The organism is Streptomyces sp. NPDC088197 (genome assembly GCF_044741185.1).
Classification (GTDB): domain Bacteria; phylum Actinomycetota; class Actinomycetes; order Streptomycetales; family Streptomycetaceae; genus Actinacidiphila.
In genome coordinates, this window is record NZ_JBIUSD010000002.1 from 401,029 (window position 1) to 458,699 (window position 57,671).

Annotated in this window: 35 protein-coding genes (2 of these 35 only partly in view); 5 read left to right on the forward strand and 30 right to left on the reverse strand. The window is 71.7% G+C overall.

All coding sequences use genetic code 11. The annotated features are described in order from the left end of the window. The 3 genes from ACIOC1_RS06560 to ACIOC1_RS06570 all read right to left on the reverse strand — a co-directional run. Positions 1–9,481, reverse strand: the 5' portion of a protein-coding gene (locus ACIOC1_RS06560) for a hypothetical protein (RefSeq protein ID WP_401852354.1). It extends 416 nt beyond the left edge of the window; the window shows 9,481 of its 9,897 coding nt (coding positions 1–9,481); the start codon lies at positions 9,479–9,481; its stop codon lies off the left edge, out of view. Next, positions 9,474–13,871 carry a type VII secretion protein EccCa gene (gene eccCa, locus ACIOC1_RS06565; RefSeq protein ID WP_401852357.1) on the reverse strand — a complete coding sequence of 1,466 codons (4,398 nt, stop codon included), beginning with the start codon at positions 13,869–13,871 and terminating at the stop codon, positions 9,474–9,476. Before eccCa ends, ACIOC1_RS06560 begins: the two co-directional genes overlap by 8 nt. 62 nt (positions 13,872–13,933) lie before the next feature. Further along, the gene (locus ACIOC1_RS06570) at positions 13,934–14,374 is read right to left on the reverse strand and encodes a hypothetical protein (protein WP_355344251.1); all 441 of its coding nucleotides are present in this window, start codon (positions 14,372–14,374) and stop codon (positions 13,934–13,936) included. Between the two features lie 147 nt (positions 14,375–14,521). Here ACIOC1_RS06570 and ACIOC1_RS06575 point away from each other — a divergent pair, with 147 nt between their 5' ends. Then, positions 14,522–15,145 carry a hypothetical protein gene (locus ACIOC1_RS06575; protein WP_355344254.1) on the forward strand — a complete coding sequence of 208 codons (624 nt, stop codon included), beginning with the start codon at positions 14,522–14,524 and terminating at the stop codon, positions 15,143–15,145. A gap of 43 nt (positions 15,146–15,188) precedes the next feature. On the opposite strand, the gene ACIOC1_RS06580 is transcribed toward ACIOC1_RS06575, so the two are convergent. From ACIOC1_RS06580 to ACIOC1_RS06620, 9 genes are all read right to left on the reverse strand, one after another. Continuing rightward, complete coding sequence (locus ACIOC1_RS06580; RefSeq protein WP_355344257.1) at positions 15,189–15,512, reverse strand: WXG100 family type VII secretion target; 324 nt, start codon at positions 15,510–15,512, stop codon at positions 15,189–15,191. A 137-nt stretch (positions 15,513–15,649) separates the two neighbouring features. After that, complete coding sequence (locus tag ACIOC1_RS06585; protein ID WP_401852360.1) at positions 15,650–18,439, reverse strand: right-handed parallel beta-helix repeat-containing protein; 2,790 nt, start codon at positions 18,437–18,439, stop codon at positions 15,650–15,652. Between the two features lie 268 nt (positions 18,440–18,707). Then, on the reverse strand, positions 18,708–20,054 hold the full coding sequence (locus ACIOC1_RS06590; protein WP_355344263.1) for an EsaB/YukD family protein: 1,347 nt from the start codon (positions 20,052–20,054) through the stop codon (positions 18,708–18,710). A gap of 162 nt (positions 20,055–20,216) precedes the next feature. Then, on the reverse strand, positions 20,217–20,531 hold the full coding sequence (locus ACIOC1_RS06595) for a WXG100 family type VII secretion target (RefSeq protein WP_188281815.1): 315 nt from the start codon (positions 20,529–20,531) through the stop codon (positions 20,217–20,219). Between the two features lie 27 nt (positions 20,532–20,558). Further along, positions 20,559–20,924, reverse strand: a complete 366-nt coding sequence (locus ACIOC1_RS06600) for a WXG100 family type VII secretion target (RefSeq protein WP_223186817.1) — start codon at positions 20,922–20,924, stop codon at positions 20,559–20,561. 132 nt (positions 20,925–21,056) lie between these two features. After that, complete coding sequence (locus ACIOC1_RS06605) at positions 21,057–21,584, reverse strand: hypothetical protein (protein WP_355344267.1); 528 nt, start codon at positions 21,582–21,584, stop codon at positions 21,057–21,059. Between the two features lie 130 nt (positions 21,585–21,714). Continuing rightward, on the reverse strand, positions 21,715–22,776 hold the full coding sequence (locus ACIOC1_RS06610) for a WxL protein peptidoglycan domain-containing protein (RefSeq protein WP_401852365.1): 1,062 nt from the start codon (positions 22,774–22,776) through the stop codon (positions 21,715–21,717). Between the two features lie 126 nt (positions 22,777–22,902). Further along, a complete protein-coding gene (locus ACIOC1_RS06615) occupies positions 22,903–24,879 on the reverse strand; it encodes a fibronectin type III domain-containing protein (protein WP_401723674.1) in 1,977 nt (658 codons plus the stop codon). 120 nt (positions 24,880–24,999) lie between these two features. Continuing rightward, complete coding sequence (locus ACIOC1_RS06620) at positions 25,000–26,262, reverse strand: HupE/UreJ family protein (RefSeq protein ID WP_401852369.1); 1,263 nt, start codon at positions 26,260–26,262, stop codon at positions 25,000–25,002. A gap of 330 nt (positions 26,263–26,592) precedes the next feature. Here ACIOC1_RS06620 and ACIOC1_RS06625 point away from each other — a divergent pair, with 330 nt between their 5' ends. Together ACIOC1_RS06625 and ACIOC1_RS06630 are read left to right on the forward strand one after the other, a co-directional pair. Beyond that, a complete protein-coding gene (locus ACIOC1_RS06625) occupies positions 26,593–27,273 on the forward strand; it encodes a hypothetical protein (protein WP_391161561.1) in 681 nt (226 codons plus the stop codon). A gap of 53 nt (positions 27,274–27,326) precedes the next feature. Then, on the forward strand, positions 27,327–27,866 hold the full coding sequence (locus ACIOC1_RS06630; protein ID WP_355344282.1) for a DinB family protein: 540 nt from the start codon (positions 27,327–27,329) through the stop codon (positions 27,864–27,866). 38 nt (positions 27,867–27,904) lie between these two features. Here ACIOC1_RS06630 and ACIOC1_RS06635 read toward each other — a convergent pair whose 3' ends face one another. The 15 genes from ACIOC1_RS06635 to ACIOC1_RS06705 form a co-directional block, all read right to left on the reverse strand. Beyond that, the gene (locus ACIOC1_RS06635) at positions 27,905–29,380 is read right to left on the reverse strand and encodes an adenylosuccinate lyase family protein (RefSeq protein WP_401852372.1); all 1,476 of its coding nucleotides are present in this window, start codon (positions 29,378–29,380) and stop codon (positions 27,905–27,907) included. Further along, positions 29,377–31,629, reverse strand: a complete 2,253-nt coding sequence (locus ACIOC1_RS06640; RefSeq protein WP_401852375.1) for an FAD/NAD(P)-binding protein — start codon at positions 31,627–31,629, stop codon at positions 29,377–29,379. Before ACIOC1_RS06640 ends, ACIOC1_RS06635 begins: the two co-directional genes overlap by 4 nt. A gap of 211 nt (positions 31,630–31,840) precedes the next feature. Next, positions 31,841–32,686: an alpha/beta fold hydrolase gene (locus ACIOC1_RS06645; RefSeq protein WP_401852379.1), complete on the reverse strand. Its 846-nt coding sequence runs from the start codon at positions 32,684–32,686 to the stop codon at positions 31,841–31,843. Positions 32,687–32,762: 76 nt separating this feature from the next. After that, positions 32,763–33,494, reverse strand: a complete 732-nt coding sequence (locus ACIOC1_RS06650) for a spheroidene monooxygenase (protein WP_355344294.1) — start codon at positions 33,492–33,494, stop codon at positions 32,763–32,765. A gap of 39 nt (positions 33,495–33,533) precedes the next feature. Then, positions 33,534–34,973 carry an FAD-dependent oxidoreductase gene (locus ACIOC1_RS06655; RefSeq protein ID WP_391044485.1) on the reverse strand — a complete coding sequence of 480 codons (1,440 nt, stop codon included), beginning with the start codon at positions 34,971–34,973 and terminating at the stop codon, positions 33,534–33,536. 72 nt (positions 34,974–35,045) lie between these two features. After that, complete coding sequence (locus tag ACIOC1_RS06660) at positions 35,046–36,755, reverse strand: class I adenylate-forming enzyme family protein (RefSeq protein WP_355344300.1); 1,710 nt, start codon at positions 36,753–36,755, stop codon at positions 35,046–35,048. A 5-nt stretch (positions 36,756–36,760) separates the two neighbouring features. Next, positions 36,761–38,137, reverse strand: coding sequence for an NAD(P)-binding domain-containing protein (locus ACIOC1_RS06665; RefSeq protein WP_391044484.1), 1,377 nt, complete (start codon positions 38,135–38,137; stop codon positions 36,761–36,763). Continuing rightward, complete coding sequence (locus ACIOC1_RS06670; RefSeq protein ID WP_355344310.1) at positions 38,137–38,511, reverse strand: hypothetical protein; 375 nt, start codon at positions 38,509–38,511, stop codon at positions 38,137–38,139. Before ACIOC1_RS06670 ends, ACIOC1_RS06665 begins: the two co-directional genes overlap by 1 nt. Positions 38,512–38,548: 37 nt before the next feature. After that, positions 38,549–39,673, reverse strand: a complete 1,125-nt coding sequence (locus ACIOC1_RS06675) for a hypothetical protein (protein WP_355344312.1) — start codon at positions 39,671–39,673, stop codon at positions 38,549–38,551. Further along, positions 39,663–41,102 (reverse strand): FAD-dependent oxidoreductase, encoded by a 1,440-nt coding sequence (locus tag ACIOC1_RS06680; RefSeq protein ID WP_391044483.1) that lies wholly within the window; start codon positions 41,100–41,102, stop codon positions 39,663–39,665. Before ACIOC1_RS06680 ends, ACIOC1_RS06675 begins: the two co-directional genes overlap by 11 nt. Positions 41,103–41,104: 2 nt before the next feature. Beyond that, positions 41,105–42,673, reverse strand: coding sequence for an NAD(P)/FAD-dependent oxidoreductase (locus tag ACIOC1_RS06685; RefSeq protein ID WP_401852383.1), 1,569 nt, complete (start codon positions 42,671–42,673; stop codon positions 41,105–41,107). A 4-nt stretch (positions 42,674–42,677) separates the two neighbouring features. Beyond that, entirely contained in the window at positions 42,678–44,282 is a 1,605-nt protein-coding gene (locus ACIOC1_RS06690) for an aldehyde dehydrogenase family protein (RefSeq protein WP_355344320.1), read from the reverse strand. Then, a complete protein-coding gene (locus ACIOC1_RS06695) occupies positions 44,279–45,637 on the reverse strand; it encodes a TrpB-like pyridoxal phosphate-dependent enzyme (protein ID WP_188281833.1) in 1,359 nt (452 codons plus the stop codon). The genes ACIOC1_RS06690 and ACIOC1_RS06695 overlap by 4 nt, the downstream gene beginning before the upstream one ends. 781 nt (positions 45,638–46,418) lie before the next feature. Beyond that, positions 46,419–47,951, reverse strand: coding sequence for a DHA2 family efflux MFS transporter permease subunit (locus ACIOC1_RS06700; protein WP_401852387.1), 1,533 nt, complete (start codon positions 47,949–47,951; stop codon positions 46,419–46,421). 368 nt (positions 47,952–48,319) lie between these two features. Then, positions 48,320–50,041, reverse strand: a complete 1,722-nt coding sequence (locus ACIOC1_RS06705) for a hypothetical protein (RefSeq protein ID WP_401852389.1) — start codon at positions 50,039–50,041, stop codon at positions 48,320–48,322. Between the two features lie 176 nt (positions 50,042–50,217). Between ACIOC1_RS06705 and ACIOC1_RS06710 the strand changes: the two genes are divergently transcribed. Next, positions 50,218–51,510, forward strand: a complete 1,293-nt coding sequence (locus tag ACIOC1_RS06710) for a DUF4032 domain-containing protein (RefSeq protein ID WP_355344332.1) — start codon at positions 50,218–50,220, stop codon at positions 51,508–51,510. Between the two features lie 3 nt (positions 51,511–51,513). Here ACIOC1_RS06710 and ACIOC1_RS06715 read toward each other — a convergent pair whose 3' ends face one another. The 3 genes from ACIOC1_RS06715 to ACIOC1_RS06725 form a co-directional block, all read right to left on the reverse strand. After that, positions 51,514–53,016 carry an IMP dehydrogenase gene (locus ACIOC1_RS06715; protein WP_355344335.1) on the reverse strand — a complete coding sequence of 501 codons (1,503 nt, stop codon included), beginning with the start codon at positions 53,014–53,016 and terminating at the stop codon, positions 51,514–51,516. Between the two features lie 86 nt (positions 53,017–53,102). Continuing rightward, positions 53,103–54,800 carry an aromatic amino acid ammonia-lyase gene (locus ACIOC1_RS06720; RefSeq protein ID WP_401852392.1) on the reverse strand — a complete coding sequence of 566 codons (1,698 nt, stop codon included), beginning with the start codon at positions 54,798–54,800 and terminating at the stop codon, positions 53,103–53,105. A 99-nt stretch (positions 54,801–54,899) separates the two neighbouring features. After that, positions 54,900–55,871 (reverse strand): glycine betaine ABC transporter substrate-binding protein, encoded by a 972-nt coding sequence (locus tag ACIOC1_RS06725; protein WP_391044472.1) that lies wholly within the window; start codon positions 55,869–55,871, stop codon positions 54,900–54,902. Between the two features lie 432 nt (positions 55,872–56,303). Here ACIOC1_RS06725 and ACIOC1_RS06730 point away from each other — a divergent pair, with 432 nt between their 5' ends. Then, positions 56,304–57,671, forward strand: partial view of an ATP-binding protein gene (locus ACIOC1_RS06730; protein ID WP_401852395.1) — the 5' portion only. Its footprint extends 1,305 nt past the window's final position; only the first 1,368 of its 2,673 coding nucleotides appear in the window; it begins with the start codon at positions 56,304–56,306; its stop codon lies beyond the right edge, outside the window.

Consider the following 57,671-nt stretch of genomic DNA (forward strand, 5'->3'; position numbering starts at 1 on the left):
GTGCGGCCACCGCGAGCACGAGCCAGTCCGCGTCATCGGAGCCGGTCCCCGTACGTACGGCTTCGACGGCCGCTTCCTCGGAGCCGACGAGCGGCGCCGTCCGTCCGGGGGCGGTCAGGCCCGTGAGCGGCGGCCACAACCGCCGCTCCCCCGGCGGCCGTTGCGCGTCGGTCACGAGCGCGTCGGCCAGGGTGTCCCGCAACTCCTGCGACCCGGCGGGCCGTCCGTGCCCCACGAGCCGTCCGCTCTCCGCTGGCGCGACGGCGGTCAACGCGTGTGTCACCGCGTCCCCTTGGTCGAGGATGTACAGCGGCGCCAGCCCGCGCTCGGCCAGCCGGTCCTCCTGCGAGCGTGCGGGGGCCGGGAGTTCGGGGGCGGCGTGCGACGGACGTACGGCCACGGGCATCGCCGGTGCCGCTGGTGCCACGGGCGTCGCCGGTGCCGCCGGTGCCACGGCTTCGACCGGTACCGGACGGGACACGGGCGCCTGCTCCGTGTCAGGAGCCTCGTACGTGACAGGGACCTCGTACGTGACATGGACCTCGCCCGCCGCCGGGGCCTGATCCGTAGCAGGCTCCTTGCCCTTCCCCGGCGGAACGTCCGCGCCCGCCCGCACGCGCGGCGCCGCGAAAGAGGTGCCGGTACGAGGCGTCACGGGAACGTGGACCGCCTCGTCCCCCGGCAGGGCAGGCACCATGTGCAGGCCGTCGCCGGAGAGCACCGGCACGTACGCGGTCGCGGACGGATCGAACTCGTCCCATACCTCGGCGACCTGCTCGATGTTCCCGACCTCGCCGATCCAGCCGCTGTCCCCGTACATGATCATGCCGGTCGGCGTGTGGATGAAGTCGTCACCGAAACTGACCCAGCCACCCGGAGACAGGACCGTGCCGTCCGGCAGCCTGATCCAGCCGCCCGGATCGACCTCGTACCCCAACGGCCGTGACGACGACGGCGTGTCGGCCGGAGGCAGCGGCAGGTCGAACACCGCGAACTCGCCGGGCCCGTCGGCCGTACGCGGACCCGCCGCAGGAGCGGGAACCCGCACCAGACCCGTGTCGGAGCGCGGCTCCATCAGCGTGACCACCCGCCCGATGCCCCACTGCTCCCGGATCGGATCGATCCCCACGTCCGGCGAACCGCCCCGCGCTCCCCACCGGTTGCCCGGCAGATCCCACGATCCGCTCGGCCGCCCCGCCGAACTTCCCGGCCGACCCGACGACCCGCTCGGTCGGCTCGACGACCCACTCGGTCGACCCGACGACCCGCCCGGACGGTCCCAAGACCCGCTGGGCCGGCTCGAAGACCCGCTGGGCTGGCCCGACATACCGCTCGGCTGCCGTGACAGTCCGCTCGGCCGCCCCGAGGACACGCTGGACCGCCGCGACAGCCCGCCCGGCTGACTCAAGGACACGCTCGGCCGCCGCGACGAACTCCCCGGGCGGCCCGACGACCCTCCCGGCCGACCTGACGAACCGCCAATCGGCCGGTTCGAGCCCGGAATTCGAGGGTGCCGGTGCGCGAAGTAGACGTCCCAAGCGTGCCCGGGCGGATACATGTTCCGGACGGGCGACGGCATCGCGAGGTCCTGGTACATGTTGTACAAGCCCTCGTACTGACTGGCCGCGACGGGCGTGCCCGTGAAGTCCATGATGTTGAGGATCGCGCCCGTGTCGATCTGGCTGAGACCGACGTTCAGGTAGTCCACCCCGTCGTGCGGGAGCGGAACGGCCCTCGGGGTGATCGACGGCGCGTTGCGCGGACCGACCAGGAACGGGAAGGGGAACGCGGGGTCTCCGGCGAAGATCGGAGTCGCGTTCACCTCCCACGGGTCGAGCAGGACGATGTTGCGAGGCCGCTCGGGATAGCCGACCGCGATGAACACGTGGTCGGTGTACGGCGCGATGGCGTGCAACGGGTGTTCGCCCGGGTGGAGGTTGAGCGGCACGTGCCAGATCCGCATCCCCGGGGGCAGCTGCCTCCGGTTCAGGAGGACGTAGGTCAGGGCCGCGTGCTCACCGCAGTTGCCGGTGTTGACCAGCGACGCCTGGGCCGCGCTCTGCCCCAACGACTCCTGGATAGTGCGGGGTTGAACGCGGGGCACCTGACGGGCCAGGTGGTTGCGCACCAGGAGCGCCCCGCCCGTCGCCGCGACCGAGGACGCCTGATTCGACTGGCCTCCGTGCAGGATCTCGCGTACCCCGGCGAAGATCTCATGGCCGAGGTCCATCAGCCACAGCTCGTTCTGCAAAGGCTCCGACGGGAGCATGTCGGGCGGAAGGGGATCGCCCATCCCCACCCGCCGCCCGCCGCGACTCGCCGCCTCGGCCGCGTCCCGTTGCGCGTAGTAGTTGGTGTGCCACTGCACGGACTGACGGTTGAGCCGCTCGATGGCGAACCACTGCTCGGGCGCCATGCCGGGCGGCGGAGCCGTCGCGGTCGGTACGTAGAAGGGGGCGGGCTGCCAGCTCGGCAGGCGGGGTGAGGGCGGCGCGTCCGCCATCTCCACGTCCTCCGGCTCGAAGGAGCGCGCAGGCGGCCGACTGGGCCCCGCGGTCGGCGGATACGGCTGCCTACTCGACCCTGCGGTCGGCGGGTACGGCTGCCGACTCGATCCGGCGGTGGGCGGGTACGGCTGTCGGCTCGATCCCGACGACGGCGGATACTGCTGCCTGCTCGATCCCGACGAGGGGTACTGCTGCCTGCTCGGCTCGGCGAAGGAGGACTCCCTGCTCGGCCGGCGGGTGAACCCGGAGGAGGGGTAGGACAAGACGCCCGTCCGCCGGACCGACCCGGAGGAGGGATAGGACCGGCGGCTCGACCGGCGACCGGAAGACGACACCGGCGGCCTGCTCTCCTCCCTCGGATCGGTGTAGACCGTAGTCCTGGAATACCCTCCCGAACCCGAGTACGACGATGACCCGCCCGGGAGCGACATCGGACGACCGGTCACGATCATCTGCGCGATGGCCTGGCCACGCGGCCGCAGCGGCATACGCTGCCGCCAGTCGGGCAACTGCGCGTGCAGCTCCGGCACATCGGCCACCGTCACCGGCGGATGCGTCGCGTCCAGCCGGTGCAGTTCCGTGTTGATGTCCTGGGCCAGGACCACCTGATCGAATTCACTCAGGCCGGAACCGTGGCCGGACGTCCCCTGCGCGGGAGGCGACGGCACGGCGGACGGCGTCGGCGCCATCGGCCGGGCGACGGGCACCCAGGCCGCCGCGGGCGTCTCGTCCCAGCCGGAAGTCCCCTCCGTCGCGGGCTCCTTGCCCTTGGCGGACGGACCCGGTGCACCGGATGTGCCCGATGTGCCCGCCGTGCCCGATGTGCCGGTCGGCACGGGGCCACGGGGCCGCGGCGTCTCGGAGCCGGGGTGCGCGATCGGGGCCGCCGCCTGCGTCTCCGAGTCGGTACGGGGCCGCAGCGGGATGTGCACGGCCTGGTCGCCGGGGTGTACCGGCACCATGTGCAGGCCGTCGCCGGAGGGCACCGGCAGGTGCGGGGCCGCCGACGGGTCGAAGTGGTGCCAGGTCTCGGCGATCTGCTCGATGTTGCCGACCTCGCCGATCCAGCCGCTGTCGCCGTGCATGATCGCGCCCGTGGGGGTGTGGATGAAGTCGTCCCCGAAGCTGACCCAGCCGCCGGGCGACAGCACGCTGCCGTCCGGCAGCCTGATCCAGCCGCCCGGATCGACCTCGTACCCCAACGGCCGTGACGACGACGGCGTGTCGGCCGGAGGCAGCGGCAGGTCGAACACCGCGAACTCACCAGGTCGACCGGTCGTACGCGGACCGGCCTCCGGGGCAGGACCGCGCACCAGACCCGTGCCGGAGCGCGGCTCCGCCAGCGTGACCACCCGCCCGATGCCCCACTGCTCCCGGATCGGATCGATCCCCGTGTCCGGCGAACCGCCCACCGTACGGGCCGGGCCGCCCGGCTGGTCCCACGGCATGCTCGGCCGACGCGACGAGCCGCTCGGCCGCCGTGAAGAACCGCTGGGCTGACCCGAAGAGCTGCCCGGCTGGCGCGATGAGCCGCTGGGCCGACGCGAAGAACCGCTGGGCTGACGCGACATGCCGCTCGGCTGCCTCGACGGCCCGGCCGGTCGACCCGAAGAGCTGCTCGGCCGGCTCGACGAACCGCTCGGCCGGATCAGGCCGGGCGGCTGACCCGACGGACCACCCGGCCGGATCAGACCCGACGGCTGACCCGACGAACCGCCCGGCCGGATCAAGCCGGGCTGCTGGGGGTGCCGGTGCGCGAAATAGGCGTCCCACGCGGGGCCGGCCGGATACATGTTCCGGACGGGCGCCGGCATGGCGAAGTCCTGATACATGTTGTACACCCCCTGGTACTGGCTGGCGGGGAGAGGCGTACCGGTGAAATCCATGATGTCGTGGACTTCGTGCCCGATATGACGATGGCCGATGGCCAGGTAGTCGATTCCGTCATTCGGCAGAAGAACGGCCCGCGGGTTGATCGACGGCGCATTGCGCGGACCGACCAGGAACGGGAAGCGGAAAGCGGGATCCCCGGCGAAGATCGGAGTCGCGTTCACCTCCCACGGGTCGAGCATGACGATGTTACGGGGCCGCTCGGGATAACCGACCGCGATGAACACATGGTCGGTGTACGGGGCGACGGGGTTGTCGCCGCGTTCACCCCGGTGCAGATTCAGAGGCACGTACCAGATCCGCATGCCGTCGGGCAGCCTGTGCCGGTTCACGAGCGTGTAGGTCAAGGCCGCGTGCTCACCGCAGTTGCCCGTACCGGTGATGGATGCCGTGGCCGCGCTCTGCCCCAGTTGTTCCATGGTATTTCTGGGCTGCTCCCGGGGAGCGACCTGCCGGGCCAGGGAAAGGCGAATCTGGAGCGCCCCGCCCGTCGCCGCGACCGAGGACGCCTGATTCGACTGGCCCCCGTGGAGAATGCGGCGTACGTCGGCGAAGACCTCATGACCGAAGTTCAACAACTCGATCTCGCGCGGCAGCGGCTCGAACGGCAATGTGTCGTGCGGAGAGACCGGAATTCCCTGATTCCGCAGGTTCTGGCGGATCGCCTCCTCTTGAAGGCCCATTCGCCGGTAGTAGTCGGTGTGCCATCGCTCGGAGATCCGCTGGGCCTCCAGGATGTCGTGCCAATGCCTGTCGGAGATGCCGTGGGGCCGGACCGTCGCGGTCGGCGCGTAGAAGGGGGCGTGCTCCGGGGGCGGCGCGTCCATCATCTCCACGTCCCCGATGTCAGAGACGGGGGTGCGCGGTCGGCTCGAACTCGGCGGCGGGTACGGCTGTCGGCTCGATCCCGACGGCGGCGGGTACGGCTGTCGGCTCGATCCCGACGGCGGCGGGGCGTACGACTGCCCGCGCGACCCGGAGCTGCTGGGCTGCCTCCTCGGCGCGGGGGCGGGCGGCGCGATCGGTCGGCGGCCGAGCCCGGAGGAGGGGTAGGACAGCAGGCCAGGCCGCTGGACCGACCCGGGGGAAGGATAGGACCGCCGGCTCGACCGGCGCCCGGAGGACGAGACCGGCGGCCTGCTCTGCTCCCTCGGGTCGGTGAAGACGGACGTCCTGGAATATCCTCCCGAACCCGAATGCGAGGACCCGCCGGGGAGCGACAGCGGCTTGCCCGTCACCATCGTCTGCGCGATCGCCTCACCGCGTGGCCGCAACGGCATGCGCTGCCGCCAGTGGGGCAGTTGGGCGTGCAGCTCGTCCACGTCTCCTGGGCGGACCGGAGGGCGGCGTGGATCGAGCCGGTGCAATTCGCGGTTGATCTCGTGCGCCAGGATCACCTTGTCGAATTCGCTCAGACCGGGACCGTGGCCCGACCCCTCCTGCTCGTGCGGCTGTTCGCCCGGCGGCACGTGCTGCGAGGGGGGTGCCTCTTCCGATGCGGGCTCCTTGCCTTTGCCCTTGCCCTCATCGGTCGCGGGCTCCTTGCCCTTGCCCTTGTCCGACGAGGCGGGGGCCGGCTCGGTGGTGGTCTCCGACGTCGACTTGCCGTTCTGGGGCTGCTTGCCCTCCTTGCCGGAGGGAGCGGGCGACTTGGGCTCGGGGGCCACCGTGGTCGGCGGGGCCTCCTTCGTGTGCGGTGCGGCGGCCGGGGGTTCCTTGCCGACCGGCGGTACGGTCTGGCCGCCGTCGGGCCGACTGCCGTTCCCGGAACCGGAGTCCTTACCGGAACCGGGCTCGTGCGGCGGCGGCGCGGTCTCGATCTGCGTGTGGCTGCTGTTGCCCTGGTTCGGACGCAGATTGCCGGGGCCGTCGCCCGAACTCCCGTTGCCGGAGTTCGACCGCCCGCCCGGTACGTCGTCGAGCGTCGCAGGACCGTCGTAACCGGGGCCCTTGCGCGTCGGCTGCTTCGGCGCGGGCGGCAGCTTCGGTCCGCCCCCGTGCGAGCCGTCGCCCCGGCTGCCTGAACCGGGCGGCTTCCACAGGCCGTTCGGGTCCGGGATGCCGCCGCCCAGGCGGTGTCCCGGATTCTCCATCGGATCGGAGCTGACGGGCTTGGACGACGTTCCGGATGACGTCCCGGACGATCCGCCCCGACCCGGCTCCTTCCAGCCCGAATCCGGCGCGGGCTTCGCGCCGCCCAAGGTCCGGCCGGGATTCGCCATCGGGTCGGAGTGCGACTCCGGCCCGCCGGAACCCTGCGGCTTCGTCTCCGGCGCGGGGAACGGATTCTCACCCGGACCACCCAATCGACGCCCCGGATTGTCCATCGGATTCGGACTCAACGGCACCGGCGACGACTCAGAAGAACCACCCGAACGCGGCTCCGTGCCCGGCACCGGCTTCCCACTGCCCAAGGTCCGGCCGGGATTCGCCATCGGGTCGGAGTGCAACTGCGACTCGCCGGAACCCTGCGGCTTCGACTCCGGCGCGGGGAACGGATTCTCACCCGGACCACCCAACCGACGCCCCGGATTGTCCATCGGATTCGGACTCAACGGCACCGGCGACGACTCAGAAGAACCACCCGAACGCGGCTCCCTGGCCGGTACCGGCTTCCCGTCACCCAGCGTCCGACCGGGATTCGCCATCGGGTCGGGGCCGGTGCCGCTCGAAGCCGGGGGCTTCGATGTCCCGCCCTGACGGTTCCCGCCCTGGGAGTTTCCGCCCTGCGGATTCCCGCTCTGGTGGTCGCCTCCCTGCGTGTTGCCGCCCTGGGAATTCCCTCCCTGCGGGTTCCCGCCCTCCTTGCCGGAGGGCACCGGCGGTTTGGGCGCGGGGGCCACCGGGGTCGGCGGGGCCTCGCCCGGAGGCGGTGCGGTCTCCGTCGTCTCCTTCCGGGGCGGCGGCGCGCTCTGGCCGCTGTCGGAGTGACTGCCCTTGCCGGAACCGGAGTTCGTGCCGGAACCGGGCTCGTGCGGTGGCGGCGCGGTCTCGATCTGCGTGTGGCTGCTGTTGCCCTGGTTGGACCGCAGATTGCCGCCGCCGTCGCCCCAGCCCGCCGCGTCGCCGCCGTTCTGCCGCCCGCCCGGCTTGTCGCCGAGCGTCGCGGGCTGGTCATGGCCGGGACCCGTACGCGCCGGGGCCTTCGGCGCGTACGGCGCCGTCGATCCGTTGTCGCGCGGACCACCGCCTCGGTTGCCAGAACCCGGTTCCTTCCAGAGGCTGTTGGGGTCCGGCTTGTCGCCGCCGAGGCGGTGCCCCGGCCCGTCCATCGGATTCGACCCGCCCGGCCCGCCGGGCTTCCCTTCGGTGCCCGATCCGGACGATCCGTCGGAGCGGCCGTGGGAACTCGTCGCGGGATAGTCGTAACCCGGCCCGGTCGGCTGCGCCTTCGACGGACCGTTGCTGCCCGGCGCGTCCGGATTCGGCTCCTTCCAGAGGCTGTTGGGGTCCGGCTTGCCACCGCCGAGGCGGTGCCCCGGCCCGTCCATCGGGTTGCCGGAGCCCGAACCGTCGGGACGGCCGTGGGAACTGGTCGCCGGGTGGTCGTAACCGGGCCCGGTCGGCTGCGCCTTGACCGGCCCGCCGCCCTCGGCCTTCGTGCCGGGGCCGGGGAACGGATTCTCGCCGGGACCGCCCAGCCGCCTGCCCGGATTGTCCATCGGATTCGGGCTCAGCGGCTTGGCCGACCCACCGGACCCCTTGGATCCGTTGGACCCGTTGGAACCGCTCGAATTTCCGGAACTCTCGCCGTACGGGCGGTCCTTCACGCCGTGCGGGTTGCCGGGCGGAGCGCCCAGCGTCCTGCCCGGGTCCTTCGCACCTCCCGGTGAGCCGTCGCCCTTGCCCGACGAACCCGACGACTCGTTCGAACCGCCGTCACCGTACGGGCGGGACGTCACCCCGTGCGGGTTGGCGGGCGGAGCGCCCAGCGTCCTGCCCGGATCGGACTCGCCCTTGCCCGACGAACCCGATGAACCCGATGAACCGGACGAGCCCGACGACCCGTTCGAACCGCCGTCGCCGACCGGACGGGTCTTCACCCCGTACGGATTGGCCGGCGGAGCGCCCAGCGTCCTGCCGGGGTCCTTCGACCCCCCGGCGGAGTCGTCGCCCTTGGGGGCGGGCGCGCCGACGTCGCTGCTGTGGTGGCCGCCGCCGGGTCCGCTGTTGGTGCCGCTGAACTCGCCGCCGGAGGAGTTCTTGGTGACGATCGGTCCCGAGTCGGGGGCGGGACCGCCCTTGCCCGATCCGTCGGTGATCGGCGTCGCGTGGTCGCCGCCGCCGATCCGCGACGGGGGCGGACCGATCGGGGACTTCCCGCCGCCGCCACCGCCGCCCAGCGGTTTGCCGCCGATCGGCGTGGGAGGCGGAGGTGAGACGGGCGGTGGGGCCCCGGTCTTGGGGCCGGAGCCCGGCTTTCCCGGACGCGGGGTGTAGTGGAAGGCCCCGAGCCCGCCGCTGATGCCGCCGAAGGCACCGCCGATGCCCAGGCTCCACGCCTCCATGCTCCAGTCGACCTCGTAGTCGGTACCGGCGATGTCCGCGCCGATCTTGCCGACGGCGATGTCGAAGGCGAGGTTGGACGCGGCGCCGATGACGGCGCTGCCGGTGATCTCGATGACCGCGGTGGCCACCGAGCCGATCCGGGCGGCCATCTGGGCCATGATCGGGATCAGCCGGGCCAGCAACTGGCCGATCATGGCGAGCAGTCCGCTGAGCAGCGGGCCGAGGGCGAAGAACACGGCGCCGAGCAGGGCGCCGAGGATGTCGGCCCACATCGCGGCGTTGAGCTTCTTCGCGTACTCCGCCGCGGCCTTGTGCAGTTCGTCGGCGTAGCGGTTGATCGTCTGGCCGATGGTCCAGGCGGTCTCGGCGGCGCTGTCGATGGTCGGGGCGACGCCCTCCTGCCAGGCCAGGCGCGCTTCGTCACCGGCTTTGCCGGTCATGCCGAGCTCGGAGACGTAGCCGTTGACGGCGACCTTGCGCTCGTGGAGGTCGTCGCCCATCCGGATCCAGGCGTTGCCCAGTTCGTAGATGTCGTCGAGCTTGATGGTGTTGAGTACGGAATCCGCGTCAGCCATGGTCGGGGCCGCTTTCCTCGGGCGTACCGCTGCTACTCGGACGGGTGCTGTTCTCGGGGCCGCCGCCCAGGCGGGTCACGGGTCCCGTGACGTACCGGGCCACGTCGGGCTGCCTGGCGGCGGGTTCGGGGGACCCCGGATCGTCGCCGTGCCCCGCCACGACGCCCGCGGGCACCGGCTCGGCGGCGGGGCCCGGTACGTTCACCGGCTCGCCGCCTTCACGAAGAGCCGTTCCGCCAGGGCCCGTTACGCCAAGGCCCGGTCCGTCAGGGGCCGTAGCGCCAGGGCCCGTTTCGCCAGGGCCCGTTTCGCCGGCGGCCTCCTCGCCCAGCTCGTCGATGGCGACCTGGACGATGGCGGGGACGGCGGAGCTGCGCCGGATCAGCGTGCCGCGGCCCGGCTGACGCCGGTAGGCGCGCTGGTCGCCGATCAGGACGCCCTCGCGGTGGTCGCCGGACAGCAGCAGCCCGTCGGTGCCGATCTCCTTGAGCTTGCTCAGCAGGGGGTCGGACAGCAGGGCGCGGCTGGCACCGCCGACGCGGCGGGCGAGCACGAGGTGGAAGCCCAACTCGGCGGCCTGCGGGATGAATTCGGCGAGCGCGGCGAGCGGGCCGTGGCCCATGGTGCCCGCGGCCAGGTCGTAGTCGTCGGCGACGACGTACAGCTCGGGGCCGTGCCACCAGTCGCGCGCGGCGAGTTGGGTGGCGGTGACGTCGGCGGGGGGCATCCGGGTGCGCAGTGTCTCGGCGAGGGCCTGCGCCTGGGCCGCGACCAGGTCGGCGTTGCCGCCGCGGGCGCCGATGTACTCGTCGGGCACGGTGCCCAGCAGGCTGTGCCGGTAGTCGACGACCATGAAGCGCAGGTCGCGCGCGCTGTGCCGGGCGGCCAGGCCGCGCATCCAGGCGCGCAGGAACGCGGTCTTGCCGGAGCCGGAGTCGCCGAAGACGACGAAGTGCGGGGCGTCGGCGGTCAGGTCGAGGCCGACCGGGCGCTGGTCGGACTCGCGCAGGGCGATGGGCACTTCGCGGGCGCCGAGGGCGGGGCCGTGGCCCTCCCAGCGCTCGGCGGGCGGCAGCGCGGCGGCGGCCGTCAGCTCGCGGACGGTGATCCGCGCGGGCAGCACGCGCAGCGCCGGGGCGGCGGGCCGCCGCCAGCTCTCGGCGAGCCGGGCCACCAGCGCCTGCCCGGCCTCGGCGAGCCCTTCGACGCTGTCGACGGCGTCGAGCCGGGGCAGCGCGATGTGGTGGGTCAGGCCCGCGGCGGCAAGGCCCCGGCCGGGGATGCTCTGGCCGAGCGCGCGGGCGGCGGGGCGGCTGATCTCGGACTCGGTGGGGTCGTTGAGCCGCAGTTCGAGGCGGCCGGGGATGCTGTCGCGCAGGCCGATCCGTACCTCGGCCCAGCGGTTGGCGGTCAGCCAGAGGTGGACGCCGACGCCGAGGCCGCGGGTGGCGATCTCGGTGAGGGTGACGACGGCGTTCTCGTCGGTGGTGTGCAGGGCGGCGAGGTTGTCGACCACCAGCACGACGTCGGCCGACCGTACTCCGTCGGGGACTTCGCCCGCGGCGCGGCGGGCGCGCAGTTCGGCCGCGGACTGGATGCCCAGGTCGCGGAACATCTGCTCGCGCGCGGTGACCAGGCCGGTGATCTCGGCCAGCACCCTGCGGACCCGCTCGTCGTCGCGGCGGCCCGCGATGCCCGCAACATGCGGTGCGTCGCCGAGGCCGTGCAGCGAGCCGCCGCCCATGTCGATCCCGTAGAACTGGAGCTCGTCGGGGGTGTGGGTGAGCATGGCGCTGAGCATCGCGGTGCGCAGGAAGGTGGACTTGCCGCTCTGCGGGGCGCCGACCAGGGCGATGTGGCCCTGACGGCCCGCCAGGTCCAGTACGAGGGGCTGCTGTTCCTGCCGGGAGGGCACGTCCAGCACGCCGACCGGGAACTTCAGCTCGCCGGAGTACGGCCACAGGGCGCAGCGCAGGCCCAGTTCCGGGTCGGCCTCCGGTTCGCCGAGCAGCGGGTCGAGGGTGAAGCGCGGGGGCAGCGGCGGCAGCCACACCTGGTGGCCCGCGGTGTCCTTGTCGGCCAACCGCTCGACGGCGAGCTGGAGTTCGGTCGAGCCGCCCTCCGGGTCCCAGTCCCAGCCGGGCGTCTCGGCCTCGTCCGCGGCGAGCGGCGCGAGGTCGCCGTGCACGGCGAAGGGCACGGGTTCCAGGGCCGGTCCCGCGCTGTCGACGTCGTGGTCCTGGTAGGGCGCGGAGACGTACGCGACGCGGAAGCGTTCGTAGACCGACTCGTCCACCTTGAGGTAGGCGGAGCCGGGGATGGCGGGCAGCGTGTACGCGTCGGAGGTGCCGATGACGGCGCGGGACTCGGCGGCGCTGAAGGTGCGCAGGCAGATCCGGTACGACAGGTGGGACTCCAGGCCGCGCAGCCTGCCTTCCTCCAACCGCTGGGTGGCCAGCAGCAGATGCATGCCGAGCGAGCGGCCGACCCGGCCGATCTGCACGAACAGGTCGATGAAGTCGGGGCGTTGGGAGAGGAGTTCGCCGAACTCGTCGACGATGATGAGCAGATAGGGCAGCGGCTCCAGCGGTTTGCCGTTGATGTCGGTGGCGCCCGCCGCCTGCCGCAACTGGTATTCGCGGACGGAGTCGACGTTCCCCGCCTCGCGCAGCATCCGCTGCCTGCGCTGCTGTTCGCCGCGCAGCGCGTCGCGCATCCGGTCGACGAGCGCGAGGTCGTCGGCGAGGTTGGTGATCAGGCCGGAGACGTGCGGCAGTTCGGTGACGCCCGCGAAGGTGGCGCCGCCCTTGAAGTCGACCAGGACCAGGGCCAGGTGCTCCGGCGCGTGGGCCATGGCGAGTCCGGTGACCAGGGTGCGCAGCAGTTCGCTCTTGCCGGAGCCGGTGGCGCCGACGATCAGTCCGTGCGGGCCGATGCCGCCCTGCGCGGACTCCTTGAGGTCCAGGGTCAGCGGTTCGCCGGTGCCGGTGACGCCGATGGGGACGGAGAGCAGTTCCCTGTCGTCGGGTGCGCGGCGCAGGGCGGCCGGGTCGAAGTGGGCGATGTCGGGGACGCCGAGCATGTCGGAGAGGGAGACGTGTTCCGACAGGACCTGTTCGCGCTCGCCGGTCAGCCGCAGCGGGGCCAGCGAACGGGCGGTGGCCTCCAGGACGCCGGGCGCGACCTCGTCCACGACGGCCTGCTCGACCGGGGCGTGCAGCGCGGCCGTACGGCCTTCCAGCGCGAGGCCGCCGCGGGCGTCCGTGCGGGCGCGTACGTCCACCCGGCCCGGCTCGGAGCCCTCTTCCTCCACCAGGCACACCACGTGCACGCCGAGGTCGGGGCCCGCTTCGGTGAGCAGGTCGGACAGCAGCGCCGAGCGGGCCCACGGCGCGTCGGGCTCGTATCCGTCGAGGAAGACCACCACGTGACTGCGGGGCCTGGTGTCGCGCTGGGAGATCAGCCGGGCGTTGCGCTCGGCGCGGGCGGCGACCGCCCGGTCGAGGGTGGCCTGGAGGTGGTCCTGGAGTCCTGCGAGGTCGTCGGCGAGCAGCGGCACGACTTCCTGTTCACGGCGCTGGGCCTGGTCGGGCTGCTGGGCGTGCGGCAGCCACTTGGCCCAGTCCCAGTCGGAGTTGCCGCCGGTGACGACGGCGATCCGCACGTCGTCGGGGGCGTGCAGCACGGAGAGCTGGAGCAGCAGGGTCTGGGCGAGCTTGCGGGTGCGGTCGCGCGGGCCCAGCAGGCTCACCACGCCCGCGGCGCGCAGGTCGAGCCAGGCGGCCTGGTCGGCGACGGTGCCGTGCGCGCGGACCAGTTCGGCCGCGGCGTGCTGGCAGGGCGTGTCGACGTCGATGGTCGGGTCGTTCTGCCCCGGCATCTGGAGTGCGTCGGCCGCCGCCACCGTGCCGGTGCCGAGCCGCAGGTGCAGGAAGTCGTCGTCGCCCGGGCGGCGTTCCCAGACCCGGCGGCGGCGGGTGGCGATCGCCCAGAGCCGGTCCGGGTGCGGGTGCCGCCAGGCGTCGGCGGCGCGCTGGCCGAGCTGGGAGCGCATGACCTGCTTGCGCACCCCGGCCAGATACTCCAGGTACCGCTCCCGCTGCCGGTACTGGTTGCGGCGGCGGTGGCTGCGCAGTTGCATCCGGACGCCGATGGTGATGCCCACGGAGACCACGACGAAGGCGATGCCCAGCAGGATCATCCACGCCTTGCCGTAGGCGATCATGTACGCGGCCATGCTCATGCTGGACAGCAGGGGCAGCAGGAGCATCAGCCAGCCCGCGGCGCCCTGCGGCTGTGGCCGCTGGGGCAGGCCGGCCAGTTTCGTCCGGCCCTCCGGCATCGGCGGGGGCGTGATGCGGACGGGGCGGTGGAAGGGGATTCGACTCACGATGGCTGCCTAGCGGGCTGTCGGGGCGGTGGGGGCGAGGTGGCGGGGGCGGTGCGCCGGCACTAGAACTCCATGGTGACCGCGGTCTTGTTGGGGTCGGTGACCGCGGCGGGCGGCTTGTCGCTGGACTTCCCGTCGTCACTGGTCAAGGCCGTGCGGAACGACTTGAAGGCGTCGGCGATGCCGTCCTCGGCGGTGGTGTAGTTGTACGCGGCCATGCCGACCCCGTCGGCCAGCGCGGACAGAACTCCCTTGTGCGGGTCGTCCTCCGTGCCGAACAGCTCGGTCATGACCGACACCCACTTCTTGTTGACCTCGTCGGCGTCCGAGGCGGCCTGGCCCTGCCAGGCGACGTGCAGTCCCTCCAACTGGCCCCGGATGGTGGTGAGGCTCGACAGGACGGTCTTGCTGAGGGTGACCAGGTCGTTGGCGTCGGACTTCAGGCCCGTCGGGGAGATGTTGAGGACGGAGGTGTCGTAGTCGGCGGTGCCGGAGTCGGCCATGACGCGCCTTTCTCGGGGAGCGGATACCGGTGCGGCACCTGCATGCTGACAATTCCTCATATAAGTGGTAAACCTGGCGGTGTCCTGCCGGGCCCATGCTTGGCGAACCGGCCGTGCGGTCGGCGCGAGAGAGACGAGGCAGACGACGTGACCGATCCGATCACCTCGAAATACGACACCACTCCGCTGCCCGATCCGCCCGCGGACGGGTCGGAGACGCCCAACCCCGACCACGACAAGAACCTCGACGGTCTCGTGCCGACCGACAAGGTCATCTGGTCCACGCCGCCGTCCTTCAACATCGACCCGAAGGACAGCCAGTCCGACCAGGGTTCCGGCCCCGACCCGAACTCGTACGAGGCCGCGGCGGACCTGAAGATCGACCTGAGCGCGGTACGCGTCGCGGAGAAGTCGATGCTCACGGAGGCCCGCGGCGCGGTCGACCGGTACGAGGAGCTGCGCAAGCGGGTCATGGCCGTCAAGGGCCATGTCTTCGGGCAGGGCGCCCAGGACAAGAACGCGGAGGGCGAGGGCCACACCTCGCTCTCGTCCGGGTACGACCCGTCGGTCGGCAAGACGCACGACAACCCGTTCGCCGAGACCGGCGTGAAATTCGGCGCGGACATGAACCCGGCCCAGGACCGCGCCCTGCTCCAGATCGGCTCGACGCTGGAGAAGCTCGGCGAGTACATCGCGCTGCTCAACCACTCGGGGCAGGTGTACGCGCACACCGACCGGGAGTCGCGCTTCCCGCCGCCGCCCGCGGGCTGAACGCGCCGCCGCGTACCGCCCACGCGGTGCGCGGCGGCGGCACTCAGCCATGGGTCCCGCCGTCGCTGAGGTTGTTCAGATTGACGTGCTCGGAGTCGTGGTAGTTGTTGTACGACGTCGTCATCCGCGAGGCGATGTCCTTGAGCAACTCGTCCAGTTCGTGCTGGACCTTGTGGAACCACGTCATCATCGCCGCGAACGACTCGTGCGACGGGCTGGACCAGTCGGCGCCGATCTGCTTCACCTTGGCGTCGATCGAGTTCATGGTGGTGGTGATCGTGCCGGACTCGCGTTTCACCACGCCGATCGCGTCGTTCAGCGCCGCGAGGTCCGCGCGCCACTCTTCCGGGGTCGGTTGGTCCGACATCCGCGGGTCACCTTCCTTTCAGCCGCTCCGAAGTCCTGTGCCGAAGTCCTGTGCCGGTCCTGCGCCGAAGTCCTGTGCCGGGCCCGCCGCCGTACGGTGCGCCCGCCGGGCAGCGGGGCGTACGTCCGCCCGCGCGGTCAAGCGGCGCCTCCCGGGGGGAGGTCGGCGGGCAGCAGCGTGGTGAGCAACTCCACGTCGGCCGCCGCGAGATCGACGGCGCTCAGGTCGAGTTCGGCCACGCGGTACGCGTGCCGCTCGGTCATCCGCTGGAACACCTGCCGCGCGCTGCGCCCGTTGCCGAACTGCTCGCCGCGCGGGACGGCCGCGAAGTAGTCGTGCAGCGCGGCCGTCGTCTGCGGCGCGAAGGTGTACTCGTGGTCGACGGCCTGGTGCTCCACGATCCGCACCAGCTCCTCCGAGGTGTAGTCGTCGAAGAGCAGGGTGCGGGTGAAGCGCGAGGCCAGGCCCGCGTTGGACTCCAGCAGCCGGTTCATCTCGCTCGGGTATCCGGCGACGATGACCACCACCTCGTCGCGGTGGTCCTCCATCAGCTTCACCAGCGTCGAGATGGCCTCGGAGCCGAAGTCGGTGAACTGCCCCTGCGGCACGAGGGAGTACGCCTCGTCGATGAAGAGCACCCCGCCCAGCGCGCGCCGGAAGACCGCCGTCGTCTTGGGCGCGGTGTGGCCGACGTACTCGCCGACCAGGTCGCCCCGGTCGGCCTCGACCAGGTGTCCGCGTTCGAGCAGGCCGAGGGCGGCGAGGAAGCCGCCGTACAGGCGGGCCACCGTGGTCTTGCCGGTGCCGGGATTGCCCGCGAAGACCAGGTGCCTGCTCAGCGGCGGCGCCGCGAGCCCGGCCTCCTGGCGGACCTTGACCATCTGCATGAGCTTGGTCAGCGTGACAACGTCGCGTTTGACGCTGTCCAGGCCGACCAGGCGGTCCAGCTCCACATGGAGTTCCGCGAGCTTCGCGCGGGCCGCCTCCGCGGTCGACTCGGTCTCACCGGCGGCCTGTTCGGCCTTCTCCGCGGCCGAGCGGGGCGCTCCGGCGACGGCGGGCACCGCGACGCGCCCCTCCTCCCCCGCCGCCGGGGGCGCGAGGGTCAGCAGGAGCGGATCGGTCGCGTCCTGGACCAGGCAGTCCTCGGCCCGCACGTCGGCCTCGTCGTCCCGCAGCAGGTCGGTGTCGGTGCCGTCCACGGTGCAGCGGCGCAGCAGGAAACGCGAGCGGGCACCGGCGTAGACGGCGGGGAAGCGGCTCTTGGTGAGGTGGCAGTCCTCGTACAGGCCCTCGCCGCCCTCCTCGACGAACAGCGCGTTCTTCGCCGCGCCCTCGACGGTGAGGCCGCGTACGCGGGGCCGGGCCCCGGCGCGTACGACGACGCCGCTGCCGCGCGGCTCGCGGACCGCGCCGCCCTCCACGACGGCCGTGCTGCCCTCCTCCAGCAGCAGGCCCGCGGTGCCGCTGCCGGTGACGGTGACGTTCTCCAGCCGGGCGCCGGTGTCCCGGCCGACCCGGACGCCGGTCTCGCCGGAGGCGGTGATCTCGCACTCCGCGAGCAGCGGGCGGTGCGTGGTGTGCAGGTGTACGCCCTCCCGGCCGCCGGACACCCGGCAGCCGCGGACGGCCGCGTCGCCGCCCTGCACGTACACCCCGGCCAGGCCCGCGTCCGTCATCTCGCAGTCGTCCGCGAGGAGTTCGGACCGCTCGGTGACCCGCACGCCGTACTCGGGCGAACCGCTGACGGTGCAGCCCCTGGCGTGCAGGCGGGCCCCGCCGCCGAGGTGCACTCCGGTGTACGCGGTGTCCCGTACGGTGCAGCCGGTCAGCGTCACCTCCGCCTCGGCCACCGCGTACAGGCCGTTGGCGCCGCTGCGGGCGAAGGTGGAGTCGTGCGCGGTGGCCCGGCCCGCCCCGCTGACGGCCAGCGCGGTGTCCTGGCAGTCGACGGCCCGCACGCCGGTCAACTCGGCGGTGGCCTCGGCCGTGACCAGGATCGCGGCGCCGGTGGTGTGGTGCACATGGCAGCCGTCGAGCAGGACGGAGCTGCTGCCGTCGGCCAGTACGCCGGCGCCCTCGGTGCGGAAGATCTCGCAGTCGCGCAGCCGTACGCCCGGGGTGTCGTGGCCCGGGCGGGCGGCGGATCCGGTGGCGGGCGCGGCCGGTTCGGCGTCCTCGCCGTGGGCGAGGGGCCGGTGACCCGCGCCGGAGGCCGCGCGGGTCAGGCGGCCCGCCGTCTCGCGGACCCAGACGCCCGCGGCGCCCGTCTCGTGCAGGCGGCAGTCGCGCAGCGCCGCGGTGGCGTGTCCCTCGACCACGACGGCGGTGCCGCCGCTGCCGCGGACGTCGCAGCGTGTCAGCGTCGCGTGCGCGCCGCCCGTGAGCAGGACGCCGCGCCCGCTGGCACCGTCCACCAGGGCGTCGGTCAACTCGGCACGCGCCTCGTCCTCGACCACCAGGCCGTCGCCGACGCAGCCGCCGACGGTCAGATTCTCCAGTGTGGTGCGGCTGGTGCCGGTCAGCCGGACCGCCGCGCCCTCGGCCTTCCGTACCGAACAGCCGCTCAGCAGCGGGGCGGCGGTGCCCGCGACCTCGATCCGGCCGCCGGTGATCTCGCAGTCCCGCAGCACCGGTTCGCCCGCGCGCACCAGCAGCGCGGCCTCGCGGGGCACGGCGGACACGAGGGTGAAGCCGCGGATCTCGGCGCGGCCCGCGTGCACGGTGACGGCCGGGCCGCGGACGGCGACCAGCCGTACGGCGCCCTTCGCGACCAGGGTGACATCCTTGTCAAGCAGCAGGCTCTCGCTGTACGTGCCCGCCTGCACGGTGATGACGGCGCCGGTGTCCGCGCTCCGCACGGCCGCCGCGATGGTGCGGTGGCCGCCCCAACTGCCCGGCGCCACGCGCTGGGCGGCGGCCTTCACCGGGCGCTCCCGGGGGTCGCCCGCCGGGTCACGGGGCGGGTCGAGGAGAGGGTCCCGGGGCGGACGTGCCGGGTCCCGGGCCGACCGGACGCGGGCCGCTCATACGGCGCCCGCTCGACAACCGGCCGCCCGGTCAACGGCCTCTCTGCCAGGGGCAGTTCCGTCACCGGCCGTTCCCTCACCGGCCGCCCAGTCAAGGGCCGCTCCGTCAACGGCCGCCCGGCCACCGGCCGTTCCCTCACCGGCCGCTCGGCCGCGGGTCGCTCGGTCACAGGCCGCTCCCCAGGTCCGCCAGCCAGCCGAAGAGGCCGAACACCCCGGCGGCCAGCGGTACGGCGGCCACGAACAGAACGCTGGTGACGGCCGCGGGCCAGGTCGGGCGGTCCGGCTCGATGGGCCGCAGAGCCGCGCCGAAGGCGAGGAAGAGTCCGCAGGCGACCAGGACGGCGCCCACGCCGAAGGCGGCCAGCGGGCCCGCGAGCCGCGAGTCGAACGCGTACAGCGGCACCCGTACGGTCAGCGCCACGAGCCCCAGCACCCCGGCGGCCAACTGCGGTACCACCGCGCTCAGTACGCGTACGGTCGCGGCCTGGAGCAGCAGTCCGACGCTGACGCAGCCCGCCAGCACGAGCGCGTAGACGTCGTGGGACGCGCTCAGGGTGAGCAGGGCCGCCGCGAGGAACACCCCGCTCACCACGCTGAGCAGGGTGAGCAGCGCGTTGCTGCGGTGGACGACGGTGGCCACGGTCCCGTCGTCCAGCGCGGGCGCGCTGACGTCGGGTCCCGAGGGCACGAGCACCGCGATCTGGCCCGCGGCCCTGGGCAGCAGACCCGCGGTCAGGAACAGCGCCACGGACACGACGGCGGCGGAGCCGGTGAGCCCGGCGTGCGAGGCGGTCAGCGCCACGGTGAGCAGCGCGGCCACCAGTGTGAGCAGGTTGAGCACCACGGTGGCGGGCGACGGCAGCGCGACCAGCCCGATCACCGCGCCGAGCACGGCGAAGACGGAGACGAGTACGGGGGTGGCGACCGGGCCGTGCACCGGTCCGTCCAGGCCGACGCAGGCCAGCAGCGGGACGGTGGCGAGCGCGAAGAACTGCCGTACTGCGCGCGGCAGCGGCCAGTTCTTGCGCTCCGCGTACCAGGCGAGCAGCGCCGAGCAGAGCGCGGCGAGCGCGAACAGCGCCGCCCACGGGCCGGCCGGCCGGAGCGCGCCGAGCCAGGCCGCCGCGGCCACCATGAAGACCAGGCCCGCGCCCACGACGCACTGGGCGCGGCGGCGGGAGCTCCACAGGCCGCCGTCGTCCTGGGCGCTGGCGACCTGTTCGTCGAGGTCGGTGACGGTCAACTCGCCCAGTTCCGCCGCCCGCTGGTCGCGCAGGTACAAGGTGGCGCCGTCCACGATGCCCGCCGCCGACAGCGAGTCGCCGGGGGCCATCGGAGCGCCGCCCGACTCGGCGAGCGACCAGACCGGCGGCAGCGCCTCGGACTCGGACTGCCCGCACAGGGAGGCGAGTCGGGGAACGTACTCGGCGATCGGGGCCTGCGCCGGAAGCGCGAGGTCGATCCGCCTGCGTTCGCCGACCACGGTAACCCGGCAGCGTTCATCGGGCACGGATGTTTCCTTCGGTGTCGGACCTCACGGCCGCGCGTCCGCGGGCCGCGGTGGGTCGGTGCCGCCGGGGTTCGGAGACACCGACGTCAAAGACGGCGTTCGGCGGCGCCTGGTTTCGGTGGCGTGGGGTTTTTGTGACGCGTGGTCTTCGTGGTTCCGGTCTCAGTGGCGCCAGGTGGAGATGTTGGACCACTCGGCGTCACTGTAATTGCTCCAGTTCACATGCATCGCCTGGGCGATGCGGCCGAGCACACCGTCGGGTCCGAACAGGCCGTCGGCCGCCAGGTCCCACTCGTTCTGCATGTCCTGGTAGTAGGTGGCGGCCTGGCTCTCCCGCCACGCCTCCACCATCGGCGCCAACTGCGACTTCAGCGACTGGAGTTCGCCGGAGATCTCCCCGGCCCTGGCGTTGATCACGCCGCCCGCCGCCGCCAGTCCCTCACCGACGTAGATCGGCGTGCCGTCGATATCGGCCATGAATCGCTCCTCGTTGTGCGGCCCGGATCAGTTGAAGTTGGTGCCGGACGGTGCCTTCGGCAGGTCCTCGCCGAGCGCGGCGAGGTTGTTGAGGTTCTGCTGCTCGGAGTCCTTGTAGTTCACGTAGTTGCCCTGGAGGCCCTTGGAGATTCCCTCCAGGGCGTCGTGCAGCATCCGCGCGTAGACGTCGTACTCCGCCATCAGCGTCTGGAACTGGTTGTGGGCGATGCCCTGCCAACTCGCTTCCAGACTGCTCACATACGTCTTCAGCTCCGCCAACTGCCCGGCGATCTCGCTCGCCGTGGACATCGTGTTGCTGGAGGCGGTGGCCAGGTACTCGGGTGTGACCCGGTACGTGACGCCACCGACGCTCACAGAAGGCTGGTCAGCCATGGAATCCGCCCTTCCTCGCCCGATACCCCGGCAGTCAAACACCGTTTGGGCCCGGTCCGGGCCGCACGAGCCGCAGTGAGCAGAGTCTGAGCAGGTTCTGAACGCGTCGGGAGCGGGGGGGCCGGGCCGGTGTCAGTCGGGGAGGTGGCGGGCGAAGCGGGCGTGGGTGGTCTGGCGGCTGGTGCCGAAGGCGCGGCCGATGGCCTCCCAGGAGACGAGGGAGCGGCGCGCGGCGCGGACGGCTTCGCGGCTGAGCGCGGGGGCGGTCTCTTCGACGCGGGCGACGACGCGCAGCGCGGTGAGGGGCTGGTCGCGGGAGAGTTCCTCGACGCGCCGCCGCAGGGCGGCGAGCATCTGCTCGACGTCGTGGGGGACGGCGCCTTCGGTCGCGGTGACGTGGTACTCCCAGTCGGCCATCGGGCCGGTGCGGGAGTCGTTGCCCTCGGTGGCGTCGTCGTCGCCCCGGATGATGGGGTGGGTCTCGGCGCCGCGCCAGCCGCACTCGCAGGCGCCCTTGACGCCGATCGCGCGGGGGCCGTCCGCTCCGTTGTACGACCACCAGGGCTGACGGCCCTCGGGCGGCGTCGCCGGTTCCGCGCCGTCGGCCAACACCGCTGTCACATAACCGGTGTGGCGCCGGGTCTCGTCCACCCACTCCATGGCTCAGCCCTCTCCGCACCGGGAAAAACGTTCCTCAAGGTTCCCTGACAACGCACGCGGCTGTCAAAGAATTTTGACAGCCGCGCCGCTGGTGCCTGCCCCGGAGGCCCCAGGGCGTGTCCTAGGTGGCTCACGCCTCGCGGAGGGCCTGTTCCACGGCGGTGCGGACGCGGGCGTCCTCGGCGGCTTTGCGCTTGGTGCGGGTGCGGCGGGTGTGGAGGAAGGCGGCGACGGCCAGGGCGAGGAGGACGAGGACGAGGGCGGTGAGGGTCCAGGGGAAGGCCCAGGTGTGGGCCGTGGCCTGGACGGTCTTGAGCTGGGTGGTGGAGCCGGAGGCGTCGGTGAACAGCGGGGTGAGGGTCACGGTCGCGGTGAGGCGGACGGCGGGGGCCACGTCGTGGACGGGCACGCTCACCTTCCAGCTCTCGCCGGGGAGCAGTTCGGGCGGCGTGGCCGTCTTGCCGCCGGTGACCGCGAACCAGCCGAACAGGCCCTTGAGCTTCACCGACTGACGGGTCGACATGATCGCGTTGCCGGTGTTGCGGATGCGGTAGGTGACGGTGGCGTCGCCCTTGGAGAAGGGGGCGGCCGTACCGCCGTAGGAGACGTGCAGGTCCTCCACCGCGAGCGTGGGCTTGATCGCGCCGCTGACCCGCAGCTTGATCTTGATGCCGAGCCGCCGGTCGACGTTGATGCCCTGCGCGTCGTCGGGCTGGGTCAGCGAGGTGAGGATGCCGCCCACGTAGTCGCCGGGCGTCGCGTTGGCCGGGATGGCGAGGGTGAAGGGCACCTCGACGGTCCTGCCCGGCTGGACCACGACGCGCTCGCGCGCCGCGCGCGCCCACACGCCGATCGCGCGGGACTTCTTGTCGGCGGGCAGCAGGTCGAGTTGGCCCTTGTCGGTGGTGAAGCCGTCGGCGGCGTACACGCCGAGGTCGACCGGTGCCTTGCCCCGGTTGGCGACGACCATCGCGTCCTCGACCTTGCCGCCGGGGTTGACGGCGTAGCTGTAGCTCGACCGGTCGGCGCCGAAGCTGTTCGACGCGGTGCGTACGGTCCAGGCGACGTCGCCCTCGGCGGCGGCCGGTCGCGCGGACAGACCGGTGACCGCGAGGGCGAGGAGCAGCGCCAGGACGGCGGTACGGACGAAGGTGGCGACGACGGTCGTCCGGCGGGTCACGGGCACATGCATGTCGGGGTCCTCGGGCGTTCTGGTCGGATCTGTCGGAGCTGAGGAACCGGTGGGGCGGGCGCCCGCGGGCGCCTGCCCCACCGGGTGGTGCGGGGTCACTCAGGTGGAGCGGTCAAGCGGGCGGGATCAGCTACTGAGCGCGGTGATCGTGAGAGTCGCGCGGTAGTCGCCCTTGGCGACGCTGCCCGGGATCTTCAGATCCAGGTCGGCGCCGAGCTTGGCCGTGCCCTTGGTGTGACCCTGGTCCGCCCAGCCGAGGCCGCGCGAGACGGACAGGCCGGAGCCGCCGTCGTAACCGGAGTTGACCGTGCCGCCGGCCTTGGCACCCGCGCCGGGGGCGAGGATCTTCGGCGTCCAGCCGAGGTACGCGCCGGAGAACTTCTTGGCGCCGTCCGTGAAGTCGCCCACGCTGGCCGAGATCGACCAGGGAGCGAGCGAGCGGCGGCTGTCCGACACGACGATCGGGTTGATGGTGCCCGTCGCGTCGAAGTAGTCACCGTCGTGGTCCTTGGCGGTACCGAGGTCCACCAGGCCGTTGTAGCCGTCGATGGTCCAGCCGAACTCGCCGGGGGGCGCGGTGGGCACCTTGACCGCGAGGTCCTGGCCGGTGCCGTGGTACGGGTGCACCGTCACCTTGTCGACGACCGAGCCGATCGGCTGGCCCTCGGGGGTGTTGACGCAGGAGACCTGGCCCAGCTCGACCGCCGCGTTGGGCGCGGTGCAGGTGCCGCTGCGCAGGTTCTCGACGACGAGCTTGTCGTTGCGCACCTGGACCTTGACGTAGGAGCGCACGTGCTCCTGGTTCTGCACCGAGTTGTACCAGTAGCTGTCCGGGTTCAGCGGGTCGGGACCCTGGCCCGTGACACCGGTGCCGCTGCTGTCCGGCTTGGTGATGTCGTAGTACTTCGAGCCGGACGCCGAGTTGGCCGTCACGTAGAGCACACCGCCGGGACCGGGGTACACGTCCGCCTGGCCGGGCTGCTCGGCCGCGTCCGCCTTCTGACCGTTCTTGATCAGGTAGCTGCGGGAGTAGCTGTGGTCGTGGCCCTGGAGGACGACGTCCACGCCGAGCTGCGAAAAGGCGGTGGTGAAGTCGGTACGGCGCTGCTTGTTGTCCGAGTCCTTGGCGTGGCTGGCCGGGGAGTAGATCGCGTGGTGGTACGTGAGCACCTTCCACTTGGCCTCGGAACCGTGCTTGTTGATGATGTCGGTGACGTACTTGACGTGCGCCTCGTCACCGCCGCCGCCCGAGGAGGCGGCGTAGCTGTTGCTGTTCAGGTCGATGAACAGCACGTCCTTGTAGATGTACCAGTAGTCACCGCCCGAGGTGTTCGAGCCCGGGTTGCCGTTGGCGTAGTACGGCGCCGAACGGTCGGTGTTCGGGGTGTACAGGTGCTGCTCGTACGCCTTGCCGCCGACATCGTGGTTGCCGATGGTCGCGGCCCACGGGTACTGACGGAGCTTGTCGGGGGCCAGGAAGGAGTCCCACTGCGCCTCGGTGTTCGCGGTCTCGACCTGGTCGCCGCCGGACACCAGCAGTTCGGCGTTCGGGTTGGCGGCCAGCGAGACGTCGAGCGTGTCCTTCCAGCCCGCCTGGTCCTTGGCGAGGTTGCCGGAGGAGCCGATCTGCGGGTCGCCGTAGAACAGGAAGTCGTAGTCGCCCTCGAAGTCCTGCGTCTTGAAGGCGTAGGTCTGCGACCAGTTGCCCACGGAGCCGACACGGTAGGAGTACGCCGTGTTCTCCTTCAGGCCGGTGATGGTGGCGTGCCGGTTGAAGCCGCCGCTGGTGGCGATGTTCGCCCCGCCGATGGCGTCGAACGTGGCGGCGTCCGCCGGGAATTCACCGTTGACCAGGGTCGCGGTCGGGGCGGCCTGGATGACCTGGGCCGTGTCGGCCGAGGAGTACCAGGTCACCGTGCGCTGCGTCTCGTTCGCGCCGACACCGAGGATGATGCTGGTGAGGGCGGCGGGGTCGGCGGCCACGGCGGGGGAGGTGAGTCCCGCGCCGACGGCGAGCGCCAGACCCATGGTGACCGCGGTGGCCCCGGTGACCACGCGGCGTCGTACGGACCCGTGGGTCCGTACCGATCTGATCGATCTCATCTGTTTTTGTTCCTTTTTGGACGGAACTGCATGGAGCTGAGGTCATCAAGCTCCCATCGGTTGGTAAACAGGCGGCAAATGCGATCTTCGCCTGACCTGAACTTCACCTCAGTTGAAGGCTCAGCCACCGCCCACCCGTTGCAGGAACCACACAAGTCCCATAAGCGCTACACCTGCGGAAACGGTGCCGGTCACCCAGAGCCCCGCGGTCGGCGAACGGCGGCGCAGCAGGGCCAGCAGCGGGAAGACGACGGCGATGATCGACAACTGCACGACCTCGATGCCGACGTTGAAGACCAGGAGGGAGCCGAGCAGCGTCCAGGACCACGCCTGGTCGATGCCGAGCGCGCCCGCGAAGCCGAGGCCGTGGACGAGGCCGAAGCAGAAGACCACCGCGAGCCGCAGCCAGCCCGCCCGGTCGAGGGCGACGTGGTCGCGCAGGAAGCCGCGCCCGCCGGAGCCGGGCCCCGAGCCGGAGGCGCCCCGGACCGAAGCGCCCGGATCCAGGTCGGAGGCGTGGCTGCCGCGCTGCCGTATCCGCCACAGGTGCCAGCCCGCGACCACCGCGATCGACAGCGCGATGACCGGCTCGACCAGCCGCGACGGCACGTCGACCGCCCCGAGCGCGGCGAGCATGAAGGTCACCGAGTGCGCGAGCGTGAAGCTGGTGGCGGCGAGCACGATCTCGCGCAGCCGCCGCGACCCGGCGATCAGCGCCAGCAGGAACAGGATGTGGTCGGTGCCGGTCAGCAGGTGCTCGGCGCCCAGCCGGAAGAACTCCCAGAACCAGGCGTACCAGGGCTGGTCGATCGAGAAGGACGGGTGCGCCGCGTCGAGCGCCGCGCTGCCGGAGCGGCCGTCCAGGTCGTACGTGACGATCGTCTTCGTACCGCGGACGTATGTCTCGCTGTCGGGGAACAGGCCGCTGCGGACCCGGTGGTCACCGGCCAGCTCCTGGCAGTCCCAGTCCAGCAGCAGGACGGTGTACGGCACGCCCTCCTGCCGGTCCATCGTGAAGTCGCCGACCTGCTCCGGCGCGCACGCCTTGCCCGCGGCGGTGACCGAGAAGCGCTGGGTGACATAGGCGACGGCCGACTTCTTGTGGGCGTTGAGGGCCGCGGCCTGCGCTGTGGTGTCACCGGCGTCGAAGGCGCCGTTGCCGGTGCGGAAGAGGTCGTCGTCATGTTCGGCATCGGCAGCGGATATGACAAAAAGGTCGTATTCAAGCTTGAGGGAAGTACGGACATGGCCTTCGTCCGCCGCCGTCACATGGACGTACGCGGTGGACGAGAAGCCGTGGGCGAACGCCGGTTGGACGGCGCCGAGGAAACCGATCAGCGCCGCGGCGATGCAGATGACGGCGCGACGGACCCGCTCTGACATGGGACTCCTTGGGTAGGAGGAGCACGCTGCACGTCACGGGTGAACTGAAACCGGCGGGTCGGCGAACCCTGGGCCAACAAGGTCCGCAAAGGCGTTCGAGGTTCCCCACGGAGGCGATCGGCGTCGCAGGATGGACCCGCGGCACCCGCCCATGGCTCTCACCAGGGCGTTCTCTCGTCACACCGTTCACAGCAAGCCCTCGGCACCTCGCTCACCCCTTATCGCTCAGCGCTCAGCACCTATCGCTCAGCGCTCACCGCTCACCTCTCTCCGCTCAGCACCAATCGCTCAGCAGTCACCGCTCACCACTCATCTCGGAGGACGATCGACGTGCGCCCCCCGCTTCGGGCCGTTGCCATGCTGGCGGCGGTCACCGCGCTGGCCCTCGGAACCGCCGGATGCGGCTCCGACGACGACTGGTCGCAGCCGCGCGCCAAACCCTCGCCCGTCGGCACGCTCGGCCCGCGCTTCGTGGACAGCGTGTCGCCGCCCGCGCCCGAGTCGACCGTCACCCCGGCGCCCGGTTCGTGGGAGGGCGTCCACCCGCCGAAGGGCTACCGCGTGGTGCTGCTCAGCGCGGGCACCGACCGGCCGACGCGGTCGCTGGTCGACGCGGTCGAGAAGTGGGCGGACGAGGAGCACGTCAAGCTCAGGACCGTCGTCGCGGACGGTGCGGCCGACCTGCTGCCGAGCGTCACCAGGGCGCTCGACATGCACGCGGACCTCATCGTCAGCGCGGGCAACGACCTGATCGACCCGCTCGTGCCGGTCACCGCGAACCACCTGTCGCAGCAATTCCTCGTCGTGGGTGCGGAGTTGGCCGAGCCGACGCACAATGTCACCGCCGTCGACTGGTCCGGCGCGTCCTTCCGGGGCGAAGGGCTCGGCATGTCCTCGACGTACGACGCCGGTTCGTTCACCGCGGCGCGCTGCGCGGCCTCGATCAGGGCGGGGGTCGCGGCCGTGCTCAGCGACCTGACCGGGATCGTGATCTGGCTCGACAAGGTGTAGGCGGAGCCGCGGCGACCGCCCGGAACCGCGAACGGCTCCTATACTCCCTGCTCATGACCGACATCGACGAGCAGGGCCGGCCGCTTCCCCCCGAGACGGGCGGGGAGACCGAGACACTGCTGGGCTTCCTCGACTTCCAGCGGGCGACGCTGGCGTGGAAGTGCGCGGGACTCGACGCGGCCGGGCTCGCGGCGGCCCTTCCCACCTCCGCCATGACGCTGGGCGGCATGCTCAAGCACCTGGCGTACGTGGAGCAGTGGTGGTTCTCGCAGTGGCTGGCCGGGCGGTCGCCGGAGGCGCCGTGGGACACGGTCGACTGGTCGGCGGACGCCGACTGGGACTGGCACTCGGCCGCGGACGACACCCCGGAGCAGATCCGTACGCTCTGGGAGGACTGCGTCGCGCGCTCGCGTGAACTGACCGCCGCGGCGCTGGCCGAGGGCGGGCTCGACACGCTCTCGCGGCGCGCGGACGCCGCGGGCCGGGCGCCCAGCCTGCGCTGGATCCTCTTCCACATGGTCGAGGAGTACGCGCGGCACGTCGGCCACGCGGACCTGATCCGCGAGTCGGTGGACGGCCTCACCGGGGAGTAGCGAGCGCGCCGCCACGCCCGCGGCCGGCGCGGTCCCCGCTACGGCCTCGGCCCGTCCTCGCGCAGCGCGCGGTCGACCAGGGCGCCCGCCGCGCCCGGGTACGCGGTCGGGTCACACAGGGCGGACAGCTCGTCCGGGCCGAAGTGACCCGCCAGGTCAGGGGATTGGGCGAGGACGTCGGCGAGCGGGCGGCCGGAGTCGGCGGCTGCCGCGGAGGCCGCGGTGAGCAACGCGCGGGCGGCGGCCTTGCCGAGACGCGGGGTGAGGACGGCCACGATCCGCTCGGAGACGACCTGACTGCCCGTCATGTCCAGGTTGTCGCGCATACGGGCGGGGTGGACGGCGAGCCCCTCGGCCAGTTCCGCCGCGGTGTGCGAGGCCCCGCCGACCAGCCGCAGGCACTCGCGCAGGAACTGCCACTCGGCGTGCCAGACCCCGGCCGACCGTTCGTCCTCCGCGACCAGACACTGCGTCAGACCGGCCGCCAGCACCGGGACTTGGAGCGCAGCGCTGCGGATCAGCGTGGACAGCACCGGATTGCGCTTGTGCGGCATCGCCGACGACGCGCCGCGCCCCGTGACTCCCGGCTCCGCCACCTCCGCGACCTCGGTCCTGGCCAGCGACTGCACGTCGACCGCGATCTTGCCGAGGACGCCCGCGGTGAGCGCGAGCGCCGCCGCCAGGTCCGCGACGGGCGTACGCAGCGCGTGCCAGGGCAGTACGGGCCTGGCGAGGCCGGTCTCGTCGGCGAAGGCCGCGACCAGCTCGTCCAGGTACTCCCCCGGGTCACCGGCCTGCCCACCGCCGTCGACTCCCGTACCGGCGGCGGTGTCCCCGGCACCGGCGCCGTACCCGTCGACCCGCGCGTACGCGAGGTATCCGGCCAGCGTGCCCGCGGCCCCGCCGAGCGAGACCGGCAGTCCGTGGTCGAGCAGCGCGGCCAGCCGGGCGTCCGCGTCGAGTACGCCCTGCCGCCAGCCCGCCGCCTTGAGGCCGAAGGTGGTCGGCACGGCGTGCAGCGCGAGGGTGCGGCCCGCCATCGGGGTGTCGCGGTGCTCGGCGGCGAGCGCGGCCAGCGCGCGCTCGACCCGCGCGAGGTCGCCGCGGATCAGCCGCAGCGCCCGCGCGGCGACCAGCATCATCCCGGTGTCGAGGACGTCCTGGCTGGTCGAGCCGCGGTGGACGTACTCGGCCGCCGCCGGGTCGTGTTCGGCGACCGCCCGGGTCAGCGCCTGGACCAGGCCGACCACCGGGTTGGCGGTCTCGCGGGAGGCGAGCGCCAGCGCGCGCAGGTCCATCAGGTCGGTGTGCGCCGCCGCCGCGATGGCCGTGGCCGCCGACTTCGGCAGCGTGCCGAGCCTGGCCTGCGCGCGGGCCAGCGCGGATTCGGCGTCCAGCATCGCCTGGAGCCAGGCGATGTCGGACACCGCCGCCTCGACCGGGGTGCCCGCCCGGACCGGCGAGAGCAGCCCGGCGTCGATGAGGGTGTCCTGCTCACTGGGCCGGCTGCTCATACGATCACTCCGAAGGTGTGGGTCTCGGCCAGGACGGCGGGGTCCGCGCCCGAAGCCCCGGCGACAGCGGCGGAAGCGCCGACGCCGGAACCGGCACCCGTGGCCCCCTCGCCGGAAGACCCGTTGCCCGCGGCCCCGCTGCCGGAAACGCCGCTCCCGGAAACACCGTTGCCGGAAACCCCGCTCCCGGAAGCCCCGCTGCCCGAAGCCCCGGCCCCGGCCCCGGCCAGCCTGGCCGCGGGGACCGCGCCCCGCGCCTCCGGGTCACCGGCGCCCCGGCCGCCCGCCGCCAGCGCGAGCAGCGCGCACGCGATGGACTCCGAGTCGCCGAGCGTCACCGAGTCGACGCCGGGCCTGATGCCCGCCGCCGTGACCCAGTGCACGGACTCGGTCGGCACACCGTAGGCGAAGCGGCGCGGATGCGCCTGCCCGCGCGGGTCGAGCAGCCGGTAGGGGCGCTCGGTGACGGCGAGGCCGCCGGACTCGTATCCGCCGCCCGAGCCGGTCGGGATGCGGTACGGCGCGCACTGCTCGGTCGCCATCAGGTAGTTCAGCAGCGGCTCGGCGGTCCGGCGCAGGTCCGGCTCCGGCAGCCGCGCCTCGATCAGCGCGGAGGCCACGACCGGCGGCCCCGGTACGACATGCGACGAGGCGACGAAAGCGGGCCTGGCCGGGTCGAGGCGCACTTCGGTGCCGGGTCCCGTGACCACCAGCACCCGCGCCTCGATCAGCGCGATCATCTCCTCGATGCGGGAGGCGGGAGGCCCGATGGACAGGAAGGCGTTCATCGGGGTGTACCACCCCTCCAGCTCGTCCCGGTGCGACGTGCCGTCGAGTCCGCCGTGGTCCACGGCCAGCCGCACCTCGTTGCGCAGATCGCGCAGCACGTCGAGCGCGGCCTTCAGCGGGCCGCTGACATTGCCCGCCCTGGCCTCGCGCACATCGCGCGCCAAGTACCCGAGCAGCCAGACCCTGAACTCCTCCCGGTCGGCGAACCGCCGTCCCAGGTAGGGCGTCAGCAGCCGCTCCCAGCTCCAGCGCTCCTCCGGCTCGACGCCGTACTTGTCGAGGAGTTCGGTCTCCTCGCGCGACCCGGCCGTCTCCAGGAAGCGCACGCCCAGCTCCGCGCCCTCCGCCGCGCGGTCCTGGGCGTGCAGCAGCGCCTGGTAGTAGACGCTCTGGACCTCCTTGGAGATCAGCGGCCACAGATGGGTCCGAAAGTGCAGGCCGGGACCGCCGGTCGCCCGGTCGCGGGAGGCCGCGATGTAGGCGGGGGTGAGCAGCCGCGGGTGGTAACGGCCGTACGCGCCCTTCTGGTTCTCGCCGCGCGCGTGGTACGGGACCCCGCGCCGGGAGGTGGCGTACAGCGACGGCTCGCGCCCGGACGGCAGATAGACCAGCCGGTCGCCCTCCCTGCGGAAGGTGCCGCCGCGGCCCGCGGTGAGCAGCGTCATGTGGTCGAAGAAGTTCAGGCCGAGGCCCCTGAGCAGCACCGTCTCGCCGGGAGCGATCCGGGACAGGTCGACGTCCGCCGGGTTGGCGGGGGTGATGTACGTCAGCCGGTGGATCGCGGCCAGCGTCGCGGTGCGCTCCTCGCGCGGGGTCGGGCGCGCGGCGACATGGCCCTGGGCGAGAACCACCGCGTCCAGCCCGTGCAGCCATGCGCCGTTGTCCAGCCGGATGCTCTGCGGCCCGTCCGGGTCGCCCATGGCGTCGGCGACGGCCACCGCGCGCGAGCGGTGTTCCTCGACGGCGACGTGCGCGGGCGCGTTGCCGGTGATCCGCAGGAAGCAGGAGCGCAGGTAGCGGCCGTAGAAGGCGCGGGTGGGGTACGAGTCGGGGTCGAGCCGCCGGGCCTCGGCCAGGTCCTCCGGGTCGTGCGCGTCGGGCATACGGCTCCCCGGCACGGCACCGCCCGGCGCCCCGGCCCCCGGATCGCCGTCCCCCGGCCCCAGCAGGCCCTTCGCCCACTCGTACAGGCTCGGGCCCGGCTCGATGGGGCCGTCGATGGTCACCCGGTCGTCGGTGAAGACGGTGATCTGGGAGGCGACGGTGTTCATCAGCAGATGCCGCGACTGGTCGGTGCGCCAGACGCTTCCTGCCCCCGGCTCGGCGGGGTCCACCACGTGGACCGTCAGCGAGGAGCAGGAGGGCGACTTGCGCTCGTGGGCGCAGAGCCGCTCCAGTACGGACAGGCCCCGCGGGCCGGCGCCGACGAGGCAGACGGCGAGGTCCGCCGCAATGCTCATGGGTCTTCTCCATCCGGTGGCCTGGTCCCCCGACCGGGCACGGGTGCGGGCGCGATACGCCGGTGGTGACCGGCGCGGGCGGTTGCCATGAGGGGAGGCGGAGGCGAGAGGGAACCTTGTGGGCGGGTGTTTTCGGGCAGGGCAAGGCGTACGGGCGGCTCGGGGCGGTGCCCCGAACCGCCGGCACCGGGTCGTCACGGCATGGGGAGGATCAGCTCTTGCGGGTGAACTCCCGTACCGCGGTGGCGAATTGGGTGGGCTGGTCGAGCGGGAGGAGCGAGTAGCTGTCGGCGATCTCGACGAGGCTTCCCTGCGGCAGGATCTCGGCGAGCCGGCGGCCGTGCGCGGGCGGCATGACGCGGTCCTTCTCGGCCCACACCACCAGCGCGGGCCGGTCGAAGGAGGAGAGCCCCTCGCTCACGCCGACCAGCAGCTTCTTGTCGGCGGCGATACCGCGGAGCACCCGCACCGTGTCGCGCCGCACGTCGGCCTGGGCGAGGATCGGCTTGATCCAGTTCTTGCTGACGGCGTCGCCCCGCTTGGTGAGCCAGCCGAAGGCGATCGGCTGGCGCCGTACCAGCTTCAGCCGCATCTGCTGCATGAAAAGGCCGAAGAAGGTGGGCGACAACTTGCCGGTCATCACGACGGTCTTGCCGGTCAGCCCCGGCGGAAAGTTGTCGAATGCGTCGCAGGACGCCAGCACAATTGAGCCGACGCGCGGCGCGCCTTCGTCCACGAGCAATTGCACGACGGCGCCGCCGGTGTCATTGCCGACCAGGGTGACATTGTCCAGATCCAGCCGTTCGATGAATTCCCCGACCAGCCGGGCGAGTCCGCGCGGCGAAAGGTCGGCGTCCTCCTTGACCGGCTTGGTGTGGGCGCCCATCGGCAGCACCGGCACCACGCACCGGTGGTCCGCGCGCAGATCGGCGACCACGTCCGCCCAGAGGGTCTCGTCCATCAGGAGGCCGTGCAGCAGGACGAGCACCGGCCCGTCGCCGCCGGTGTCCTGGTAGTCGATCGTCCCGGCCGAGAGTTCGATCTGTTCCATGGTCATACGTCAAACCCGTCTGTCGGCTCGCCGTGGCGGGGTTTATTCGACGGATGCTCCGTCAGCACTCCCCGCATTGGCCTCAGTTGGTGGTCAGCGGCTTGAGCATATCGAGCGGATTGCGCCCGCTCCAATGTCCGTCGACCGCGTACGGCCTGAGCCGCACGAACAGCGTTTCGTGGTGGAAATCGCGTTCCTCGTGCTTCTTCATCGCCCTGACGTGGCCGCCGGGGTAGGAACCGACCGTGTACTGGCGCATTTCCTTGACGCTGCGCCAGAGCGAGAAGGTCGCCACCTGATTGGGCGGCCTGATCAGCGAGGTGCCCTCGAGGAAGGCGGGGTGGTGGGCGGCGTCGCGCTCGGCGTGCGAGGCGGCGGCGACGAACGGCACCACCCGGTTGAGGCGTACGCGGGCCAGGGTGAGCACCCCGATGGGGTGATCGTCCACGGGTATCTCGCGGCGCGGCAGCTCCAGCAGGCCGGGCCAGGCGCCAAGGGTGCGGACCGGCTCGAACCGGGCCCGCCAGCCGTTCTCGTACGGCTTGGCGACCGGGTGCGACAGGAAGCGGTCCAGCGCCTCGTCGTTGTCCCACGCGGCGATCATCGCGGCGCCGGTGGGCTTGACGTCGAACATCGCGCTCTGCGAGCGCAGCGGGCTCATCAGGAAGGGGCTCGCCCAGTGCAGGCCCTCGTGCGCCTCGGGCTTGGGCCCGTTGCGCAGGGCGCTCATGGCCTTGGCGGGGCCGACCTCGGCGAGGTGCAGGGACATGATCATGCCCGAGCCGATACGGGGTGTTTCCAGGTTCTCAGGCACGCTGGCAGTCGCCTTTCGTCGCGTGGGCGCTTCCGGATCTCATCGCGTGGGCTCTTCGACGGGCACGGCGGTCTTCTGGGTCACCAGCAGCCGCCCGGGGTCCTCGCCGGTCTCGCGCCCGATGATCTCGGTGGCGACGCGGCGGCCGGAGTAGATCGCCCCGGACATCGACCCGAACTCGTGGGGCACGGACTCCGCTCCGGCCCAGTGGATCCGGCCGACCGGCTGCTTGAGCGCGGGACCGTACTCGGTGTACAGACCGGGCGGGGCGTAGGCGTGGTAGCAGCCGCGGGTGTACGGCTCCGCCATCCAGTTCTGCTCCAGCAGGTCGTACGGCTTGCCCGCGCGCGGCCCGAAGAAGCGCTCCAGCTCCCGCAGGACCAGGGCGCGTCGCTCCCCCGCGGGCAGCTTGGCGACCTGCCGGGCGGGCGGCCCGGTGACGAAGCCGGTGAGGACGCCGGGCGTGCCGTCGGGCGGGCAACTGTCGACCGTGGCGCGTACCGGGCTGGAGTGGCTGATCACATGCCCGGTGAAGCCCTCGGCGCGCCAGAACGGCTCGTCGTACAGGGCCAGGTACTTGATGGCGGCGCCCATCGTCATGCGCTGGCTGACGTGGTCGCGGTGCTCGGGCAGCGGCGGGTCGTACTCGATCCGCCCGGCCAGCGGCACGGGCACGGCCATCACGACCCAGCGGCCGACCGCCTCGAATCCGGCGCCGCGCACCCGGACGTGCTCACCGGAGTGCTGGATGCTGCGGACCTCGGCGTTGAGATACGTCTCGTCGTCGACGGTCTTCGCCAGGGTCGTCGCGAGGTTGTGCGAGCCGCCGACGAAGCGGTTCTCCAGGGTGCCGCCGGTGATCTGGGTCATGGCCCTGAACCCGCCGGTGCCGTTGGAGTAGTTGAGGACGTGCAGCAGGGAGACGTCGGCCGGTGCGGCGGCCATGCCCGCCTCGATCATCAGCCGCATCAGGGCCCGGCCGCCCTTGGTGCGGACATTGCGCTGCGTCCAGGACCACATGGTCTCGCTGTCCCACTGGGTGGCGTGCGGGGCCTCCCAGGGGGCGTCCTGCGGTACTTCGCGGCGCATCCGCTCGATGCGCAGCGCCGCCTGGCCGAAGTCCAGCAGCGTGGCCGCGCTGACCTTGGGCGCCATGCCCTTCCAGGGCTGCATCTTGCCGCCGTCGTCGATCAGCCGGTAGCCGGTGTCGTAGACCTTCGCGGTCTTGATGCCGACGGACTGGGCGGCCCGGTGGCTGATCGTCCCGGCCTGGCCGTAGAACTCACAGCCCAGTTCGGCGACCTTGCCGTCCCCGAGGGGCTTGCTCAGCGACCGGCCGCCGAGGCGGGAGCGGGCTTCGAGCAGCGCCACGCTCTTCCCGGCCATCTTCAGTTCGCGCGCGGCCGTGATCCCGGCAAAACCCGCACCGACGACGATCACATCGGCTTCTATCGATGGGTACTCGCTGATGTCGTGCAATGCCCTCTCCTACAGTTCGGGTGTCGATCCGCGCTGGGTTCCGCCGTGCACCGGCCGTGACGTGGACCGTGGTTACGCGCCGTCGCGCAGCACCACGTCCTGGCTGACCGCCTCCAGACCGCCGTTGTCGCGGTTCTTGATCATCTCGGTGAGGAGGTAGCGCCGGGCCTTGACGGTCGCGGTGCGCTGGAGGTCGTCGGGCGTGACCTCCAACGGGACGCCCAGGCCGGTGATCCCGGCGGAGGCGGACTTCCAGACCTCGGGGTCGAGGGACTTCCCGTCGCGCATGCAGACCACCGGGACCGGCTTGCCCTGCTCGTCGGGGACGACCACGATCTCCTCGGCGTTGGGAATCCGCTCCAGCAGCACGTCCTCGATCCACAGGCAGCTCTCGACGCCCTCGATCCGGTCCGCGATGCGGTCCAGGATCTCGATCTGCCCGAGCCGGCCGCGCCGCCCCCAGTCGCCGGTGTCGAACCACTTGCCGTGCCGCCGCTCGGCGAACTTCTCCGGCGTGCCCACGAACGACAGCGCGCGGGCCGGGGTCTTGACCTGGATCATGCCCGGTTCCGACTGGTCGGAGCGGCGCTTGCCGGTCTCCGGGTCGGCGATCCTGGCCCGGATGCCGGGCACCTCCCAGCCGACGCTGCGGGTGTCGCGGCCCTTGAGCCGGCCGAACGAGCCACGGGTGTACGGGCGGACCGAGACCACCTGCGTCTCGGTCATGCCGTAGCACTGGAGCCAGACCGGGTACTTGCGCTTGGACGCGTCCAGCAGCGCCTGGATGGTGCGCGGGTGCATCGCGTCGAAGGAGTTGAAGTACAGCCGGATGCTGGAGAACGGCTCCGACGGATCGTCGATGATCCGCTCCCAGCCCATGAAGTTGTTGGGGTGCGACTCCAGGATCGTGGGCCGGTACTGGGGCAGCAGCCGCAGCATCGTCTCCTCGTCGGGCCTGGCGATGCCCAGCAGCGGGGTGCCGCGCGAGAAGGACGCCATCTGCGTGATGGCGGCCCGCACATGGACGTGCGAGATGGCGCTGGCGAACAGCTCGTCGGGGGTGTGGAAGCCGGGGAAGATCGACTCCATCAGGGCGTTGTAGGACACGCCCTTGGCGGACGCCTCGGCGAGCTTGGACACCCCGGTGGTGCTCGACGTGTGGGTGATCAGCATCGGCTCGTCGTCCTTGAGCGGACTCGGCGCCGGAATCCGGCCGCCCCACAGGTCCGCCACCGGTATGCCGCCGTCGATGTCGGCGATGGCGGTCATGCCCAGGTGCCGCAGCCGCTCGCCGTCCAGCCGGGCGTACTTGGCGACCTCGGGGTCGGTGACCAGGAATTTCGCCTGGAGGCGCTCCAGCAGGATGTTGATGATGTCCGGGTCCAGGCGGGCCGACAGCAGCGCGGGGATCGCGCCGATCCTGGCGGTCGCCCAGGCCAGCGCCTGGATGTCGTAGTTGGGCGACTTGACGATCGCGACCCGGTCCCAGCGCTTGACGCCCGCGGACTTCAGGACGGCGGCCATCTGGTCGACCAGGGTGGCGAATTCGACGAAGTCGAGTTCGACGCGCTGCTCGGGGTCCCAGGTGAACGGCTGGTCGAGGTAGATCGGCACCCGGCCGTGCTTCTCGGCCGCGCGCTCGGCGACCAGGCCGACGTTGAGCGGCTTGACCAGGGCGACCCGGTCGGGCTTGAACTGGGCCTTGAGCATCTTGGCCGCGTCCAGACGCCGGGCGGAGAGCGGGATCTTGGACCGTGTCCGGTCGCCAGCGATCGAAACCATACGACTCATCCCTTCCTGCGGGTTGCCGTGCCGACACCCGTGCGATCGGTGGTTGCGTACTTGCGGCGCTCGTCCGCCATGAGCCGTTCGTATTCGTTGGGGTCGACCAGCAGATGGCCGGACGAGTCGTGGAACCGCTTGTCCTGGCGGCGGCGGGCGTTCCTCAGCTCCGACCACATCTGCGCGCGCGAGGGGAGGCTGACGGTCTCGGTCAGCAGGTCGCCGACCCACTCCGACTGGAACTCGGCCAGCGGCATCAGCGACATCATCGAGTGCAGCAGGCCGATGAAGTACAGGCCCTCGGTCTCCGGCGGCACCACCTGGTGGTAGAGCGCGGGCGCGTCCTCGCCGTCGCCGACGAGCGTGTCGTCGAGGAAGGGGTAGTCGATCTTGTAGCCGGTGCAGTGGATGATCACATCGGCCTCGGTCTCGGTGCCGTCCGAGAAGCGAACGGTACGGCCGTCGACCGTGTCGATCACCGGCTTGGCGGTGATCCTGCCGTGCGCGATGGCGGGCAGCAGCTCGCTGCTGGCGACCAGCGGCCCCTGCCCGACCTTGTACGGCGGGTCGGGCAGCCCGTACGCCGACATGTGGCCGTGCACCAGCTTGATCATCAACGTCACCAGCGGGCGCCGCTGTTCGACCGAGAGCTTCTTCATCATCGGCGACAGCTTGTCGATCGGGCCGCCTTCGAGGATCTTCGGGACGACGTAGTGGCCGGTGCGCACCGACAGGTACGTGGCCTCCGCGACCCGCGACACCTCGGTGGCGATGTCGGCGGAGGTGGCGCCGAGACCGATGATCACGACCTTCTTGCCCGCGAGGTCCGCCGGACCCTCGTAGTCGTAGGAGTGCATCTCGGTGCCGGTGAACTTGCCCTCGTACGAGCCGAAGAGCGGCAGCCCGTGCCGCCCGCCGGAGGCGACCATCACCGCGCGGTACAGATGCGTCGTGCCGTCGCCGAAGGTCACCGCCCAGCCGCCGCCCGCCGCCTGCTCGACCCGGCTGACCTCGGTGTCCAGTTGGATGTGCTCGCGCAGCCCGTAGTGGTCGACGTAGGAGTCGAAGTACCGCGCCACCTGGGTGTGGTGGGGGTAGTCCGGGTAGTCGTCCGGCATCGGGAAGCTCGGGAACTGCATGACGGTCTTGGAGGTGTTGGCGAACAGCGCCGGGTACGCGCAGCTCTTGCCGCCCTGCGCGGGATACCGCCACAGGCCGCCGAGTTCCGAGCGCCGCTCGTACGCGTCGAAGGCGATGTCGCGGATCTTCAGCGAGCGGCACATCGCGATGCCCGCGGAGCCCGCGCCGATGACGCAGACCTTGTCCCTGCGGTCCTCGGGCGCGGACGCGGCATCGGCCACCGGCTCGTGCGTGGTGGTCATCAGGACTCCCCCGCGCGCTCGGTGCTCGCCAGCGCCAGCAGGCCGAGCAGGGTCGCGGTGGCCGCGGCGCCGGTGTCGACCACCGTGGACTTCTTCAGCCGGCCCTTGCGGTGGCCGAGGATTCCGGCCGCGACGTCGAGGCCGTCGCAGAGGATGCCGGCCTTGAGCAGCAGCCTGCGGGTCTCGCCCCTGCTGGCCAGGACGCCCACGATCAGGGCGATGTTACGGGCGGCGAACAGCCGGACCAGGTACTCGCCGTCGGCGTCCTCGTTGATGTGCAGCTTCTTCGCCCCGATGGCGGGCGCCAGGAACGCCGCCGCGCCGACCGTACGCAGGGTGCTGAGCAGAACAGCCGGCGTATCGCTCTTGTTCATAGTGATGCGAGTTCCTCTCGCGCCTCGGCCATCGACATCACGTCGTGGCACTGGGAGCCGGTGTCGGTGGGAATTCCTTGGCGAAGCCGGTGAGCCGGACGACGACTCCGGCCTGCCGCAACATCTCGATGTCCGTCTCGGGTTCCGCGGACTGCTCGGGGAACGAGATCCCGGCCGGCAGGTCCCGGCTCAGCACGCGCTCGGCCGCGCGGACCGCGCCCATCGCGCTGAGGTGGCCCTGGCCGCGGGTGTCGAGCAGATCGATGGAGACCGAGCGGTTCGCGCTGTGCGCGGTGACGGTGAGCCCGCAGAAGTCGCCGGTGCCCGCGCTCTGGAAGAGCGCCGCGCGCACCCCGTGCAGCGGCGGCTTGGTCAGCGCCCGCAGCGCGCCCGACCGCTTCAGCCCGATCATCGCGTACAGCGACGGCACGCTCTGGAGCGCGATGCGGGTCTCGACCGTCGGCACGCCGAGGGTGAGCGGCACGGTGGTCTGCTCCAGCGTGCTCACATACGCGGCGGGCCGCTCGTTGCCGTCGGCGCAGCGCACCAGGCGGCGGCCGGTCAGCGGGTGCGTGGGCTGCCGCCTGCCGTCGCGCATCGCGTAGTACGGCCAGGCCAGCCGTTCGGCGAAGCCCCAGGAGTCGGGGCCGACCTTGTCGTCGGACGAGGACAGCACCGCGATCTCCACCCGCTCGGCCTGGCCGAGTTCGCGGACGGCCGCGGCGGCCATCAGCGCGTTGAGCCCGGCGTACCAGGCGCCCGACAACAGCACGGGGGACGTGGGCCGTTCACGCGAGACCGCGACGGTGACGTCGAGAATCCCGGCGTGGCCCGCGCGGTTGATGTCCGCGATCGGGATGCCCCGGCGCATGGCGTCCACGATGAGGTGGTCGCCGGGGTCGCTGACCACGGCGAGGACGGCCGCGGGCCGCTCGGGCAGCGCCCCCAGCGGGCGTTCGGCGCGTACGTCGATGACGGCGGTGCTCGCGCCGATCCGCGCGGCCAGCGCCGTCGCCCGTTCGGGGTTGCGGCCCGCCAGCACGATCGGCAGGTCGGGGTGGCGCTGCCGGATCAGCCGCGCCGCGTGCTCGCCCACCACTCCGTAACCGCCCACGATGAGCAGCGGCGGCCGGGCGGCGGCGCGTCTGGGTCTACTGGCCATGGCTCACCGCGCCGCTGATCGTGGTGTCCGGCTTGCGCTCCTCGCCGCGCTCCTCCGCCGCCCGCGCGAACAGCTCGCGGGCCACCCGGCGGCCGGAGTCGACGGCGCCGCCCATCGAACCCATCTGGTGGACACCGCTCTCGGTGCCCGCCCAGTGGATCCGGCCGATCGGCTCGCGCAGCGCCTTGCCGTACGCCGTGTACAGTCCGGGCGGGCCGAAGCCGTGGTAGCAGCCGCGGGTGAACTCCTCGTCCAGCCAGTTCTGTTCGACGAATTCGCGGGGCTTGCCCGCCTTCGCGCCGAGCCCGGCGACCAGTCCGTCGAGTACGGCGGTACGCCGCTCGGATGGCGACAGGCGGGTCAGCGCGCGGGCGGCGGAGCCGGTGACGAAGGCCGACATCACGCCGGGGCTGCCGTCGGCGGGCGAGGTGTCGAAGGCGACCCGGAACGGGCCGTCGCTGCTGGTGATCTGGCCGCTGAGCCCGGCGGCGCGCCAGAACGGCTCGTCGTAGACCGCCAGGCACTTCATGGCGGCGCCCGCGGGCATCCGCTGCGCGAACTGGTCGCGGTAGCCGGGCAGCGAGGGCGCGTAGGTGATGCGTCCGGCGAGCGTGACCGGGATGGCGACGACGACCCACCGGCCGCGGTACTCGAAGCCGGGGCCCGAGACCACGACGGAGTCGGAGCGCTGCTCGATGGTGCGGACGGCGGCGCCGACGCGTACCTCGTCGGGCATCCGCGCGGCCATCTTCTTCGGGATGCTGTGCGCGCCGCCGTCGAAGCGGTAGCGCTGGATGCCGCCGCTGACCTCCAGCAGGTAGCGGAAGCCGCCGGAGGCGTTGGCGTAGTAGAGCACGTGCATCAGCGACAGGTCGGCCGGGCGGGCGCAGAAGGCGGCCTCGATCATCATGGTGATGAAGGCCCGCGCGGTGGAGGTGGTGACGTTGCGCTGCATCCACGACCAGAGGGTCTGGCTGTCCAGCTTCTCGGCGTTCGGCGCGTTCCACGGGCCGTCGGGCGGGACCGTGCGCGCCATGCGCTCGATCTTCAGGATCGCCTGGCCGAGGTCGGCGATGGCGGCCGGGCCCATCCGCCAGGGGAACAGGCCGGAGTACGCGTGGCGGCGGCCGTTGACGAAGGTGAGGCGTTCGCCCTCGTCGTAGCTGCGAAAGCCGGTCACGCCGACGGACTCGGCGGTCTCGGCGATCATCGTGCTCTTGTCGCCGAAGTACTCGCCGCCCAGGTCGACCGCCTTGCCGCCGCCCACGTCGAGGCCCTTGAGCCGTCCGCCGACGCGCTCGCGCGCTTCGAGCGTCTTGACGGTCCACCCGGCCTCTTTCAGCTCGCGGGTCGCCGTCAGTCCCGCCAGGCCCGCGCCGACGACGATGACATCGGCTTCCGCGCTGGGCTCGTCTGTCACATGCAGCACGTTCAGACCTCCGCGTTCTTCTGATCGGCGTCTTTCACTACGGAGCCGGTGGTCCCGTTGGAGCCGGTGGTCCCGTTCGCGCCGGCGGAGCCGTTGGAGCCGTTCTGCGGGGCCGGGGCCGGGAGCGGGTCGGCGGCGGCGGACGGGACGGGCCGTACGCGTACCGGCGGGGCCGCGGTGACGTCGGAGGACACCAACTGCGGGTGGCGGTTGATCCACCGGCGGCGCGGCTCGCGGGCCAGCAGCTTGACGGTCTCCCGCACCAGCGGCAGCCGCTTGTGCTTGCCGGACAGCATCATCCGTCCGGTGATCACGGCCATGTCGGTCAGCGGGAAGACCTCGTAGTACTTCGAGCGGTGGTGGTAGAGGTCGAGGAAGCGGCCGATCTCGCCGCGCTCGGCCATGCCCTTGAGCGCCTCGGGGACGGCGGCGGGCAGCGCGCCCGCCTCGCCGAGGATGTTCGCGAGCCAGTAGTGGCCCTCGAAGCGGCGGTCGCGCCACTGCGTCCACAGCCGCAGCGTCTCGTCCTGGCCGAGCGCCGACACACCGGGGCCCGAGCGGCCGAGGGCGGCGACGATGGCGGGCGCGAGGCGCTCCACCTGGCGGAAGGCGTCGCCGATGCCGCGGCCGGCGGAGGGGTCCTTGAAGTGGCCCGCGTCGCCGACCAGCACCCAGCCGGGTCCGGAGGACTGCCGGAAGTAGCCCTCGAATTTGACGATCCCGGAGATCTTGGTGGCGATCTTCGCGTCGGCCAGCGCCTCCGCGGTCGGTTCGCAGGACCGCATGTGGGCCAGCAGGCCCGCTTCGGTGTTGCGGCGGAAGTACTCGCGTTCGTGTCCCTCGGGAGAGACGCCGACCAGGTACAGGCCGTTGTCCGCGGGGCCCGCCCACACCATCCGGTCGCCCCAGCGGTGGAAGACGAAGGTGTCGTCGGAGGACGGGTGGGCGCCCTCGAAGAAGGTGAAGTAGTAGGAGCGTTCGTTGGGTACAACGTTGTATTTGCGCGAGCCGACCATGTACGCGACCGTCGAGTTGCGGCCGTCCGCGCCCACGACGAGCGGCGCGCGCAGCACCGTCTCCTTGCCGTCGTGCTGGGCGCGCACACCGGCCACCCGGCCGCGCTCCCAGATCATCTCGACGACCTTGGTGCCCATCCTGACGTCGGCACCGGCCTCGACCGCGGCCTCGTGGAGGATCGAGTCGAGCAGGTGCCGACGCAGGAAGGTCGCGCCGCCCACGTCGTCGAAACGCAGCGGGAACTGCGAGACGACGTGGAAGTCGTTGAGCTTGGTGTCGGCGCGGCGCATGAAACGCACACCGGTCTTCTCGACGGAGTCGAGCACACCGAGGCGTTTGAGGAACAGGAGTCCGTCGGCCTCCATGAGGTGCGAGGAGAGCACCTCACGGGGGAACGTCGCCTGCTCGACCACGACGACCTTCAGGCCCGCGCGCGAGAGCAGCGTGGCGAGCGGCGACCCGGCACAGCGGGCGCCCACGATGATGACGTCGAAGTGCTCGGCGTCCGTACGGTTTCGCCGGATTTCGCTCCCGGCCAGGCCCTTGGTCGTCATGGTCTTAGCTCCGCGCCCTTTCGCCGGCCGGGACGATCTGCGAGTCCAGCGGACGCGGATCACCGTCACCCCACGAAATGCCCTGGAGGTGCGTGGTGCGCAGTCCCGCGTAGTTCAGCTCTCCGTACGGTCCGCCGGTGAGGCCGTTGCCACCGTGGGTGGAGAGGATGGAGTTGAACCCGATGTGCGAGTCGTTGACCTTCAGCAGGCCGCCGTTGGTCACGCCGTCGGCGAACCGGTGAGCGGTCTGCTCGTCGCCGGTCCACACCGAGTTGCGCAGCCCGTACTTGTTGGCGTTGAGGAAGTCGATGATGTCTTCCAGCAGCGCGTCGTCGTCCGTGGTCGCCTCGGGCACCACGACCGGCAGCAGCGGGAAGAAGGTCTCCTCGCGTACGCAGGACAGGTCCCGCGACTCGGTGAGTCCGTCGACCCTGACCACCGTCGGCAGGCAGAACATCCCGGTGCTCGATGTCTCGCCGTCGACGTCCACGCGCGTGCCGCCGCAGAGCACGGACGCGCCCTTGGTCTCGGCCTCGGACAGGAAGTCGAAGAAGCCGTCGACCTTCAGTACCGGGCTGAGCAGGATCTCCGGGTTCTCCGGGTAGCCGGGCACGATGGCCTTGGCGCGCTCCACGAACACCTCGAGGAAGCGGTCGGCGACCTCGGGGTGCACGATCGCGTACTTCGGCACCATGCAGATCTGGCTGGAGCCGTAGAACGACTCCTCCAGGGCCCGCGCGGCGGCTTCGAGATCCGCGTCCTTCCAGACCACGAAGCCGTCGTTGCCCGCGAGTTCCAGGATCGCCTTCTTGCCGTTGCGCAGACAGTCCTCGCCGAGCTTGAGGCCCGCGGCGCTGTCGCCGAAGAACAGGATGTCGTCCACCAGCGGGCTGGCGAGCCAGGTCCGCAGCACGGCCTCGGTGTGACCGCAGATCACATTGAGCGTCCCCGGAGGGGCGCCGTGCTTCTCCAGGATCGGCGCGAGGATGTCGCGGTAGACGAACATCACGCTCAGCGGCGTGGTGCGCGGCGCCTTCACCACCAGCGTGTTGCCCGCCAGGAGGGCGAGCACGCCCAGCGTGGAGTTCGAACCCGCCGCGTTCTGCGGGGGGTTGACGCACACCACGCCGTCGGGCTTGCGCACCAGTTCCAGCGTGCGGCCCTGCGGCGCGAACTCCTGGTGGAGCTGGCTCTCGTACCAGCGGACCGTCGGCTCGTCGCAGCAGCGCAGCATGCCGCTGACTTCCCACTGGGCGAGCCGGCGCGGGTGCCCCTCGGCGATCAGGATGTCGATGAGTTCCTCTGACCGTTCGGCCAGCGTCTCGTTGAACTCCAGGACGATCTGGCTGCGGGTCTCCTGCGGGAGGAGCCGGAAGGTCCGGCTCGCCCTGCGGGCCGCTTCCAGCGCCCGGTCGTTGTCCTCGGGGGCGCCCACCGCGCACCGGGCCACCACGGCCTCGGTCGACTCCACGGGCCGCCCGAGTTCCAGCGCCCGCTTGAGGTTGAACGTCGGGCGGTTCTCCTTCAGGTACGCCGAGGCGCGCAGGACGTACGTCCATCGAGCACCCTCGACGTCCTTGCCGTCGATGTACTGAGGGTAGGACCTCATGCCTGGAGGCCCTCCATGCTGGGGGCGACGAAGTCTTCCTTCTCGACGTCGCGCAGCAGGCCCTCGTTGTACCGGCCGTACGCGCCCAGGTCCAGCAGGCCGTGGCCGCTGTAGTTGAACACGATGGTGGCCTCGCGCCCGGTCCGCTTGCACTCCAGGGCCTTGTCGATGACGGCCCGGATGGCGTGCGAGGTCTCGGGGGCCGGGAGGTAGCCCTGGAGCTTCGCGAACGTGGTGCCCGCGTCGAAGACGGACACCTGCCCGTACGCCTCGGCGTCGAGCAGCCCCTCGTGCCGCATGAGACCCACGATCGGGGCGCAACCGTGGTAGCGCAGGCCGCCCGCGTGGATGGGCGGCGGCACGAACTCGTGGCCGAGGGTGTAGGTGTGCACACCGGGGCCGCGGCCGTTGGAGTCGGCGAAGTCCAGCCGGTACTCGCCGTAGGTCAGCGGCGCGCACGCCTCCGGCTCGGCGGCCAGGATGGTGATGTCGGCGCCGTTGAGCTTGTCCTCGACGAAGGGCGAGGCGAAGCCGCTGAGGTTGGACCCGCAACCGACCGAGGCGATCAGGTAGTCGGGGGTCCGGCCGATCATCCTGAGCTGTTCCTTCAGCTCCAGGCCGATCACCGAGTGGTGCAGCAGGCAGTGGTTGGAGAAGGCGCCGACCGCGAAGCGGGTGCCCTCGTCGGCGTCGACGCACTCCAGCGCCTCGCTGACCGCGGTGGCCTCGCTGCCGGGGTGGTCGGGGTACTCCGCGAGGAGCTTGCGGCCGTAGTCCGTGGTGTCGCCGGGGCTCGGCCGCACCTCGGCGCCGTAGGTCTCCATCAGATTCCGGCGGTACGGCTTGGTGTGGTAGCTCGCCCGCACCATGAAGACCGTGAGGTCGAGGCCGAAGATCTGGCAGGCGATGGCCAGGGCGCTGCCCCACTGGCCGGCGCCGGTGTCGGTGACCAGCCGGGTGTGGCCGTCGCGCTTGGCGTAGTACGCCTGGGCGAGGGCGGAGTTGAGCTTGTGGCTGCCGCTGGGCGAGGTGGCCTCGTACTTGAACCAGATCTGGGCCGGAGTGCCCAGTTCCCGCTCCAGCGCGACGGCGCGGATCAGCGGGGTCGGCCGCCAGAGCTTGTACGCCTCGCGTACCGGCTCGGGGATCGTGATCCAGCGCTCCAGCGAGGTCTCCTGCGCGGCCATCGACTTGACGAACAGCCGCTCCAGCCACTCCCGCGTGACCTTCTTGCCGGTGGAGTTGTCGATGTACTCCTCGGGCAAGCGGGGCAGATCCGGGATGACGTTGTACCAACGGGTGGGAATCTTATCGACCGGAAGATCGACACGGTCGATTAAGCCGAGCGGCTTCATACCTTGCGTCCCCTTAAGAGCGTGGTTGCTGACGAAATGCAGTGACACTCGTACGGACCTGCGCATGCCTGACCGGGCCGGCACCCTCGTGGGGAATTGATTTCCGGCATGACAAAGTCAGGCATTGGGCTTTTGGGTGCGAAAAATCTCGGCGAGAGGAACGGTGAAGCGCGGTGGAGTCGTGCCTCGGCACAACGATTACTCAGTGCCTCGGCGGCGCGTCAGGCTCCAGCCGAAGTCACGAGTTGTGCGAGATCACGGATTGCTGTTCCCGTGGATTCGTGCCCGAAGGCACGGAGGGACGGGATGTCCGGACGTCACCGGCCGTACGGCCTGGTGGTGCGGGGTCGATCAACCGTGCATGAGAGGCCGACCAGGTGTCGGACCTCGAATATTCTCGTGCCAGCACTCGCATACCCCCGTATCAGTACTGGAATTGTTTGACAGCCTAGCGTCCGGCAGTTCCGATGGCAATACCATACTGGAACGCGTCCCGATGACCGGAACTCATCCCGGTGACCAGCGCATTTTCCCTGCGGGAGACACAATGGGCTGGTCACCGGGACGCCGTCGCATTACTGACCAGATCGGTCAAAGTGAATTCCTGTGAAGCCCGGCGACAACGACAGTGGCGGCGGGCCGCTTCCGCGGGCCCGCCGCCACTGTCACGCTCGCCGTGCGGACGCCTGTCGTACGGCGCCGCGGGCGGTTCTCCTGAGCCGGGTCAGTGCCGCCCGGCGCGGTCCTCCTGAGCCGGGTCAGTGCCGCCCGGCGGGTTCCGTCAGCGCTGTCCGGCCGGCGCCGTCTCGCGGACGGACTCCTCGCCCTCTTCGGGCAGCTCGGGCAGGATGCCGGTCAACGCGCTCTCGTGCAGGTCCTTGTGGCGCAGCGTCAGCGCGGCGATCACCGCGGCGACGAAGGCGAACACGGCGCACAGGGTCATGGCGTCGTGGAAGCCGGTGGTGAACGCGTCGCGCCCGGCGGCCAGCACCTTGTCGGCCAGGCCGGGGCCCGCCGAGTGCGCGGCCTCGTCGATGCTGCCCGCGCTGATCCCGTTGGCGATCTTGTCGCTCTGGGTGCTGGTGAGCGTGGCCGCGGCGTCGGACGCCTTGAAGGCGCTGGTGACGTGGTTCTCGAAGAACGCGCCCGCGACCGCGATGCCCAGAGCCGTTCCCACCTGCTGGAACGTCTCGCTGATACCGGAGGCGACACCGGCCTTGGCCGGCTCCGCGACACCGATGGCGAGCGCCGCGCGGGTCGGGTTGAACAGGCCGAAGGCCAGGCCGATGACCACCAGGGCGGGGATGAGCGAGGTCCAACTGTCGCCCGCGCCGCTGAGGTGGATGAGCAACAGGCCGATGCCCAGGGCGAATTGGGAGGTGGCCATGATGACCCGGAAGGGCACCTTGCCGGTGAGCCCGCCGGCCAGCGCGCCGAAGAAGAACATCGCCAGCGTCAGCGGCAGGAAGCGCAGGCCGGCGGACCAGGCGGAAGCGCCCTCGACGCTCTGCAAATACGTCGTGACCAGGAAGATCGGCGGCAGACCCGCGGCGTTGGCCAGGAAGGTCGTCGCGGACAGGCCGAGGAAGGTGCGGTTGCGGAAGAGCTGGGTGTCGAACATCGCCTGCTCGCCGCGGGAGCGCGCGACCGCGAGGAAGACCGCCAGGCACACCGCGGCCACCGCGTACAGCGCGATGTTGCTGCCGGAGAACCAGCCGTCGGTGTTGCCGCGGATGATGGCCAGCACCAGGGCGGCCAGCGAGAGCGTGAAGGAGACCATGCCGACGAAGTCGGGGGCGGCGGCGCTGGGCAGCCGCGATTCACGGACCTGGCGCATCGCGATCAGGACGGTGATCAGGCCGACCGGCACATTCAGATAGAAGATCCAGCGCCAGCCGGGGCCATTGGTCAGCGCGCCGCCGATCAGCGGTCCCGTGGCGACGGCGAGACCCACCGCGGCGCCGAACGCGCTGAACGCGGTGGCGCGTTCCTTGCCGCGGAACTCATGACCGAGCAGAGCGGGGCCCACGGCGAACATGATGGCCGCGCCGACACCCTGGACTCCGCGGCTGACATTCAATACCCCGATATCCCCGGCCAGTCCGCAGGCGAGGGAAGCCGCGGTGAAGATGATCAGGCCGATCAGGAAGAGCCGCTTGCGGCCGGTCCTGTCCGCCACCGATCCGGCGGTCACGAGGAAAGCCGCGAGCGTCAGCGCATACGCGTCGAACACCCACTGCATACCGCTGAAGCTGGCGTGCAGTGAATCATGAATGCCGGGCAGGGCGACCGAGACCACACTCAGGTCCAGCATCAGCATGAATGTGCCGACGGATACCACTGCCAGGGTCCACCACCTTAAAGCAGCGGGGGGGTGGGGCGTTTCGGTCATGCCGACTCCAGAGTGTGGAAAGTCGCCGTATCCGGCGAATCTGGCTGCTGACTATGGATGGTGACCATGCCGTGGTGGAAGCACCGCTGCCGAGGCGCCCCGCGTCGGCGGACAGGCCGATCCAGGGTGCTGGCCGATGATCGCGGTCGGTGCCGGTGCCGTCAATTGCCCCATGGGGCATGGTTGAGCATGTGTACAACGTATACCCTACACATGCCCGCGCGCACCCGCACGAAGATGTCCGTCGGCTGTCGGCATATGCGCGCGGGTTCGCAAAGACAGCGTCTTTTTTATCCGCAACTCCTTTTAGCGCGACTGTATATGCTGTATAGGCGGTAGTCGCCGGCGGACGGCGCGGTGATCCGCGTCCAGCGGCCCGCGCGGCTCACGCATCCGCCGGTCACCCGGAACCAGGGCGACCAGGCGACGCGGACGACGGTGCTCCCGGCCTTCGGCAGCCGGACCGTCACGTCGGCCTCACCCGCCCGCAGCACGCGCGCGGGCGCCGAGGCCAGCGGCACCGGGCGCTCCACCGCGAAGACCGTCCAGTACGGGTCCCGCCAGACCGGCCGCAGCCAGTCGGGGCGGGCGGCGGGCGCGAGCAGCGCGGCCTCCGCCGCGCCGGGACCGCCCACGTCGCCGTGGGGCAGCACGACATACGCCACCGCCCAGTCGTCGAGCCAGCGGCGGTAGGCGGCGGCCGGAAGCGTCCCGTCCGGCAGCGTCCCGCCGTAGAACAACGGGTCCCTCTTCACGTCGAGTTGGCGGTTCCAGCCGCGGGCGATCTGGGCGACGTCGGCGAAGAGCGTCGACTCGCGGTGATCGCGGGCCGGAACGACCTCGATACGGTGCCGCTCGGCGCGCAGTCCGCGCAGCGCGCGGGTCACCCCCTCGGTGTGCGAGGCCCAGTCGGGGACGGCGGTGGACATGCGCAGTTCCCTGCCGGTCTTGGCGGCCAGCGCGTAGCCGTTGTGACCGAGCGCGCCGGTCAGCACGACGACGAGGACCGCGCCGAGCACGGGGGCGCGGGCGGCCGTACGGGTCGGGCCCCGGTCCAGGCGCACGTACGAGCCGCCGCGCGGGCGTCGGGCCACGCGTTCCATCAGCGCGGCGGCCAGCAGCGGCAGTCCGGCGATCCCGGCCAGCCGCTCGACGTTGGTGCCGACGGGCGAGGCCACGCAGGCGGTGAGCGCCGTGCCGAGCGCGTACGCGACCGCGCCCGCCCGGACCGTGCGCCAGGACCGCGGCGCGGCCAGGGCCAGCGCCAGGGAGGTCACCAGCGGGCAGACCGCCGCGTCGGCGCTCATCAACTGCTCGCCCTGGAAGGGGAAGAGCACGTACACCGCGCCCAGCACCAGCACCGGCGGCGCCGCCAGGGCGAGCGCGGCGGCGCGGCGGCCCGCCGCCAGCAGGCCCGCGCCCGCGACCCACAGGAAGAGGGCGGCGACCGGGCTGGACATCGCCGTGAGCGCCGCGAGGACCGCGGTGCCCGCCCAGCGGTCCGGCGCCCGTCGCACCCGGCACAGCGCCAGCAGCCCGAAGGCCGCGCCGACCGCGAAGGTCGTACGCCCCGAGGCCACGTCGCACCACTGGCACACGGCGCCCAGCAGCGCCGGGACCATCGGCCGCCGCACGCCGGAGCGGACGAAGAGCACGGCCATCGCCCACGTCGCCGCCAGACCGGCCGCGACCGAGACGGCCCGGACCCCGGCGTACGCCATCAGCGGCGGGGTGAGCACGCTGTAGTCCATCGTGTGCATGCCGCCGTACCAGGCGAGGTTGTACGGCGTGCCCGGATGCCGCCCCGCGAAACCGGCCCACGCGACCTGGGCCGCGAGGTCGCCGCCGCCCGTGGCCAGCAGCCACGCCCAGAGCGCGTACAGCGGCGCCGCGCAGGCGACCGCCACCGCCGGGACCGGCCAGCGCCTGCGTCGTGGGGCCGGCCGTATCTGCCCTGTCCGCTGCGTGGGCCGCGGCAGCACCGCGGGCTGAACGACCGACACGTCACTCATAGCGGACGCCTTCCCCGGAAGCGGCGGGGACAGCGGGTCGGCCGGGAAAGACCATACTCGGTATGCATACTGAGTATGTATACCGAGTATGGCCCGGTGGGCGCCACCGCCTCCCCGGCGAGGCATGGCAGCATCGGGGACGGCCGGACCGGACAAGGAAGCGAGAGGCGCACAGCATGCCGTTGCAGATCACCGCCACCGACGCGGAGCACCCGTCGGCGCTGCTCGACCTGGAGTGGAACCTGCCGCTGGAGGAGTGGCCGGACACCTCACTGGTCGCGCTGCCGCGCGGCATCTCCCGGCACGTCGTGCGCTTCGCGCGGGCCGGGGACGAGGTCGTGGCGATCAAGGAGGTCAGCGAGTGGGCGGCCGTGCGCGAGTACGGGCTGCTGCGCGACCTCGACCGGCTCGCGATACCGGCCGTGGACCCGATCGCGGTGGTGACCGGCCGGGCCGCCGCCGACGGCACCCCGCTGGAGCCCGCGCTCATCACCCGGCACCTGAACGGCTCGCTGCCGTACCGCTCGATGTTCGAGACGACGATGCGCCCCGACACCGTCAACCGCCTGCTGGACGCGCTCGCCGTCCTCCTCGTACGGCTCCACCTGGTCGGTTTCGCCTGGGGCGACTGTTCGCTGTCCAACACGCTCTTCCGCCGTGACGCGGGCGCGTACGCCGCCTACCTGGTGGACGCCGAGACGGGGCAGATCCAGCCCGAACTCACGCGCGGGCAGCGGGAGTACGACATCGAGCTGGCCCGGGTGAACATCGCGGGCGAGCTGATGGACCTCGAAGCGGGCGGCTCCCTGCACCCCTCGGTCGACCCGGTCCCGTTCGGCGAGGCGATCGTCCGCCGCTACGCCGACCTGTGGCACGAGCTGACCCGCGAGTCCGTCTACCCGGCCAGCAAGCGGCACTACATCGACCGCAGAATCCGCCGCCTGAACGACCTCGGCTTCGACGTCGCCGAGATGCAGATCGAGCGCTCACCCGGGGGCGACACCGTGACCTTCCTGCCCAAGGTCGTCGACGCGGGCCACCACCAGCGCCAACTCCTGCGCCTGACCGGCCTCGACACCGAGGAGAACCAGGCCCGCAGCCTCCTCAACGACCTGGAGTCCTGGATGGCCACCCAGGACGACCACGCCCCCGCCGACGGCCTGCCCGCCGCCCGCCCCGAAGTCCTCGCCCACCGCTGGCTGCGCGACGTCTTCCGCCCCGCCGTCCGCTCCGTCCCCCAGGACCTGCGCGCCCGCGTCGACCCGGCGCAGGTCTACCACGAACTCCTCGAACACCGCTGGTACCTCTCCGAGCGCGCCCAGCGCGACGTGGGCCTCGACGCCACGGTCGAGAGCTACACCACCGAAGTCCTCCCCCACCTCCCCGACCCGGCGGCGGTCCTGACGCCCGTCGAGGCGGCGGAAGCCGAGGAACCGGCCGAGCCGGTGTCGCCCGCAGCGGGCGACTGACCGTCAGGCGCGGTCGAAGGAGTCGGTGGGGTCGCGGAGGGCGACCGTGGCGTGGCTTTCCTGGAAGCTCTGTTCGGAGACGACGGTGAGGCGGGCGGTGGCCTGGAAGTCGCGGACGGTCAGGGCGCCGCAGGAGACCATGGTGGCCTTCATCTTGGCGACGGTGACGGCGAGACCTTCGCTGAGGTCGCCCGCGTAGGGGACGTAACCGTCCACGCCCTCTTCGAAGACCAGGCCCTGGCCGCCCTGTTCGTAGCGCTGCCAGTTGCGGGCGCGGCTGGAGCCCTCGCCCCAGTACTCCTTGACGAAGCCGTCGCGGGTGGGGAGCTTGGCGCCGGGCGCCTGGTCGAAGCGGGCGAAGTAGCGGCCCATCATGACGAAGTCGGCGCCCATCGCGAGGGCCAGGGACATGTGGTAGTCGTGCACCAGGCCGCCGTCGGAGCAGATCGGCACGTACTGGCCGGTCCGCTCGGCGAAGGCGTCGCGGGCCGCGGCGACGTCGAGGACGGCGCTGGCCTGGCCGCGGCCGATGCCCTTCTGGTCGCGGGTGATGCAGATGGAACCGCCGCCGACGCCGACCTTGACGAAGTCGGCGCCCGCCTCGGCGAGGAAGCGGAAGCCCTCGCCGTCCACGACGTTGCCGCCGCCGACCGGGATCCGCGGGAAGTGCTCCTTCGACCACGCGATCGCCTGGGCCTGCCAGTCGCTGAAGCCGTCGGAGGAGTCGAAGCAGAGCACGTCGGCCCCGGCCTCGGCCAGTCGCGGGACGCGCTCGCGGTAGTCGTGCGTGTTGACGCCCGCGCCGACCCGCAACCTCTTGTCCTGGTCGACCAGTTGGTGGGGGAAGCGCTTGTTGTCCGAGTAGTCGGAGCGGAAGACCAGGTAGCGCAGGAAACCCTCGGCGTCGACCACCGGCAGGCAGTCCAGACGCTCGTCCCACAGCCGGGAGTTGGCCTGCGACAAGGTGATGTCGTCGGTCGCGCAGGCGAGGACGTCGACCGGGACCATCCGGCTGGAGACCGGCTCGTCGGACCGGTGGCGCTGCGGGTGGAAGTCGCGGGAGGTCACCAGGCCCAGCAGCCGCCCGGTGCCGGTGCCGTCGTGGGTGACGGCGGCCGTGCTGTGACCGGTGGTCCGCATCAGCTCCCGCAGGCGGCCCAGCGGGTCCTGCGGCCGTACGTTGGTGTCGCTGACCACGAATCCGGCCTTGAAGTTCTTCACCGCGCGGACGTCCGCGACCTGGTCGGCCACCGGCCGGTTGTGGTGCAGGAAGCTCAGGCCGCCGTCGCGCGCGAGCGCGATGGCCAGCTCAGGAGAGCTCACCGACTGCATGATCGCGGATGTGAACGGGGTCCGCAGCTCGATCGGCGACGGCTCGTCCCGCGCGTGCCGGACCAGGGGCGTCCGCAGGTCCACCGCCTCCGGCGAACAGTCCGTCCGCGTCCGGTTGGGCAGCAGCAGGAACTCGTTGAAGGTGCGCGAGACCCCTTCGATGATCTGAGCCATGCACCCGGACTCTACAGGTGCCGCCCGTCCGCCGCGCGGCGCCCTGCCGCAGGTCAGTCGCCTTCCGCGGGTCCCGGCGGCGGATGTCAGAGCGCCGCCAGCTCCGGCAGCAGGTCCACCGCGAGCGACACGTCGGGGGTCAGCGCCCGGTCCTCGGTGGCCGTCGGCAGCGCGGAGTCCAGGACGGCGAAGACCGGCGCGTGCGTACCGGCGCCCGCCGACAGCACGGGAAGCGCCGGGTGCAGCCGCAACGCCCGTACGGCGGCGACGAGTTCGCAGGCGAGCACGAGCCGGTAGGCGTCCACGGCGCGCAGCGCCTGCCGGGTGGCCTGGGAGGCGAAGCTCGCGGCCTCCTCGACGCCGCGCGAGAGCACCGCGTGCCCGGCCGAGGCCGGTACGGCGCTGGCGCGTATCTCCGCGAGGGCGGAATTGGCGCTGTACTCCAGGATCATCATGCCCGAGCTGGCCGCCGAGCCCCCGGCGAGGTAGGAGCGCAGGCCGGTGATCTCGGGGTCGCCGAAGGCGGTCAGCCGCGCGGCGGACAGCTGCGCGGTCTGGAGTACGGCGAGGCAGAGGTGGTCGAGCGCGAGCCCGACGGGCGTGGCCATGAAACCGCCGTGGTGGTACGCGACCGGCCCGCCGTCCGGTCCCTCCTCGCCGATCAGCGGGTTCTCCGAGGGGCAGTTGACCTCGACGTCCAGAATCCGGCGCAGTGCCCAGGCCGCCTCCAGCGCGGGGCCGTGCACCTGCGGGAAGGCCCGGAAGCCGTACGGGTCCTGGATGCGGCGGCCGGTGGCGCGCGGCCGGTCGGGGACGCCGAGCAGTCTGCGGACCTCGGCCCCGGCGTGCAGCGCGCCCGGATAGGGGCGGATGGCGAGGGCGGGCGCCGCGTACGCCTCGAGCGAGCCGGAGACGGCGGCGAGCGAGAGGGCCGTCACGGCGTGCGAGGCGCGCAGCAGGATGTCCAGGTCGTGGCAGACCAGCGCGGCCTGCCCGAGGGTGAAGGCGCTGCTGCTCATCAGCGCGAGCGCGTCGCCCTGCTGGAGGGTGACGCGGCCGGGGAAGGGCGCGGGCACCGCGGCCGGGTCGAGCGCGACGGCCGGGTCCAACCCACCTGCGGACGGCGGCACTTCACCGTCGGGCGGCGGACCGGACGACGGCGAAGGCGACTGCGAAGGTGCCCGCGAGGGCGACGGCGTGGACTGCGGCGAGAACGACGGCGACGGCGAGGACTGCGGCGACGGCGACGGCCACGGCCCCTCGCGGAAGGCGTCCGCGGGATCCGGCTGCCGCCCCAAGTCCTCGTGCAGCCACGGCCGTTCGCCGATCAGCGCGAGACCGGTCTCGGCGAGCGCCGTCAGATCCCCGGTGCCGACGGCCCCGTACTCGCTGACCGCCGGGTGCACACCGAGCCGCAGCGCCTCCACCAGGGCCTGCACGACGGCCGGTTGGAGCGCGGAGCCGCCCGCCAGCGCCTGGTTGGCGCGGACGGCGAGCGCGGCACGCACCTGGCGGGCCGGGAGCAGCGCCCCGACCCCGCCCGCGTGGCTGCGCAGCAGCCGCAGGTCCTGTCCCGCCTGGTCCTCGTCGCTGACCGGCACGAGCCGGTTCGCGCCGACGCCGGTGTGCCGCCCGTACATCCGGCCCGCGGCGGCGGCCTGCCGCGCGGCCCGCCAGGAGCGGTCCGCGCGGGCCAGCGCCTCGGGCGGCACGGTGGGTACGGCCGTCCGGTCCGCGATCCGCGTCACGGCGTCGGCGTCCAGGCCGGCGCCGTCGAGCACCACGAAGGCCCCCTCCTCGGCGGAGGGTGCCGTCGTGCGGTGCGTCGGCGTCTCGGAATCAGAGGCTGTACCCACTGCGCTGTATCGGTCCCGCTGCCGCGGTCAGCCGAGGCCGACGGAGGTCAGCCAGGTCTTGGCGACCTCCAGCGGGTCCTTGTTGTCGCTCTGCACCTGGGTGTCCAGGCTGAGCAGGGCCGCCGTGTCGAGCTTCGCCGACACCGCGTTGAGCGCGGCGACGCCCTCCTTGGACAGACCGCTCTTGTAGACCAGCGGGATCACGTTCTCGAAGCCGAAGAGGTTCTCCGGGTCCTGGAGGACGACGAACTTCTCCTTCTCGATGGTCGGGTCCGTGGTGAAGACGTCGGCGGCCTGCACATTGTTGTTCTTCAGCGCCGCCGCGGTCAGCGGACCGCCCGCGTCGAGCGCCTTGAACGACTTCGGCGTGAGGTTGTAGACCGACTTCAGGCCGACCAGGCCCTGCTGCCGGGTCTGGAACTCGGGCGAGGCGCCGATGGTGATCTCGGAGCCGTACTTCGCCAGGTCCGCGATGGTGGACTTCTCGGTCAGCTTGTACTTCGCCGCGGTGGCCGCGTTGACCGTCAGGGAGTCCTTGTCCTCGGCCGGTGCCATGTCGAGCAGCGTCAGCTTCGGGTCGAGCTTGGCGAGTGCCGCCTCGTTGGTGGCCTGGGCCGTCTTGGGCGTGGCCTTGGCGTCCAGGTATGCCAGAAGTGCGCCGTTGAACTCCGGCAGTACGGTCAGCGAACCGTTCTTCAGCAGGCCGTAGGTGGTCTCCCGGCTGCCGATGTTCGGCTTGTAGCTGACCTTGATCCCCTTGGCCTTCAGGGCCTCGCCGTAGATGTCGGCGATGAGGATGCTCTCGGGGAAGTTGTTGGAGCCGACGACCACGGTGTCGCCGCTCGCCTTCGACCCGGCCAGCGGGTCCTTGGCCTTGTCGGAGCCGGAGTCACCACAACCCGCGAGCAGGGGCGCCGCGACGGCGGCGACGACGGCGACCGCCGCGAGGCGGCGTATGTGGCTCGGGCTGGACCAGGTGCTCTTCACGTGAGAGGTCACGATTTCCGCTTCCGGGCTCGGGGAGTTTCGGTCTCTGATCGGGCGTACTCGTGGCGTAGGCGCACCCACACACGCGGACGTACGTCGAGTACGCAGACACGTGCGGTTGCGAGTGCTACCCAGCGATCCAATCCAGCCGCTTCTGCGTCAGTCAAGAGCAGCCTGATCACCGATCGGCATCGATGTCTGAACACCGGTGGATTGGTCGGTGATTCCCGTTCCGTACGGTCGTGTCCGTAACAAATTATTGATGGTGTGGTCAGGTAGTCGTGGTCAAGAGGAGGTAGTCTCCCCGACGTTGGTCAGGTGCTCGGACAACCGCGGGGAGTATCCGGTCACTTCATTCCGGTTACGTACAGAAGCGTTCATTTTGCGCCACTGTCGTCGTGTCCGGTTGTCGGCGAGCCGGTAAGCGGTTCCGGAGGAGGCTTGGTGTCCGTGCACGAGGTGGACGGGTCGGCACGTCCTGACCCGGAGCCACACGTCAGGGGCGGGGTACGGAACTTCGCCGACCGCTGGCCGTTCCGGCGCAAGCTCAACGTCCTCGTCGGCGTTCCGCTTGTCGTGGTCGCGATGCTGCTCGCCTACGTGATCACCGGCCTCGTCGGCCAGGCCCAGGACGCGGCCTCGGCCGCGCAGCTCGTCCGCGACAGCCGCCAGGTCGCCGAACTCGTCGACCTGGTCGAGACCGAGCACCAGCAGGCTCTGCTGCTGTCCGTGCGCTACGAATCGGCCACCTCGGGCAAGCGCCCGTCGCTGGTCGCCTACCGGCAGGCGCGCACGGCCGTGGACGCGCAGGTGGAGAACGTACGCGCCACCTTCGGATCGCGGCTGCCCGCCGCGGAGGCCCAGGTCCTCAAGGAGATCAACGGCCTCGGCAGCCTGCGGAGCACCATCGAGCAGAGCTATCTGCCCGCGGACAACATCGACCCGGCGTACACCGCGACCGTGGACGGCCTGATCGACGGCCTCGGCCTGGATCTGAACAAGAACCTCAGCTCGACCCGCACCGGCAGCATGCTGGACTCGCTGCTGCGCGCGGAGGCCGCGCACGCCTCCTTCGAGACCAGCGTCTTCTCCGCGCAGACCGGTGACACCAACGCGCTGATCGAGTTCAACAACGCGGTCGGCTACCAGCAGCTCTACGTCTCCCAGGCCAGCCGCTTCGGGCGGTTCGCCAGCGACGCGCAGCGCACGGAGCTGGCCGGGATCGAGATGAACCCGGTCTGGAACGGCATCGCGCTCCAGTACGCGGGCCTCCAGATCGACCCGAGCGCGCTGGAGGCCAGCGGCCCCGCGCAGGTGCGGGCGGCCTTCACCAAGGCCCTCAAGTCCTACCCGGACTACCAGAAGCAGGCGCAGACCCGGCTGAAGATCACCGGCTCGCTGATCGACCAGATCGCGCACCGCGCCGACCGGGCGTCCGACGACGCCTGGTGGCGGGCCGCGTGGCTGCTCGGCGGCGCGCTGCTGGCGTTCGTGCTGTGGCTGGCCTTCTCCGTGGCCGTACGCCGCTCGGTGATCCGGCCGGTGCAGGTGCTGACCGGGGCCGCGACGGAGGTCGCCGAGGTGGCCGGGCAGGAACTGGCCCGGGTCGCCGACGACGACGCGGACTTCGCGGGGGCGCCGCGCCTCCAGGAGGTGCCGGTCACCGCGCACGACGAGATCGGCGACCTGGCCGAGGCGTTCAACCGCGTGCAGTCCACCGCGGCGGCGCTGCTGGAACGCCAGGTGCTCAGCCGCCGCAACGTGGCCGAGATGTTCGGCAACGTCGGCCGCCGCGTCAGCAACCTGACGGCC

What these genes read in the sequence shown, in the direction of transcription:
- ACIOC1_RS06570 (WP_355344251.1), bottom strand. Translation starts at nt 14,374, where the DNA reads ATGGCCGACTCCGGCACCGCCGACTACGACACCTCCGTCCTCAACATC.
- ACIOC1_RS06580 (WP_355344257.1), bottom strand. Translation starts at nt 15,512, where the DNA reads ATGTCGGACCAACCGACCCCGGAAGAGTGGCGCGCGGACCTCGCGGCG.
- ACIOC1_RS06595 (WP_188281815.1), bottom strand. Translation starts at nt 20,531, where the DNA reads ATGGCCGATATCGACGGCACGCCGATCTACGTCGGTGAGGGACTGGCG.
- ACIOC1_RS06600 (WP_223186817.1), bottom strand. Translation starts at nt 20,924, where the DNA reads ATGGCTGACCAGCCTTCTGTGAGCGTCGGTGGCGTCACGTACCGGGTC.
- ACIOC1_RS06605 (WP_355344267.1), bottom strand. Translation starts at nt 21,584, where the DNA reads ATGGAGTGGGTGGACGAGACCCGGCGCCACACCGGTTATGTGACAGCG.
- ACIOC1_RS06610 (WP_401852365.1), bottom strand. Translation starts at nt 22,776, where the DNA reads ATGCATGTGCCCGTGACCCGCCGGACGACCGTCGTCGCCACCTTCGTC.
- ACIOC1_RS06615 (WP_401723674.1), bottom strand. Translation starts at nt 24,879, where the DNA reads ATGAGATCGATCAGATCGGTACGGACCCACGGGTCCGTACGACGCCGC.
- ACIOC1_RS06620 (WP_401852369.1), bottom strand. Translation starts at nt 26,262, where the DNA reads ATGTCAGAGCGGGTCCGTCGCGCCGTCATCTGCATCGCCGCGGCGCTG.
- ACIOC1_RS06630 (WP_355344282.1), top strand. Translation starts at nt 27,327, where the DNA reads ATGACCGACATCGACGAGCAGGGCCGGCCGCTTCCCCCCGAGACGGGC.
- ACIOC1_RS06635 (WP_401852372.1), bottom strand. Translation starts at nt 29,380, where the DNA reads ATGAGCAGCCGGCCCAGTGAGCAGGACACCCTCATCGACGCCGGGCTG.
- ACIOC1_RS06640 (WP_401852375.1), bottom strand. Translation starts at nt 31,629, where the DNA reads ATGAGCATTGCGGCGGACCTCGCCGTCTGCCTCGTCGGCGCCGGCCCG.
- ACIOC1_RS06645 (WP_401852379.1), bottom strand. Translation starts at nt 32,686, where the DNA reads ATGACCATGGAACAGATCGAACTCTCGGCCGGGACGATCGACTACCAG.
- ACIOC1_RS06660 (WP_355344300.1), bottom strand. Translation starts at nt 36,755, where the DNA reads ATGGTTTCGATCGCTGGCGACCGGACACGGTCCAAGATCCCGCTCTCC.
- ACIOC1_RS06665 (WP_391044484.1), bottom strand. Translation starts at nt 38,137, where the DNA reads ATGACCACCACGCACGAGCCGGTGGCCGATGCCGCGTCCGCGCCCGAG.
- ACIOC1_RS06670 (WP_355344310.1), bottom strand. Translation starts at nt 38,511, where the DNA reads ATGAACAAGAGCGATACGCCGGCTGTTCTGCTCAGCACCCTGCGTACG.
- ACIOC1_RS06675 (WP_355344312.1), bottom strand. Translation starts at nt 39,673, where the DNA reads ATGGCCAGTAGACCCAGACGCGCCGCCGCCCGGCCGCCGCTGCTCATC.
- ACIOC1_RS06685 (WP_401852383.1), bottom strand. Translation starts at nt 42,673, where the DNA reads ATGACGACCAAGGGCCTGGCCGGGAGCGAAATCCGGCGAAACCGTACG.
- ACIOC1_RS06690 (WP_355344320.1), bottom strand. Translation starts at nt 44,282, where the DNA reads ATGAGGTCCTACCCTCAGTACATCGACGGCAAGGACGTCGAGGGTGCT.
- ACIOC1_RS06695 (WP_188281833.1), bottom strand. Translation starts at nt 45,637, where the DNA reads ATGAAGCCGCTCGGCTTAATCGACCGTGTCGATCTTCCGGTCGATAAG.
- ACIOC1_RS06700 (WP_401852387.1), bottom strand. Translation starts at nt 47,951, where the DNA reads ATGCTGGACCTGAGTGTGGTCTCGGTCGCCCTGCCCGGCATTCATGAT.
- ACIOC1_RS06705 (WP_401852389.1), bottom strand. Translation starts at nt 50,041, where the DNA reads ATGAGTGACGTGTCGGTCGTTCAGCCCGCGGTGCTGCCGCGGCCCACG.
- ACIOC1_RS06710 (WP_355344332.1), top strand. Translation starts at nt 50,218, where the DNA reads ATGCCGTTGCAGATCACCGCCACCGACGCGGAGCACCCGTCGGCGCTG.
- ACIOC1_RS06715 (WP_355344335.1), bottom strand. Translation starts at nt 53,016, where the DNA reads ATGGCTCAGATCATCGAAGGGGTCTCGCGCACCTTCAACGAGTTCCTG.